Genomic DNA, 47,349 nt, shown 5'->3' on the forward strand with positions numbered 1-47,349 from the left:
GCCACGGATGGTCGGCATCAGGAAGCGCCGGAAGTGCGTCTCGAACTGGAGTTCCAGCGCGCTGTCCAGGCCGAAGGTCTGGCGCAGGTGGTCGCGCCACCAGTCGTTGACGTAAGCCACGAGTTCACGCCCGATGCGTGCCGCGTCGTCCTCGGCATGGGCACCGCGCAGCCAGACGAAGGTGGAATCGGTGTCGCCATAGATCACGTCAAAGCCGCGCGCCTCGATCAGCAGCCGGGTCTGGCGCATGATCTCGTGGCCGCGCATGGTGATCGACGACGCCAGGCGCGGGTCGAAGAAGCGGCAGCCGCTCGATCCCAGCACGCCGTAGAACGCGTTCATGATGATCTTCAGCGCCTGCGAGAGCGGCTTGTTCTGCTCGCGCTTGGCCGCCTCGCGGCCCTGCCAGATCCGCGCGACGATGGCGGGCAGGCAGTGCTTGCCGCGCGAGAACCGCGCGCCCCGGAAGCCGGGCACCGAATCGGCATCATCGGGGTGGGCCAGCCCCTCCACCAGGCCAATCGGATCGATCAGGAACGTGCGGATGATCGACGGATACAGGCTCTTGTAGTCCAGCACCAGCACCGACTCGTACAGCCCGGGGCGGGAATCCATGACGAAGCCGCCGGGGCTGGCCTCGGGCGCCAGTTCGCCCAGATTCGGCGCCACGTAGCCCTGCCGGTGCATCAGCGGCATATATAAATGCGTGAACGCTGCCACCGAGCCGCCGCTGCGGTCGGCCGGCAGGCCGGTCACGGTGGCGCGCTCCAGCAGGAAGGTCAGCAGTTCCGTGGCGGCGAAGATGCGCGTGACCAGCTCGCAGTCGCGCAGGTTGTAGCGCGCCAGCGCGGGCTTGTCCTCGGCGAACATGCGGTCGATGGCGTCCATGCGGTCATACAGGTTGTCGATCGCCTTGCCTTCGCCCAGCAGGGTCTGCGCCACCGACTCCAGGCTGAACGACGGGAAACTCCACGTGGCGGCGCGCAGCGCCTCGATGCCGTCGATGATCAGCCGCCCGGCCGCCGCCGCGAAATAGTGCTGCTGCCTGGCGTGCTCGCGCCACTCCATCTCGGCGCCGCCCCGGCCCAGCCGCAGCGGCACCTGGAACTGCACCGCGTGGGCCTGCAGCACGCGCAGGTCGAACTGGACGAGGTTCCAGCCGATGATGGCGTCGGGGTCGTGCTCGGCCAGCCACTGATTGAGCTTCTCCAGCAGGGCGGGGCGGGTGTCGCAGTATTCGAGCGCGAAGTCCACCGGGGTTGGATCGCCGGCCGGCGCCGGGCCGAGCATATAGACCTGCCGCTGGCCGCAGCCTTCCAGCGCAATCGAATACAACTCGCCATGGGCGGTGGTCTCGATATCGAGCGAGACCAGGCGCAGGGTGGGGCGGTAGTCGGTGGCCGGCTTCATCTGCGCGTGGCGCAGCACGCCGCGCGCGTCCCCATGCGCGTCCGGCTGGCCGTCGAACCAGACCGGCGCGGTGATGAAGCGTTCCATCAGGTAGCGCTCGGGCGGGCGGATATCGGCCTCGTAGACATCCACGCCAGCCTGCCGCAGCGCCTTGTCGATCCGGATCAGCTGGCGGTGCTGCTGGCAGTACAGCCCGAGCACGGGCCGGCGGTGGAAGTCCTGCAACTGGAGCAGGCGCAGTTCCACGTCCCGCTCGCCGCGCAGCAGCGGCTCGGCCTGATCGCGCTGGGCTTCGGGCAGGAAAGCGACCGACGGCTGGGGCGGCAGGCGCAGCAGGCGCGGCCCGTGGTCCGTGGCCAGCCAGAAATCGACCTCGGTACCGGCGGGGGTATCGCGCCAGTGCCGGGTCAGGATGAAGCCCTGCTCAAGTGCCACGCTGGAAGCCTATCGAAAACCTGTGGGGAGATGCTGGCCGGATTCTAGCGGAGAGGGCCGTCAGCGCACCGTTTGCAGGAAGGCCAGCAGGTCGGTGATTTCGCCTTCGTCGCCGATGCCCCAGAAGCGCATCTTGTTGCCCGGCACCACCTTGTTCGGGGCGTGGATAAAGGCGCGCAGCGTCTCGGGGGTCCAGACCACCTTCGACGTCTTCATGGCTTCCGAATAGCGGTAGTCGGTTGTCGCGCCTGCCTGCCGGCCGACGATGGCGTTGAGATGGGGGCCGAAGGTGCCGCGCGCGGCCGGGCCAATCTTGTGGCAGGAGGCGCACTTTTTGTCGAACACGGCGCGGCCGGTCTCGATATTGCCGGCGGCGTGGGCATTCGCCGCCAACAAGCCGACGACCACGGGAAGAAGTCTGAAAAACATGTCGATACCGATCACTGCCATCACTGGGAAAAGCCCGCGCGCGACCACCACGCCCAGCCGCCGATGGCCACGGCCAGCCAGACGCCCACCACCAGTGCCACGCCCCAGCGGCTGCGCGGCTTCTTGCCCTCGGTCGTCAGCCATTGCGTGGCCTGGTCGCGGCTGGCGGCCATGATCGGCGCTGGCATCAGCCGGACCGTCAGCCAGATCAGGGCCGGCAGCAGCAGGACATCGTCGAGATAGCCCAGCACCGGGATGAAATCCGGAATCAGGTCGATGGGACTTAGCGCGTAGGCCACCACGACGCCGCACAGCACCTTGACCCACCACGGCGTGGCGGGGTGGCGGCAGGCGAACCAGAGGGCCACGCCATCGCGCTTGACGCGGCGTGCCCACTCGCGGAGCCGTGCGGCCTTGCCGCGGACAGGGGAAACCATGGCGTGGATCGTCGATACGAGCGGAGCGGCATTTTACCGCCGCGCCGGGGGCCGGCGACCGATTTTCCCTGCGTATCCAGTGAAAGCGGAAACCGACATGGCCTGATAACTATGATTATCTCGACCCTGTGTTTAACGTGCCAACTGTGGAGGCCGGCGCGGCCGGTTGGGCCACCGTCGCCTGCGTCCATCCGCCGCCGAGCGCCTTGTACAGGCCCACCCGGCTGGTCAGCCGCGCGAGGCGGATCGTCACCAGCGTCTGCTGGGCGTTGTAAAGCTGCCGCTGCGCGTCGAAGACCCCGAAGTAGTCATCCACCCCGTTCTTGAAGCGGATTTCCGACAGGCGCCGCGTCTCGGTGATCTCCTTCGCCAGTGCCTCCTGGGCAGCGGCCTGGCGGTCGTAGGTGCCACGCGCGGCCAGCCCGTCGGCCACCTCGCGGAAGGCGCCCTGGATGGTCTTCTCGTAGGCGGCCACGTTGATATCCTTCTGCACCTCGGAAACGGTCAGCCGGGCCTGATTGGCGCCCGCGTTGAAGATCGGCAGGGTGATCTGCGGCGCGAAGACCCAGGCCATGCCGCCCGAGAACAGCCCCGCCAGCGTGCTGCTGGCCGCGCCGACGCTGGCAGTGAGCGAGATGGTCGGGAAGAAGGCCGCCCGGGCCGCGCCGATATTGGCGTTGGCCGCCTTGAGCCGGTGCTCGGCGGCCATGATGTCCGGCCGCTGCTCGAGCACGGTGGAGGACAGCCCGGCCGGCAATTCGGCCACGAAAGCGTTGTTCTCGAAGGGCTGCGGCGCCGGCAGGTCGGTCGGCAGCGGCCCGCCGATCAGCAGCGCCAGCGCATTTTCGTCCTGCGCCACCTGGCGCGTGTACTGTTCCACGCCTACGCGCGCCGTCTCCAGCTGGGTCTGGGCGCGATGCATGTCGAGCTGGGCCATGCCGCCGGCGCGCTTGCTGCGGTCGATCATCTGCGCGGCGTCTTCCTGCACCTTGAGCGTGTCCTGCGAGATCTTCAGCAGTTCCTGATCGGCCCGGAGCGTCAGGTAGGCACTGGCGACTTCGGCCACCAGACTGATTTGTGCGCTACGACGCACCTCTTCGATGGCGAGGTACTGTTCCAGCGCTTCGTGCTTGAGGCTGCGCACCCGGCCAAACAGGTCCAGTTCGAAGGCGTTGAAGCCCACGCCGGCCGTCCATGCATTGATGACCGGGTCTTGCCCGGGCGGACGCAGGTCGCCGCTGATGCGCGAACTGGCAAAGCCGGCGCTGCCGTTGATGGCCGGGAACTGCGCCGCCCGCTGGATGCGGTACTGCGCGCGCGCCTGATCGATCGACAGCGTGGCAATGCGCAGGTCGCGGTTGTTGGCCAGCGCGAGTTCGATCAGCCGGCGCAGGCGCGCATCGGTGAAGAAATCCTCCCAGCCCAGGCTGGCGGCGGGCGCCTGTGCCTGTGGTGCTTGCGCGGCCTGTCCGGCGGATGCACCGGCGGCCCCGGTCTGATAGGCGGCGCCGGTCGGCCATTGCTGGGGCACCGGCGAATCGGGCCGCTGGTAGGTGGGTTCGAGCGTGCAGGCGGCCAGCGCCAGCGGGAGCAGGGGAAGCAGGTGGCGCATCGTCGTGATTTTCTTGGTCATGGTGGTCATCCCGAAAAAGCGCGTCGCAGCAGCCGGGCGATGGCCACGCCGGGCCGGCCGCGGTCTGCGATGTTGTGGGCAGGCTCGCTGAACAGCAGGCGGATCAGGCGGTGGCGGGCGGCCGTGTCGGGGCGCAGCGCCACGCCGGCGAGGTTGCCGCGCGCACGCGCCACGCGGCAGGGCACCCAGCCCAGCGGTTCCAGCCAGATCGCCCCTTCGGCGCCGGCCATGCCGCGCGTGACCTCCGCATTGCCGTCGAGCAGCAGGCCCGCGCCGTTGCAGGAGAGGTCGCGCGTGGTGCCGTGGAATTCGTAGGCCAGGCCATCCTTGCCGTAGAGCCGCAGCACGGCGCGCTCCCGGTGCGGAAAGCGTTCTTCCTTGCGGGGGCGCGGCAGTTCGAAGCACACCAGCAGCGAGGCGAAGTACAGCACCATCGACACCAGCGTCCAGCCGATGTTGAAGGCCAGGCCGGGCGCCGAGCCATCGGCGGCCACGGCGCGCGCCAGCCCCATGCCGGTGAGCAGGAACATCCCGCCGTAGAGCGCGGCGAACTTGCCGTGGATCACCAGCTTCGAGCGGTCCAGCCCCTTGTTGGTGACCTTGAACGGCCGCCCGAACGGCTTGAACACGGCGCTGGCGAGCGTGGCGGTGACCGCCAGCGCCGCCACGATCTGGGTGACCTCGGTGAAGATCGGCATCGCCCGCGAGCCGGTGATCCAGATGCTGTAGGCCCAGTACAGCAGCAGCGCCGGCACGCCGTAGGCGAGGAACTGGACCGGATCGCCATACAGCGTTGGCACGTTGAAATACCAGTAGAGCAGGGGGCCGGCCAGCAGCATCAAGGTGAACGGGCGGCTCAGCCAGTGGAGCAGGCCGTGGACGTAGTGCAGCCGCTGCCGCAGCGAGTAGCCGCGCCCGCGCAGGGGGCCGTCGGCAGTGAGCGCCACCTGGATCGTGCCCAGCCCCCAGCGGCTGCGCTGGCTGATGTACTCCGGCAGGCCCTCGGCGGACAGGCCCACGCTGAGCCGCTCGTTGAGCCAGCGCGTGATGTAGCCGTGCGGCATCAGGCGGTAGGTCAGGTGGATGTCCTCGGTGACCGTGCCGGTTGGGAATCCGCCGATCCTGGCCAGCGCGTCGCGCCGCACCACGAACGAGGTGCCGATGCAGAACGCGGTGCCCCAGGCGTCCTTGGCCGGCTGCATCACATCGAAGAAGGCGCGCTGCTCATCCACCCAGCATTCGGTGGAGCGCAGGTTGTACTGGATCGGGTCGGCGTTGTAGTAGAACTGCGGCGTCTGCACCACGCCGACCACGGGGTCATCGAACAGGCCGATGGTGCGCAGCAGGATGTTCCGGTTCGGCGCGAAGTCCGCATCCAGCACCATGATGAACGGCGCACCGCCGGCCTCGGCGCTGTGCTGCAGCCCGTTGTTGAGGTTGCCGGCCTTGGCGTGGGCGTTGTCCGGCCGGGTCACGTAGCGCGCGCCAACCGTGCCGCAGAAGGTCTTGAGCCAGTCGCGCCGGGTATCGTCGAGCACCCAGACGCGGAAGTTGGGGTAGTCGATGGCCAGCGCTGCGACGATGGTCTTCTCGAGCACGTCCAGCCCCTCGTTGTAGGTGGCGATGAAGATGTCCACCTGCGGCACCTCGGGGCTGCGGCGCAGCGCCGCCTCGCCGGCATCGGCTGCCGCGCTATGGTCCGAGGTGCGCGTCAGCGTGACGATGGAGATCAGCGTGTAGGCAATCGTCAGGGTCTCGAAGCCGAAGAACGCGTACGACCACACGCTCGGGAAGTCCAGGCGCCAGTCCGGCAGGGTCTGCGTGCAGCGCCAGACGTAGTAGCACGACAGCAGCACCCCGGCGGCGATGCCGAACAGCCAGCGGTCCGCCGCCCGGTGGCGGCTGCCGCGCAGGCACAGCACCGCGATCAGGAAGGCGCCGGCGTTGATCTCCATCAACATCCGGTTTTCGAGAAAATCGGCGAACATCGTCACTCCTTGTTGGCGACATTGGCGGTGTCGGCCTGACGTCCGCCGGGCTGGAACGGATTCCAGCCCGCCGCGGCCAGGATGGCCCACGCGGTGGCCCCGAGGTGGGGCAGGTGGTAGTAGTAGAAATCGTCGGTGGTGCTGTCCGGGCCGATCTGAAGGCCGGTGCGGATGCGGCGCTCGGGCGTGGCGTAGAGGTAGCCCGAGGGCGCGCGCTGGGCCAGCAGCAGCGGCCAGAGCGGGCGGGCCTCGTCCTCGCGGCCCATGGCGCGCAGGACCAGCGCGGCCTGCCCGGTGCCTTCCGTCCAGACGCCATCGGGGCTGGCATTGAAGCCGTAGCCGCCGCCCACGGCGTGGCGGCTGCGCGTCCAGTCCAGCGCGCGGCGCCAGCCGTTGGCCAATTCGGGCACGGCGATCAGCGGCCATAGCGAGGCATCGAGCGCGGACGGCCCGCCGTTGAGCGTGCGGCCATCGTCGCGCGTGCCGATGACGAAGCGGCCTTCGCCGGGCTGCCACATTGCTTCCACGAAGCGCCTGGCGCGGTCCGCGCCGGTGCGCCAACGCGGGTCATTGCCGTAGCGACCCAGCCAGCGGAAGGCCGCATAGGCATCGACGTTGTGTTCAGTGGACTTCCAGCCCTGCCGCTGCGGCGCGGGCTCATGGCCGAAGAAGCCGCCGATGAAGGCCGCCGGGGGCTCGCTGGCAAAGGTCTGCTTGTCGATCCAGCCCATCAGCGTGCCGGCGGTGTCCAGGTAGCGGCGGTCCTGCGTCGATTCGTAGACCGCCAGCAGCAGCAGCGCGGCCCAGGCGACGTTGCCCGTGGCCGTGCCCACCTGATAGCGGTCTTCGAACCATTTCTTGCTCGGCTCGTCCCACCAGCCCGGCAGCGGCACCGGCCCATCGGGCACGGCGCCGGCGCGGTAGGCGTTGCGCACGCGGCCATCGTGGTAGTGGCGGTCACGCGTGACGCCGGCCACCACGCCATCGGCAATCCGGCGCGCGGCGGCGGGCTGCCCGCAGGCAATCAGCGCGATGCCGGCCAGCGCGTTGTCATAGACAAAGGCCGACTGGCGCAGCGCGGCGGGCAGGGGCTCGCCGCCCGGGGCGGGCTCGTAGCTGCCGAGCATGACCGGGCCCTTGCCGGGCAAGGCGCCGACGCGCGCGCTCAGCGCCTGGCAGGCACCCTCGCGCAATTGCTGGCGGGCCGCGTCGGGCGGCGCGGGCGGAACCGGGGGCGCGGCCATGGCGCGGGGCGGCGTGGCGAGCGCGGCGGCCATCAGGCAGGCCCCCGCGCACGTCAGCGCCGGAGAGGGTAGGGAATAACGCTGCACGGCGAGGTCTCCTTCCTGCGGGCGTGGGGAACGTGGCGGAGGGGCCGGATCCAGTCGAACGCAATCGAACGCAATCGAACGCGGTCGGACTCAGATCAGGCTCTTGAACCACGGGCGATCGAGGCTGACCTTGGCCCAGTGGCCGAGCGCGCAGCGGTTCGTGCCGCTGCCGCTGCTGCCGGGCAAGTCAGGCAAAGGCTTGTTCAGCTTGGCAATCAGATAGATCTCGTTCTTCTCGATGGGCGGGAAGGGCACGAAGTAACGCGCCTGATCGCCATCGGGGGCGCGCGGCAGGATCTCGGCCACGGCGCCAGACAGCGGCACGGCCACGCCATCGACCTGCACCTTGACCTTGGCCCCGGGCAGGAGGTCCTTGCTGAGGCTGCGCGGGAACACGGCCACCACGCTCGGCTGGGCGCAGTTGGTGGTGCGCATCAGCGTGGCGCCGGCCGCCACGCGCGTGCCCGGCGGGGCGGTCACGTCCTCGACGATGCCGCCGCCATAGGCTTTGATGTCAAGGTTGGAGACGCGCTCCACGCGCTCCTGCTCGGCGGCGACGAGTTTGTCGACCGACTGGCCGTATTCCTCCAGCTGCCTGATCTCGGCCTCCAGCTGCACGTTCTCGGCGCGCAATTCCTCCTGCCGTTGTGCGAGCGAGCCCAGCGCGCCGTCGGTGCTCGACATGTACACCTTGCCGCGTGCGGCCTCGCTGCTGCCGCGCGCGGTGTCCAGCTCGGCCTGGATCGCATCCCGGTTGCCAGCCAGCACGGTGAGCTGGTTGCGCGACGCATCGGTATAGGCCTGGCTCACCGCCCCGGCCCACTGCATGGCCTGGTTGCGATTGACCACATCGGTCTGCTGGTCGATCTGCTGCTTGGCCACGCTCAGGCGCGCCTCGATGCCGCGCAGCTTGGAGGCGTGCTCGCGCTGCGCCGCCGACTGGTAGCGCTTGATGTCGTCGCCCGTGGACGCCAGCCGCGCCTGGTTGCCCTCGAGCTTGGCCTTGGCGGCTTCATAGCGCTTCTGGTTGTCGAGCTGCTTGCCGAGCAGTTCCACCAGCAGCGAGCGGTCGATGTTGGGATTCTGGAGCGTCATCAGCGACTGCCCCTGCGCGAAGGTGCCGCCAACCGCCACGATCTGCTTCGTCACGATGCCTTCCACCGGCGTGGTGACGAGGTTCACGGGACTGTTCACCACGGCACGCTCGGAAGACCGTGTGAACACGGGCGGGAACATCACCGAGAGGACCACCCAGATGATGAAGGCCACCATCCCATAGCTGGCCAGCCGCGGCACGATCTGCCACAGCGGCCGCAGGCTCAGCGTGCCGCCCCGCCGCGCGACGAGGGGATCGTCTGGCTTGCCGCCGGGCGGGGGCGCGGGGGAGGTGGGCCGGCGCGTCGGCAACGTTGGTTTGTTGTCGGGCTTCTCGTTCTGCATGCCATCCTCCGAACAATAGTCAGCGCCCGCCAAGAACGGGCAAAAGCGTCCCCACCGCGATGGCTGGCGCAAATCGCGGAAATCGCGGACAAAAGTGCGCCTCGCACGCGGTGTTGGCGCGCGCGCATGCGCAACGTCGTCGTCCCCAGGTAGTTCTTATGCGCGTGGTCCCGGGCGGTTGCTACGCGCCGGAACTGGCTTGTTTCCAGACCGGGCAGGCAGGCCGGTCATTTGAGGGGTCCGCAAACGCGGACCGTCACAGCGAGGCGTTACACGCCCATTGATGCTCCGTCACACCACATCGCGGATGGGATCGGCATGGCGTTGCCGGAGCGATTCAAAGGTAGTCAGTTTGACCGGGGCGTGCTGTAAGGAAGTGTAAGGACTGTATATCGCGACACTTAGTACGGCCGTTCGCTTGGCCGCGTGCGACAAGGGTCATGCACGCGTCACGTCGCACTATTAATTAAGCGGTGACAGGAGAGCACTGCATCAGGGCATGATGCAGTGTCCCGGTGCAGGTGTGATGGAGGAAGCGTGGGAGAAGATGCTACGCGGTTGTGGCGCGGCGTAGTCACTGCGCGCCGCGCGGCGACAGCAGATCGCCCATGCCCACGCGATGGAGCATCTCGGCGCGCAGGCGGTCCAGCACGGCGAAGCCGACGTCGGCGCCGTCCTGCGTCGGATCGACATGCACGCGGAACGGCCGCTTGCCGAACGGCGCGTTGACGACATCGACGATGGCATCGGCTACCTGTCCCGCATCCGCATCGGGCGGCACGATGCCGGCGAACGCGCGCTGGATTTCATCGCCAAAGCCGGCATAGGGGCCCGACTCGTATTCATCGACGCGAGCGGTATCGGCAGGCAGCCCCGTATGCGCGAAGTGGTTGGTGCCGCTGGTGAACGCGCCCGGGACGATGATCGACGTCTCGATGCCCCAGCGCGACAACTCGCGCGCGTACTGGACCGCGATGGCATCCATCGCCGCCTTCGCCGCGAAGTACGGGGCGAGGTAGGGCGGGGTGCCGCCGGCGGAACTGCTGCTCGACACCCAGACCAGCAGCCCTTGCCCCTGGCGGCGCAGATGGGGCAGCACCGCGCGGTTCACCCGCTGGGTGCTGAGCACGTTGATGTCGTACAGCTGGGCGAATTGCTCCGGCGTGAACGCCTCGGCCGGACCGAAGGCCATGTGGCCGGCGTTGTGCATCAGCACGTCGATACGGCCCGTGGCGGCGACGATGCCGGCCACGGCGTCATCGATGGACGGCTGCGATTGCACGTCCAGTTCCACCGTGCGCAGATCGGCGTCATGCGTGCGGGCGAATGCGGCCATCTGCGCCACGACTTCGGCATTGCGGCTGGCCGTGTTGCGCATGGAGGCGTAGACCGTGTGGCCCGCCTTGGCGAGGGCCTCGGCGGTCAGGCGGCCGAAGCCGCTCGACGCGCCGGTGATCAGGATGACTTTCTTCATGGTGGACTCCACGCTTGAATCAGATGATGCCGCCGTTGACGCGGAGGGTCTGCCCGTTGACCCATGCGCCGTCGGGGCCGGCCAGGAAGGCCACGGCACTGGCGATGTCCTCCGGCGCGCCCAGGCGCTCCAGCGGGGCGAGCCGCGCGAGGTTGTCGATGACTTCCTGCGGCTTGCCGTCGAGGAACAGGGCGGTGGCGGTGGGGCCGGGCGCCACCACGTTCACCGTGATGTTCCGGCCGCGCATTTCCTTGGTCATCACGTGCGTCATGGCTTCCACACCGGCCTTGGTGGCGGCGTACACCGCGTAGGCGGGTTGGTACAGCCCGACCACGCTCGACGACAGGTTGATCACGCGGCCGCCGTTGCGCAGGCGGCGCGACGCTTCGCGCATCGTGTTGAACGTGCCCTTGAGGTTGATGGCGACCTGGCTGTCGAACAGGGCATCGTCGCTATCGGCCAGCTTCGCCAGTTTCATGATGCCGGCGTTGTTGACCAGGACGTCCACACCGCCGAACGCGGCTTCGGCGGCGCCGAACATGCGCGCCACGGCAGCCGGATCGGCCACATCGGCCTGTTCCGGAATCGCGCGGCCGCCGGCGGCTTCGATCTCGGCCACCAGCGCCTCGGCCTCACGGGCGCTGCCGGCGTAGTTGACGACCACCGTGAAGCCGTCCTGCGCCAGCCGCCGGGCGATGGCGGCGCCGATGCCGCGCGAGGCGCCGGTCACGATGGCGACCTGCTGGTTGGACTTGGCTTGGGTGCTGTTCTGGGTGTTGCTCATGGTTGTTCTCCGGTGTTGGATCACCGCAATCGCTGCGGGTTGAATGCACTATGCGCGATTGGAGCAGCTAGATAATCGGTCTAGAATTGCCCGCACTTGTTCTGGCAGGGAAACAATCGGCGGAGGATGGGGTGGACCGGTTTGACGCAATGCGACTGTTTACGCGGGTGGTGGAGCGGCGCAGCTTTACGCTGGCGGCGCACGACATGGAGGTGCCGAGATCGACGGTGACCAAGGTCATCCACGATCTGGAGGGGCGGCTGGGAGTCCGGCTGCTGCAGCGGACCACACGCGTAGTCCGGCCGACGCTGGACGGCGAGGCCTACTACCGGCGCTGCCTGACCATCCTGGACGACATCGAGGACGCCGAGGGCGCGTTCAACGGCACGGAGCCGAAAGGGCTGCTGCGACTGGAGGTGCAGGGCACGCTGGCGCGACATTTCCTGCTGCCGGGCTTTCCCGACTTCCTCGCCCGACATCCACACATCCAGATCTCCATGAGCGAGGGCGACCGATGGGTCGACATGGTGCAGGAGGGCGTCGATTGCGTGCTCCGCTACGGCAAATTGCCAGATAGCGAGCTGGTGGCGCGGCAAGTGGCGATGCTGGACCGGCTGACCTGCGCCACGCCGACCTACCTGGAGCGGTTCGGCACGCCAACGAGCCTGACATCGCTCGACGGGCACCAGATGGTGGGCATCCGGTCTGTGACGACGGGCAATGTCACGCCGCTGGAGTTCAACGTACGCGGGGAAATGCAGGCCGTATCGATTCCGGCCGCCCTGACCGTGACCGGGACGGAAAGCTACCTTGCCGGGATCAAGCTGGGGCTGGGGCTGGCCCAGGTGCCGCGCTTCCATATCGAACGGGAACTGGCCAACGGCGAACTGGTGGAGATCATGACGGACATGCCGCCACCCTCGGCGCCCGTCTCGCTGCTGTATCAGCGGTCCCGGCAGCTATCGCCGCGGGTGAGGGCGTTTCTAGACTGGGCAGCCCGGGAATTCGCGGATCGATGCAGAAAAGAGACGAAAAGTGATTGATTGGTTGTATCCAGCCGCTACCTTTTGGATCTCGTGATATACCACATACAGAATATTTACAGATGGTGCGACGCATCATATAATGGAAACTCCTAAACGCAGTTGGAGTGCTTCATGGAAGTCGCAACCCTCTTCGCCCTCGCCGTCGCTTTCCTGTTCTCGGGCGTCAGCGTAACAATGGCCATCGCCGATATCGTGGATCCCAAAGGGGAACGGGGCGCGGCAGGGGAACTGGTGGACGTGCGGATTGGCTGAAACCGCATGTGTTGCGGCAGCATTACATTCGTTACGATTGTGTCACTTATCTGATACAACTTCGCCACTAAGCTCCGGATACCCACAACAGAAGAGGTATCCAAAATGGCGCCACACAACATATATGGCGGCGTTGCCCTGAGCCTGGGCGGCGCCGTGCTGCTGGCCGCATGCGGCGGCGGTGGCGGCGATGATCCGCCTACACCCGGGCCGGCCAATGGCACGCTGCGCGTTCAAATGACCGATGCACCGGCGTGTGGCTACGACCATGTCTATGTGACCGTGAACCGCGTGCGTGTCAATGGCAGTCCGGATGCGGACGACAATGGCTCGGGTTGGGTCGATATCCCGGTCAGTCCGGCGCAGCGGATCGATCTGCTGTCGCTGACAAACGGCGTGCTGGCCACGCTCGGCCAGACCGCACTGCCAGCCGGCAACTATCAGCAGATTCGCCTGGTTCTGTCGCCAAATAGCGGCAACGCGCTGTCGAACTCGGTGGTGCCTACCGGCGGGACCGAAACCGCGCTCGACACCCCAAGCGCTGCGCAAAGCGGCTACAAGATCATCCGCCCGTTCACGGTGGCACCCGATACGCTCACCGACCTGATCCTCGACTTCGACGCCTGCAAGTCCGTGGTTCCGCGCGGCAATGGCGGCTACAACCTGAAGCCAGTGGTCACCGCGCTACCGGTGGTGGTCAGCGGCAAGGTGTCCGGCGCGCTGACGCCGGCCCAGGCCGGCGCTACCGTCTACGCGGAGCGGGGCGGGCTGGTGGTCAAGTCCACCGTCGCCGATGCCAATGGCAATTTCGTGCTGTCGCCGATCGAGCAAAGCACCTCATCGGGCAACGTGGACGTGGTGATCGTGCCAACGGGCCGCGCCACCGGCATCGTCCGCAGCGTACCCGTGGTCGCCGGCAGCAATACCGTGGTATCCACCCAGGGCGCGCCGATTGACCTGCCTGTCTCCACGATCCGCACGGCCTCCGGCACCGTCTCGCCAGCCAGCGCCCAGGCGAGCCTTCGCGCCATACAAAACACGTCCGGGCAGAACTTCACCATCAGCACCACCTTCGCCAACGTGACATCGGGGGCCTACAGCATGGCGCTACCGGCTGCCGCACCAATGGTCGGCACCTATTCGACGACGCTGCCCATCCCGCTAACCGCCGCCAGCACCGCGGCCGGCAAATATACGATTGAAGCCACCAGCATCAACGGCCCGATCCAGACCCAGCCAGCCGACGTGAGCGGCGGCAACGTGGGCGCTAATTTTGCGTTCTGAGGGTTGATGGTTTGATGAGTGGAATGAAAAACCCGCCGCTTTGTTGAAAGTGGCGGGTTTTTTGTTGCTCCGGGTTGCTGGGAGTGTCGCGCAAATCATTGTGGGAGAAGATGAAGCGCCTTGGCATTCGCGCTTCGGAGGCGGAGCCGTCAGTCGTTTGAATGGACGGCCGCCGCTTGCGCTTATGATCGGCTACTCTGCTGCGGCGACCTGCCGCGTCGGCTCGGCTGTTGCGGAACGAATGGCGAACAACGCGCCGGTGGCAGCGAGCCCCAATCCGCCCGATACCCACAAAGCCTGTGCGCCCCAAAGATCGATGCAGATGCCGAAGAGCCACGGCGCCAAAGCCTGGGCGATGCGCGCGGGCACCATCAGCAAGCCCTGGCGATGCCCATAGCCCTGGGGGCCGAAGATAACAAGCGGAAGCGTTCCCTTGGCGATGGTGAGGATGCCGTTACCCGCGCCGTGCAGCACACCAAACAGCGTGGCGGCCGGTGCGCCGAGAATGACGAAGGCAGCCGCGCCGACTGGATGGAGTGATGCGGCAAGCCGCGCTGATAGTAGCGGATGAACCTTGCGCAGTAGGCCGAATTCGAGCAGCCGCGCGCCGACCTGCGAAGGGCCGATCAGCGCGCCGACTACCACCGCCGTCGCCAAGGTCGCGCCGCCCGCCTGCAACAGCCGTGGTAGATGCGCCGCCATCGCCGTGCTGATGAACCACGTCGCGGCGAACACGAACGCGAGCGCATAGGTTGCCATCGGTCCGGGCGTTGGGCCGTCCACATCGGCACTACCGGACCGCGCGGCCTGTCGGAGGCTCGGGGATGCCGGTTCTTCTTCGGCACGCGGCAGGCTCGCATTGAGCGCCAGACCCAGCGTCAGGTGCAACGCCGCCCACACGAAGCAGGCGACGCGCCAGCCGTAGTGGCTTTCTAGATAGGAGGAAAGGGGCCATCCGACCGTGCTGGCGAAACCCGCAATCAACGTGATGCCGGTGATGGCATTGCGTGAGCGGGTGCCATACAGGCGCACTAATGTGGCGAACGCGGCTTCATAGAGGCCGCTGCCCATGCCGATGCCGAGGACAAGCCAGGCGGCAAACAGGCCAATGACCTCCCGGGCAAGCCCGAGACCAGCCAATCCCGTGGCAAACACGAGGCTCGTCACAATCAACACCGGCCGTCCACCCAGCCGGTCGATGAGCCGCCCGGCATAGGGTCCGAGCAGGGCGGAGATGACCAGTGCGGCACTGAATGCCGCGAAGACGGTAGGCACGGACACGCCAGTGTCGTGCGCCATGGGCACCGCCAGCATCGCCACCAGGTAGTAAGAGGACGCCCACGCGAGTGTTTGCGCGGCGCCTAGGCGGGCCACGAGACTGCCATTCGGCGATTGCGCCATGATCGTCCCTACTCGACTTCGCCGTCGTCGGTGTCTGCGGAGGCCGCAGGCCGTTCATGATCCATTGCGGCGGCGGCAAGTGCTGCCGCGCGCGCCGGGGCCGCCTCTTTGCGCTCGCTGTAGCGGTCGGTCAGGTAGTCAGAGCGGTCACGGATCAATAGCGTGAACTTGTACAGTTCCTCCATCACATCGACCACGCGATCGTAGTAGGACGAGGGCTTCATCCGGCCGGAGGCATCGAATTCCTGGTACGCCTTGGCTACCGACGACTGGTTCGGAATCGTCACCATGCGCATCCAGCGGCCCAGCACGCGCAACGCGTTGACCGCATTGAACGATTGCGAGCCGCCGCAGACCTGCATGACCGCCAGCGTGCGACCTTGTGTCGGCCGGATGCCTGCGCTCTCGAGCGGCAGCCAGTCTATCTGGTTCTTGAAGACGGCGGTCAACGTGCCATGGCGCTCGGGGCTGCACCAGACCTGGCCTTCGGACCATTCGGACAGCTTGCGCAGCTCGGCGACCTTCGGGTGGTCGGCCGGCACGCTGTCAGTCACGGGCAGGCCAGTGGGATCGAACACGCGGGTCTCGGCGCCGAAGTGCTGCAGAATGCGTTCGGCTTCCAGTGTCAGCAGTCGGCTGAAGGATGTCTCGCGCAGCGAACCATAGAGCAGCAGGATGCGCGGCGGGTGGGTGCTCACGCGTGCCGGTTCCAGCTTCATCAGGTCCGGGGTGTCGAGCACGGACGACACGATGTTAGGCAACGCAACGGTCATCGCACAACCCTCTGGCCCTGCGCATCGATGACGACTTCGCCGTCTTCCTTGGTAAACGCGCCTTGCTGCGGCGACAGCAGGATGTCGAGTACCAGTTCCGAGGGCCGGCACAGCCGCACGCCCCGTTCGGTGATGACAAAAGGCCGGTTGATCAGGATGGGATGGGCGAGCATGGCGTCGAGCAACTGATCGTCCGTGAGCGCCGGGTCGCCAAGCCTCAGTTCTGCGTAAGGCGTCCCTTTCTCACGGATGGCTTCGCGCACCGTCAAGCCCGCATCGGCGATCATCTTCTGCAGCTGCGCGCGCGTAGGCCGGGCATGCAGGTACTCGATGACTTCCGGCTCGATGCCGGCATTGCGAATCATGGCTAGCGTGTTGCGCGATGTGCCGCACGCGGGGTTATGGTAGATCGTGACAGACATCAGGATTCCTTCAGGCCTTGGCTTCGTACCAAGTCTGCGAGCGGTTGACGATGTTGACGACCAGCAGCATGACAGGCACCTCGATCAGCACCCCGACCACGGTTGCCAGTGCCGCCCCCGACTGGAATCCGAACAGGCTGATTGCGGTGGCCACCGCCAGTTCAAAGAAGTTGCTCGCGCCGATCAGGCTCGACGGGCCCGCCACGCAGTGGGCGACGCCAAGCTTGCGGTTCAGCAGGTATGCCAGACCCGAATTCAGAAAGACCTGGATCAGGATCGGCACCGCGAGCAGAGCGATTACGAGCGGCTGGTCGATGATCGCCTTGCCCTGGAAGGCGAACAGCAGGACCAGCGTGAGCAGCAGTGCGGAAATGGAATAGGGGCCGAGTGCATGGGTGACGCGCTGGAAATACGCCACCCCACGCCCGAGCAGCACCTTGCGCAGCAATTGCGAGAGGATGACCGGCACGACGATGTACAGCACGACCGAAGTCAGCAAGGTGTCCCAGGGCACCGTGATCGACGAAAGGCCGAGCAGCAGCGCCACGACCGGGGCGAACGCCACGACCATGATGGCATCGTTCAGCGCCACCTGCGACAGCGTGAAATACGGATCGCCCTTGCAGAGCTGGCTCCAGACGAAGACCATGGCCGTGCACGGTGCGGCGGCCAGCAGGATCAGCCCGGCGACGTAGCTGTCAAGCTGATCGGCGGGCAGCAGGGGCGCGAACAAATGCCGCACGAAGAGCCAGCCCAGCAGTGCCATCGAGAATGGCTTGACCGCCCAGTTGATGAACAACGTCACGCCAATGCCGCGCCAATGCGATTTCACCTGGCCCAATGCCGCAAAATCGATCTTCAGCAGCATGGGGATGATCATTACCCAGATCAGCAAGCCAACAGGCAGGTTGACTTGCGCGTATTCCATGCGGCCGATGGCCTGGAACACGTCCGGCATGATCTGCCCCAGCGCAATGCCGACGACGATGCACAACGCGACCCAGACGGTGAGGTAGCGCTCGAAGAACCCGATGGCCGGCTTGCTGGCTGTTTGATCCGCAGAGGCGATGTTCTGGCTGGTCATCGTTCAGCTCCCCGCCAGACGCTGGAGCGTCTCTTGCAGTTCCGCGTCGGTCATGTCTTCGATCGGCAGCAGCAGTAATTGCAGCATCCGGTAGGCGATGGCCTGCCGGGTCAGTTCGAAGGCGAGTCGCTTCTTGTCGTCTCCGCCTGCCGTGTTCGACGGGTCGGGATAGCCCCAGTGGATCTTCACGGGGCTACCAGGCCAGTAGGGGCATTCCTCTTCGGCGGCGCTATCGCAGACGGTAATGACAATGCGCATCTTTGGCGCACCGTCTGCGACGAACTCGTCCCAGTTCTTGCTGCGGAAGTCGTTCACGTCGACACCGGCCTCGCGCAAGACGTCGATGGCGAACGGGTTGATGCGGCCGCTCGGCGAGCTGCCGGCGCTGTAGGCGCGCACATCACGGCCAAATTGCTTGGCAAGATGGTTCAGCATGCCTTCGCTAAGCACGCTGCGCGCGGAATTATGGGTACAGAGAATCAGGACGTTGGTGGTCATGGGGCGGCGAGAAAGAAACAAGCGTGGAGAGGGAGATGGGCGTCAACTCTTCCCGATGTCCCGCACGGCCTTCTGGAGCGCGACGGTGTCCAGTTTCGGCAGCGGCAGCGAAAGGAATAGTTCGATGCGGCGCTTCAACGCGATGGTGGCGTCGTTAATGGCCTGCTGCTTTTGCGCGTCGGTGCCTTCGCATGCGGCCGGATCGGGCACCCCCCAGTGGGCGGTCATCGGCTGGCCCGGCCAGACGGGGCACATCTCTCCGGCTGCCTTGTCACATACGGTAAAGACGAAATCGAGCGACGGCGCGCCGTCTTGGGAGAACTCGTCCCAACTCTTGCTGCGAAAGCCGGCAGTGTCCATTCCGTGCCGCGCCAGCGCCGCCAGTGCGAGCGGATTGACCACGCCGGTCGGATGGCTACCGGCCGAGTAGGCGCGGAATCGGCCTTGGCCGAGATGGTTCATCAGCCCTTCAGAGAGGATCGATCGGGCCGAATTGCCGGTACAGATGAACAGCACGTTGTAGATCTTTTCGCTCATGATCGGCCTTCAGCAGCAAGACGACTTGGAAGTCACCGCAACGCCAATGGGTTTCCCCTTGGGCGCTCGTGGGGCGCAGCATGCGGATTCGGCGGGCGCGGCCTCCATCTGCCGGGATTCGCCATATACGGGCACCGTACCGAGCGTATGAAAGTGCTCCCAGGCGATACCTTGAGGGTCGGTCAGCCAATACTTGTCGCTGCGGGCGTAGCAGCAGGTTGTTTCGCCTTCATCGAGCCGTGCCATGTCGGCGGCCTCAGCCCGCGACTTCAACTCAGCGAGTTCGCCTGCGTCGTCGGTCTGGAATCCGAGGTGGTCCACACCCGGTTCCGCACCGCGCGCAGAAATTGCGAAGTTCACCCGCGGGTCTTCAAGCATCCATTTCGCGTAGTCGTCCTTGACGACACTCGGCTCGGCGGCGAAGAGCGCGGAGTAATAGCGGATACTGGCCGAGAGGTCGGCCACGCTTACATGTACGTGGAAGCGCTTCATGATTGAGACTCCGAGGTAACGGAACAGCCGGCGAGCGGCGAGCACAGGTTCCCGCCGCAGCAGTTCTCTGTGAGATAGCCAATCAGCGCGTTCATCGTTTCGAAGCGCGCCATGTAGATGATCGATCGCCCGTCCTGGCGGCTGGTGAGCAGGCCGGCACGGTGCAGTTCCTTCAAATGGAAGGAGAGGGAGGACGCCGGCATGTCCATGAGGTCGGCAATGCGGCCGGCCGGCAGGCCGGAGGGTCCGGCCTGCACCAGCAAGCGGAACACGGCCAGCCGAACGGCATGGGCGAGTGCGCCAAGCGCCTCAAGTGCGTTATCTGTTTCCATTGTTCGAATATAGTCGAATATTGGAAACGATGCAACGCGCCCATGCGGAGCAGGTCCAGTGAAGGGAGAGCGGGCAACAGAGCGTCGGTCGTCGCAGCATTGCACGCCCTGCCGCGAGACGCTGGAAATCCGCCACGGGCCATGGGAGGCTCGCCTAGGCAATTCCGAACCGCATCTCAGCATCCTACTGATGGTGGGGCGGGGCGGCATGGGCCACTATCGGCGCCGTGACGGGTATTTCAGGAATGCAGCCGCCGTGATCGACAGTGCGCTTGGCCACCTCGCTTTGCAGTTGAACCAGATGTTCCGGGGGCGGCTCGTGCTGAGCGAGGACCTCGTGGTGGTCTCGAACCTGCAGGAACTCGATGGCAGCGCCGTGTCGCAGGCGGCCGGCAAGCTGGTGCTGTTTCTTGCGGGCATCGAGCGCGATACGGCTGCGTACCGGGCCCGCGCCACGCCCACTGGCGAGCAGCGCAGCCAGATGGCCGTTGCCGAGCCGCTGTTCCTGAACCTGCTCGTCATGTGTGCCGCCACCTTCAGCGGCCAGCATTACCCGGAGGCGCTGCGCTTCCTCTCGGACGCGGTGGCGTTCTTCCAGGCCAACCCGGTGCTCGACCATCAGGGCACGCCGGGCCTCGACGCACGCATCGAGCGCCTCGTGGTCAATATCGAGAATCTGACGACGGCGGAGATGCACAGCCTCTGGAGCATTCACGGGGGCCGCTACCTGCCGTCGGTGCTGTATCGGGTGCGTCTGGTGTGCCTCGAGAACGGCGCGGTGCTGCGCCGGCAGCCGCTGGTCGGGCAGCCCGAGGTGGAGGCGCGGCCGTGAGTGGCGGCTATCGCGCCGTCAGCGGCCTGGCCGTGCTGCATCCGTACTTTGCTGCGGGATGGCCCCCGGCGCTGCGGCTGCAGGCGGACGCGGGCACCGCCGCGCTGATGACGCGCCTGGACCTGCGCCTGCGCGGCGACGCCCGGCGCTTCGTCATCATGGCCGATGGGACCGGCCTGGACGGGCTCTGGCGCCTGCGCGACGAATGGCCGGCGCAAGGGTTGTCGTTCGCCGCGCATTCGCCCGATCCGCTCTGGGCCTACTACACCGACGTGCGCCGGCTGGCGGGCACCGGTACGTTGCGCCTCGCGTTCGCGCTGGCCGACGCGGCGCACGACAGCCAGGCCGCGTGGCTGGCGGCCGCGCCTGTCAACCACGTCGTCACGCTGCCCGTCCGCGAGACGATCTGGAAGTATGTGATGGTCGGCGAATGGGGCGCGGACCTTGGCGTGGCCGACGTCGACGGGGCGGTGACGTTCAACGCCCCCGAGTCGGAACAATTGCCGGACGGCACGATGGTGACCGTGATCCGCTCGGCAGTGCCGCTGGCACTGGCGGAGCGTCCGCGCCAGCGCTTTGTGCTGCAGCGCGGCACGGCCGGCGACATGCGCGTGCTGGTGCCGCGCCTGCCGCTGGCGAGCCCCGCCGCGCTGCGCCGGGAAATGGTCGGCGGCCTGCTGTGCGACGTGTCCGAGATCTTTGTCAATCGCTAACTGCTTTCACCGGGAGAGTGTGAAATGGGTGCAATGAAGACGCCTGGCGTCTATATCGTAGAAAAAAACGCCTTTCCGAACTCCGTGGTGGAGGTGGCGACGGCGGTTCCGGCCTTTATCGGCCACACGCAGATCGCGGACAACCGCAACAAGCCGTTGAGCATGAAGCCATGGCGCATCAGCTCGATGGCCGAGTACCACCAGTACTTCGGCTACGCGCCATTCCCGCGCTTCAACGTGGCCGAGATGGCCGATGCGTCGGCCACGCCGGCGTTCCGAGTGGCGGGCAAGGATTACGTGCTCACCATGCCGGAGGGCAAGGACGGCGGCGGCTACATGCTCTACCGCGCGCTGCGCCATTTCTTCCAGAACGGCGGGGGGCCCTGCTATGTCGTCTCGGTGGGCGACTACAGCCAGGACCTCGACCCCGACCGGTTCAAGGCCGGCATCGACGAACTGCTCAAGGAGCAGGAGCCGACCATGGTCGTGATTCCGGAGGCGGTGCGTTTCAAGGCGGAGGTCTGCATCGACCTGCAGCAAGCCATGCTGGCTCACTGCGGCGGCCACATGCGCAATCGTGTGGCCATCCTCGACGTGTGGGGCGGCGACAAGCCTCGCACCGATCCCGCCGGCGACCCCGTGGCGGCATTCCGCAACGCGCTCGGCATCAATTACCTCGACTTCGCCGCGGCCTACTATCCGTGGCTCAACACCACGGTGATTGGCGACAAGGACATCAGCTACGAGAACATCGCCAATCCGGATGTACTGCAACAGCTGCTGCGCGCCGACCTCGGCCTGCCGGACACACTGCCCGCCGATGCGCAACTGAAGACGCGCGAGCTGGCCGCCGCCATCGACGACATCACCAAGGACTGGAGCGCGGTCACGCCAGCGCTCACCGAGGACGCGGTGCTGGCCAACAAGGCGCTGTTGCACAAGACGCTGACCTCGGTCAGCAGCCTGTTCAACACCATCCTGGACGAGGTCAAGTACCAGCTCAACCTGCTGCCGCCAAGTGCCGCCATGGCAGGCATCTACACCATGGTGGACAATACACGCGGGGTCTGGAAAGCGCCCGCCAACGTGAGCCTAGCCGGCGTCGTATCACCATCCGTGTCCATCTCTGCGGTGGACCAGGAAGAGCTCAACGTCACCACGCAGGGCAAGTCGATCAACGCGATCCGCAGCTTCATTGGCGAAGGCGTTCTGGTCTGGGGCGCGCGCACGCTCGACGGCAACAGCCTCGACTGGCGCTACATCAACGTGCGCCGCACCATGATCATGCTCGAGGAATCGTGCCGGCTCGCCGCCAAGGCACTGGTGTTCGAGCCCAACGTGGCCAACACCTGGGTCACCATCCGCAGCATGATCCAGAATTTCCTGACCAGCATCTGGAAGCGCGGCGGCCTGGCCGGCGCCACCCCCGAGGATGCGTTTAGCGTCCACGTGGGCCTGGGCGAGACCATGACGCCCGACGACATCCTGGAAGGCATCCTGCGCGTGACCGTGCTGGTGGCAATGGTTCGCCCGGCCGAGTTCATCGAGATCACCTTCCAGCAGCAGATGCAGAAGTCCTGACGCGCGCATCGCACCAGCAACGTCCACCGCACACACAAACGGCAATAACGGAGAACTGTCATGGCAGACGACGGCTCGGCACAGTCCAGCAATGTTTGGCCGCTTCCCAAGTTCCATTTCCAGGTGAAGTGGGATTCCAACGTGATGTCCTTTGAGGAGGTCTCGGGGCTCGACGTGGAGGCGCAGCAGATCGAATACCGGCAGGGCGACAGCCCGGTCTTCTCGACCGTCAAGATGCCGGGGCTCAAGAAGTACGGCAACGTGACCATGAAGAAAGGCGTGTTCAAGGCCGACAACAAGTTCTGGGATTGGTTCAACCAGATCAAGATGAACACGATCAAGCGGGTACCGGTGATCATCAGCCTGCTGGACGAGTCGGGCAAGCCGACCATGGTCTGGACGCTGACCAACGCGTGGCCGGCCAAGATCACCGGCACCGATCTCAAGGCGCAGGGCAACGAGGTGGCCGTGGAAACCATCGAGATCGCCCATGAGGGGCTGACCATCGCCAACGCCTGACACGGGCCATGCAGAAATCGGCGCGCTTTGGCACGGACTTCATGCCGGTCTCGTTCTCGTTCGCGGTGGGCTTCAACAACATCGCGGAAGGCGTGGACGGCTCGTTCCAGGAGGTCTCGGGCATGGACCTGGTCATGGACATCGAGGACCTGCAGGCCGGCGGCGAGAACCGCTTCGTCTACAAGCTGCCCAAGGGCGTCCGACAGGAGAAGTTGGTGCTCCGGCGCGGCGTGGCGGACATGCGTTCGCCGCTGATGCGCTGGTGCAAGTCCGTGCTGTCTGGCGGCTTCGCCCAGCCGGTGACCCCGATGGACGTCAGCGTCTATCTGTTGGACGAGGCCGGCAACAAGATTCGTGGATGGACCTTCCAGGCCGCGTATCCAGTGCGGTGGGGCGTGGACGAGTTCAATTCGACGAAGAACAGCGTGGTCATCGAGACAATCGAGTTGGCCTACCTGCAGTGCATCCGGGAGCTTTGAGGCCATGACGTTGGAAATCCGCCAGATGGTAATCCGCTCCGAGGTTGGTGCGCCACGCAACGGTGCGGCGGGCCAGCCGGCCAGCGCGCCTTCAGGCGAACAGCGCGGGGCCGCGTCCTGCTGCGACGAGGACGAGGCCGCCAGCGACCGCCACCGTGCCGAGCGCGCGCAGCTGCGGCAGTTGCGCCTGCAGCTCGCCCGGCTCAGGGAGCGCTAGATGCCGGTGCCGTCGGGCGCGCTCACGCCGCTGAGGATTACCGCCTGCACGGACAACGGCGGCGTGGTGTCGCCGCAGTCTGGCGCGGGCGCGTCGATCGCGCTGCTGATCAATCCTTCGCAGCTGCGGCACGAACGCAACACCTGCTTCAGCAAGGAAAAGCCGATGGGCGATACCGGCTCGGGCCGCCCGTTCAGCCACATGCAGCCGGGCAAGCTCTCGTTCGCCGTGGTGTTCGACGGTACCGGGGTGGTGCCACGCCCGGCCAACAGCGCCATGCCGGACGAAGTGGAAGACCAGCTCAAGGCTCTGAGCGCGGTGATCTATGCGTACAAGGGTGTCCAGCACCAGCCCAGCATCGTGCAGATCCTGTGGGGCCTGCTGATCTTTACCGGCCGGCTGACCAGCTTCAGCACCGACTACACGCTGTTCAGGCCCAGCGGCGCGCCGCTGCGCGCCACGGCCACCCTGGCGTTCGATTCGTACACCAGCAGCAAGCAGGCGCGGCTCGAGGCCGATGCCAGCTCGCCGGACCTCAGCCACCTCGTGCGGGTACGCGATGGCGACACGCTGCCGCTGCTGTGCGAACGGATCTACGGGGACAGCCGCTACTACATGGACGTGGCGCGCTTCAACGGTCTGCGCCAGTTCCGTGCGCTGGAGCCCGGCACGGCGCTGCATTTCCCGCCGCTGGAGTAAGGCATGCCGACTTATCCGTCGATCGACACCGATGGTGTCCTGCGGCTCACCGTGACCGCCAACGGCACCCCGCAGCCGGATCTCGCCGTGATGTCTGTCACGGTGCGGCGCGCGTTCAACCGCATTCCGTGGGCTGAGATCGTGATCCAGGATGGCGACATGCCGACCGGCGCCTTCGCCTGTGGCGACTCCGCCGATTTCGCGCCGGGCAGCCCCATCAAGATTGCGGCTGGCTTCGGTGACGACGAGGACCCCGTGTTCAGCGGCGTGGTGATTCGCCATGGCGTGCGCATTGACGGGCAGAACGACTCGCGGCTCGTGATCGAGTGCCGTGACCTGGCGGTCAAGATGACGGTGGGCCGTCGCAGCGCCAACTATGTCGACAGCACCGACAGCGATGCCATGACCACGCTGATCGGCGCGCACGGCCTGGATGCGGACGTGGCCGTCACCACCGGCACCTACGGCGAACTGGTGCAGTACCACAGCACCGACTGGGACTTCCTGCTGGCGCGGGCCGAGTTCAACGGCATGCTGGTCGACGTGGCGGACGGAAAAGTGAGTGTGCAGCCGCCGCAGGCTAACGGCGCGCCCGCGTTCGGGCTAGCCTGGGGGCTGGATCTCTATGCGTTCGACGCCGATATCGACGCACGCCTGCAGTATCAGTCCGTCATGGCGACCGCCTGGGACCCGGCGCAACAGCAGACCGTGCAGGGCGATCCGGCCGCGCCGGCAACCCTCAACCAGCAGGGCAACCTGGACAGCGCCACACTGGCAGGCGTCATCGGCTTGTCCGCGTGGCAATTGCAGACGTCCACCACGCAAGATCCGCAGACGCTGACGGCGTGGGCCAAGGGCGTGCAGACGCGCGCAGAGCTCGCACGCATACGCGGCCACCTGCGCTGCATGGGCACGGCGCTGGCTGTGCCGGGTGCGCTGGTCCAGGTCAGCGGTGTCGGCAAGCGCTTCGCGGGCGCAGTATTCGTGACGGCGGTGGAGCATGCAATGGTGGGCGGATTCTGGCACACCGATGTCGAGTTCGGCCTCGATCCGCACTGGCAGCCAACCACGGGCGACGTTCAGGGACCGCCGGCCGCAGGGCTGCTCCCGGCTGTGAGCGGTCTCCAGATCGGGGTGGTGATGAAGCTCGATGGCGATCCGCAGGGCGCGCAGCGCATCCAGGTGTCGCTGCCCGTAAACCAGGCCGCCACCGAGGGCGTCTGGGCGCGGCTGCTGCAAGGCTATGCATCGAGCGGCTTCGGGGCCTTCTTCCTGCCCGAGGTGGGCGACGAAGTCATCGTCGGGCATCTCAACGACGACCCGTGCCACCCGGTGGTGCTGGGCGCGGTCTACAGCGCCAGCCATGTGCCGCCCTATACGATGGAAGCGCCCAACGACACGAAGGCCATCGTCACGCGCGCGCGCCATGTGCTGGCCTTCGACGAGAAGAACAAGACCATCACGGTGACCACGCCGGCCAAGAATCAGATCGTGCTGGACGACACCGGCGAGTCGATCCTGGTGCAGGACCAGCATGGCAACAGCGTCAAGCTGTCGGCCACGGGCATTGCCTGCACCAGTCCCAAGGACATCACCCTTACCGCGCAGGGCAGCATCCGGCTCAGCGCCGATATGTCGATCGAACTCGCCGCGCAGGCGGACGTGAAGGCCACCGGCCTCAACGTCCAGTGCGAGGCGCAGGTCGGTTTCAGCGGCAAGGGCGCGGCCACCGCCGAACTGTCGGCATCCGGCCAGACCATCGTGCAGGGCGCGATGGTGATGATCAACTGATACGGACTGAAAGCGAGAGGAATACCTCATGCCACCTGCCGCGCGACTAACCGACATGCACAGCTGCCCCATGCAGACGCCGGGCCTGCCCCCGGTGCCGCATGTCGGCGGCCCGGTAATCGGCCCCGGCGTGCCGACGGTGCTGATCGGAAAGCTGCCCGCCGCCGTGGTTGGCGACAACGCAGTCTGCGTGGGGCCGCCCGACGTGATCGTGCAGGGGTCGGCCACGGTAATGATCGGCAAGCGGCCGGCCGCGCGCGTCGGCGACCTCACCGCGCACGGCGGCAGCATCGTGCTGGGCTTGCCCACGGTCATCATCGGAGGCTGAACCATGAGTCCATTTCTCGGCCGGGGCTGGCAGTTTCCGCTCCGCTTCGATCCGCGCAACCGGCAGGTCGGCATGGCCGCCGGGGTGGAGGATATCGAGGAAAGCCTGCGTATCCTGTTCGGCACGGCGCCCGGCGAGCGCGTGATGCTGCCCGCATATGGTTGCGACGTGCGCCGCGCCGTGTTCGAGACCATCGACGAGAGCACGCTCACCGACCTCAAGGAGTCGATCCGGCGCGCCATCCTGTTCTTCGAGCCGCGCATCGTGCTGGAGCGCATCGGTGCCGAAGTCGATCCGCTGCAAGGGCGCATCGACCTGCAGCTCGATTATCGCGTGCGCACCACCAACACGCGGCACAACCTCGTCTATCCGCTCTACCTCGACCAGGCGACCGAGCCGGTCAGGACGTTCTAGCGCATGGCCAACGGTACCCGCCAGGACCAGCGGCTTGCCGAGGCGCTCGGCGCCGGACACATGCTGCCCGATGAATTCGCGTTGGCCGAGCGCGTGCGCATCACGCTGGCGCAGGCGGGCGGGCTGCGCTTCGGCGCGCGCGACGACGGCGGACGCTGGGACATGGCCCTGCGCCAGGACCCCGCCATGCTGCTCGCCGAGTTGGCCACGTTTCCGCTGGCGCGGCGCGATGGTGAATTTCTCGGTGCGCTGGAGTGCGAAGCGGAAGCCGCGCTCTGGCAGCGCATCTGGCAACTGGTGCGGGCCTACGACGGTTGGTGCTGGGGGCTTGTCGGGCTGGATACGCCCGGCGACGGGCCCTCTGCCATCGATGTGGAGGGTGATGGCATTGGCGATGCACTTGGTGAGGCACTGCTGGCGCAGATTGGCCAGGGGCTCGGCGCGATGCTGTCCACCGGCATCGCGGCATTCGGCCACGGCGGCGGTGCGCTGCATCCGGCGTGGTCCTCGGGGGCGGCCTCACCCGCCGCGCCGCTGGCACAGCCCCTTCCCGAGCCCGCCGGCGCCGCCCGCCGCCAATGGCTGCGGCGCTGCTGGCTGGCGCTGCGGCTGGCCATCGCCCGGGTGCAGCCGCTCGCGCACGCACAGTTCGCGCGCAGCCTGGCCTCGGGCGCGCATGAGCCGTCGATGGGGCTGCTGCTAAGCGCGCTGCAGTTGTTCCAGTACAGCCGGGAGCCGTTGAATCGCTTTCCGGCGCGCCTGGTGGACTTCTACTATCGCGACGTGCTGCGCCTGGCGCCGCGCCCGGCGGTGCCGGAGTTCGTTCACCTGCTGCTGGCGCGCGCGCCGCGCCATGCCGGCGATGTCGAAATCGCGGCTGGCACGCGCTTTGTTGGCGGCAAGGACCACCAGGGCAGGGCGCTTGAATTCGCGGCCGAGACGGCTGTGGCGGTTACGGGCACGCATGTCTCGGCGTTGTGCAGCTTGCGCATGGAGCGCGACCCGACCATCTCGCCCGAGCGGGACTTCGATTATCCAACGCGCGTCCGGGTCGACACCGTGCCGCTCTTGCCGCCTGACGCCGCGTATGCCGAGCGGGCGCCATGGTGGCCGCTGCTTGGCGGCGCCATGCGTGCCTCGGCGGCGCAGGCGCACGCCGCGCGGCTGGGCTTTGCGCTGGCGTCGCCGCTGCTTCAACTGCAGGAGGGCCGGCGCGAGATCCGCGTGCGGCTGCTGTTCGCGCATCCGGCCACGGACGACCACGCGCTGCAGCGCGCGTTGCGCACGCCGGCCGCCGCGCGCGATGCGGCGTGGCTGTCCGAGGTCTACCGGCGCTACGCCGCGCATGAACAGCAACATTTCCCCGGCCGGCCGCGCGCCACGCCTGCGCCGGCCGTTGCCGACCCCGAAGTGCTCGCGCGCGACGCATGGGCGCGCGCTTCGTCGTTCGACGGTGACGTGCAACTCAGCTTCCTGCTGGCGCTGTGCCTGGCCTGCACCACGCCCGACCGCTTTGCCGAGCGGCTGGGGCGCCTGTTCGCAGCCTGGCTGGTGGCGGCCGATGAGGATCTGCGTGCCGAGGATCTCGCCGCACTGCGCGCCCATGCCGCCCGGCTCGATCCTGCCCGTGCCGCGCGCCGCGTGGAGATCGACGATCCGCTGATCCTGATCCATCCCCCCCGCGACGCCAGCACGGCGGCGGCCCGCCCGGACCGCACGCTGATCTTCGACCGCGTGTTCCATGGCGTTTTCCAGGCGCAACTCAGCGCGGCCACGGGCTGGCTCGCGGTCGAGAACGTGTACGCCTGCCGCCGCCCCGGGTCCGATGGCGTGGCCGACGGGGCCGTAGAGCTGGTGCTGCGCCTCGGCGCCGATGCGCCGGCCATCGTGCCATGCCAGCCGGCCGCGCACGGTGCGGGCTGGCCGGCGCAGGCCGTGCTGCAGTGCACACTGCGCACGCAGAGCCGGCTCTATGCGTATGGTCTGCTGGTGCAATACGCGGTGCGGGCCGTGCGGCTCAGCGTGAGCGCACACGATGTCCGCAACGTGGTGTTGTACAACCAACTCGGGCGGCTCGATCCGTCGAAGCCGTTCCTGCCATGGGGCCCGACGCCGGTACCCGGCAGCTACCTCGTCTTTGGCAGTGCCGAACTGGCCGGCAAGCCGCTGCAGAGCCTGCATCTCGACCTCCGCTGGTCCGGGCTGCCCGGCGGCGCGGGCGGGTTTCCCGCCCACTACAACGGCTATCCCGGCGACTGGCCCGCAGCGGGCTTCGCCAGCGGGGCGGAAGTCCTCGCCGATGGCCAGTGGCGCAGCGACGATGGCCCCGCGCTGCCGTTGTTCAGCACCGCCGGCGGCGAGCGGCTGGCATCCCGGCACCGGCTCACGCTGCCCTCGACGGCGTTGCGCAGCTTTCATCGCGCCGCCCCGCCGCGCGCTGGCGCGCCATTCGTCTATGGGCTCGAAGCGCGTAGCGGCTTCTTCCGCCTGCCGCTGGCCGCGCCGCCGGCGGCGTTCGGCCATGCTTTGTATCCTTCGCTGCTGGCCAATGCGCTCACGCGCAACGCGCGCCTGAAGCGCCCCGGCCCGCTGCCGAACGAACCCTACACGCCGGTGCTGGAAGGGCTGTCGATCGGCTATACCGCCAGCGACGAGATCGCGCTCCATGGCGCTGGCACCGAGGACAACCCCCACGCCACGCTGCAGATGCTGCACGTGCATCCGTTCGGCACGGCGCCGCTCACGCGCGCCGGCGCACCGTCGCCTCGCTTGCTGCCCTCCATCGCTGGGGACGGCAATCTCTACATCGGCCTCGATGGCGACGAGCGTGCCGATCTGGCCGGCGACGGTGGCGACCCACAGGGCGCGCTGAGCCTGTTCTTCCACCTGCGCCGGGACGTGGCCGCCGGCCGCTGGGCCGACGACGCGCCGCAACTGTCTTGGTCTACCTGGCACGCCGATGGCTGGCGGCCGCTGCCCGCGCACGCGGTCATCGCCGATGGCACGCAGGGCATGCTGCGCTCCGGCATCGTGCAACTGAATCTGCCGGCCGGCATGGTGCGCGAGCGCGCGGCGCAGCCGAGCGAAGCATACTGGCTGCGCCTCAGCGCCGACTGGGGTTTCGTGCGGCTGGCCGGGCTCTACGGCGTGCATTGCCACGCGGTGCGCGCTACGCGCGTGTTGGCGGCTGAGATGCCCGGGCAGGGGCAGGGCGGCGATGGCGCGCCGGGCACCGCGTTGCCACCGGGATCGGTGAACCGGGCCGCGCGCGCGTTGCCGGGGCTCGGCATGGTTTGCCAGGTCGGCCCGTCCGAGGGCTGGCGCCCCGCCGACCCGCCCGAGGCGGTGCGCCTGCGCGGTGCCGAACGGCTGCGGCACAAGGGCCGCGCCGTGACCCGCTGGGACTACGAGCGGCTGCTGCTGGACGCCTTCCCGCAGGTCTGGAAGGTACGCTGCTTCCCCCACCACGAAGTCACGCTCGACGACGCGCTTACCGCGGGCGGCGCGCGCCGCCACCACCTGGCCAACCGGCCCGGCCAGGTATTGGTCGTGGTGGTGCCGTATCCGCAGCCGGGCGATCTGTTCAGCAGCACCGAGGCGCCTCGGCTGGACGCCGCCATGCTCGACGCGATGCAGCGCTACCTGCAATCCTGTGCCGCGCCCGGTGCCAGCGTGCGCGTGCGCAACGCGGCCTACGAGCGCGCGCAGGTGCGCTGCATCGTGCAGCTCGCGCGCGGCCACCATCCCGGCACGGCGCTGCGGGCGCTGAACCAGGCCATCGTCGAGCATCTGTCACCGTGGCACCCGGACGGGCTAGGCGCCGAGTTCGGCTGGAGCGTGCGCGCCGATGCGCTCGAGGCGTTCCTGCGCGCGCAGGACGGTGTGGCGGCCGTGGGACGGGTGTCGATGCTCCATATCGTGCGCAATGACCGGCAGTTCAACACGCTGCGCGATACCGCGGCGCAAGTGCTGAACGGCGAGGCCCGCACGCTGCGTCCGGCCCAGCCGTGGAGCCTGCTGCTGCCCACGCGCCGCCACCTGATCGAGCTGCGCGACGAGGTGGGGCCGCTGGTGCCGCGGCGCACCGGCATCCGGCGCCTCGAGGTGGGCAGTACCTTTATCGTGGGCCGGCCCGCACCGACGTCTTCCGGGCAGGAGCGACATGACCAGTAGGAACCGGGAATCCCTGAAACGCTATTTCCGCGAGGGCGCACTGCCCGACGAGGACCATTTCGCCGACCTGATCGACTCGATGCTCAATATGAGCGACGAGGGGTTCCGCAAGACCGTGGAGCGCGGCTTCGAAGTCTACTCGGCGGCCGGCCACGATGCGCTGATCAGCTTCTTCCGCGACCACGACCCCGAGCGCGCCGCGTGGCGCTTCGAGCTTGGCGGCGCACGCGACGCGCTGCTGGTACGTGGACGCGCCGCGCCGGCGGACGGCGACATGGCCGCGCAGGCCGCCGAGCCCGATCCGGCGCTGCTGTGCCTGGACCCGGCACAGCGCGTCGGCATCGGCACCGCGCAGCCGCGTACCCGCCTGGACGTGGCGGGCACGGTGCGCAGCGAGGGGCGGCAGGGCGCGTTCACGCGCGCACATCCGGTGCCGCTGCGCGCCGACGGCCATTGGCAGGACCTGACCGACGATCTCGAAGGCTGCCAGGCGTTCGAGGTGGTGGCCGGCGCGGGGCTTCGCGGAAAGGGCCGTTTCGGGCTCGTCCATGCCATCGCGATGAACACCTACAACCCAACGCTGGGACTGTTTGATTTCCTGAACCGCAAGCGCGGCATCCGCAGCACGCATGGCTACTACAGCCGGCGCTGCGACCGCCTGGAGCTGCGCTGGGCCGGCACGAGCGGGCGCAACGCGAGCTACCGGCTGCAGATCCGCACCGGTTGCGACTTCGGCCCGGACGTGCTGATCCAGGCGCAGATCACGCAGCTCTGGACCGATCCGCATATGGACGGAGGCCAGCCATGAGGCGCGGCACGCCGGTGCCCGCCACGGGCACGCCGGCTGGACCCGGCATTTCCCAGGCGCCGCCGCCACGGCCGGTCACGCCGCCCGGCGCGTTCCAGGAGGCGGTGCCATCGAGCGGGCCGCAGACCACGTCGATCGCCCGGCTCGGCGACGATGCGCCGTTCAGCTACGGCGACCTGCGCGCGCGCGGCATCGCGCTGGCCCAGGCCGCCAGCGGCCAGCTCTGGACCGACTACAACCTGCACGATCCCGGTGTCACGCTGCTGGAGTCGCTGTGCTATGCGCTGACCGAAGGTGTGTTCGGCGCCGAAGCCGACGTGGCGGACCTGCTCACCGCGCCCGACGGCCGCATTCACTACCGTCGCCATGCGCTCCATGGCGCCGAGGAGGCGCTGCCCTGCCGGCCCACCACCGAGCTGGACTGGCTGCGCTGGTTGCTCGACCGCGTGCCGGCGGTGCGCCAGCTGCGGCTGCGCATGCCCGACGCGGACGGCCTGTGGCGCATGGCGCTACGCGTGGGCGATGGCGACGGCGCGGCCGCCGCGCGTGACGTGGCGCGCGCGTTTCGCGCCCAGCGCAACCTGGCCGAAGACATGGACGGCGCCCCGCATGTCCTGCGCCCGCGCTGGTGCGCGCTGGATATCCACCTCAGCGTGGATGGCCCGCGCGATCCCGGGGACGTCCTTGTGGAAGTGGTGCGGCGCTGCGCCGACATCGTCAGCGCGGCCCCGCGCCGGCAGCCGCTGCAGGCGCGGCTGGCCCAGCGCGACGCCGCCGGCAATGTGGCGGGCACCGCCGAACTGTTCGACGGCCCCGCCGTGCAGTGCGGCTGGATCGAGGCTGAGGACCTGCGCCGCGATCCGGCCAACCGGCTCCATTTCAGCGATCTGGCCCATGCGCTACGCGAAATCGACGGCGTGGCCGACATCAGCGCGCTGCGGCTGGTACCGCTCGATGCCACGGCTGACGCCGAGGCCGAAGCCGAAGCCGATGACGCACCGGACAGCCTGCCGTGGCACGGCACCGACTGGGCGCTGCAATTGCGCTGGCCGGAGGACAGCATGGCGGTGGCCGCGTGGCAGGTCACGCGGCGCGGCAGCCAGCTGCATCTGGATACGCGCGCGCTGCTGGCCAGGCTGGCGGACGCGCGCCAGGCGGCGCGGCTGTCCAGCACCGCGCCACGCGCCACGCGCTTCGCCGGGCAATTGCTCAAGCGGCCGGCCGGACGCTACCTGCCCGATACGCCGTATCTGTCGATCTGGCACCACCTGCCGCCGCTCTATCGCCAATATCACGCCGCGCCGCGCGCCGACGCGGAGAGCCAGGCCCAGTTCGGCGCCTACCTGGCGCTGCTGGAGCAGTGGCTGGCGCACGGCAGCGCGCAGATGCAACACCTGCGCCAGCTCTTCAGTATCGAGCGCGAGCCTGCGCGCAGCTATTGGTGGGCGCCGCTGGGCCAGTCCGATGTGCCGGGGCTTGCCGGCGTGCACACCTTGCCGCAGGAGGCCGAAGCCGCGCAACTGGCGCGCGATGACGACGCGCTGGACCGCCGCAGCCGTGTGCTGGACCTGATGCTCGCGCTGCATGGCGAAAGCTGCGACCAGCACAGCATCCAGCGCTTCGGCGTCTACTACGACGCGGCGGGCTGGCAACGGCATCTCTATGACTGCAAGCGCCGCTTCGCCCAGCGCATCGTGCGGCATACGCGCGACCGGGGCGGCGCGTTCGATGACAGCCGCCCATCGCTGGGGCGCAAGGGCAATACCGCGCCGCTGCAGGAGCGCGTAGGGCTGCTGCTCGGCCTGGAGCAGACGCACAGCCGGCTGCTGGCCGGCGTGCCGGGCGCGCACGGGATTGCGCTCGATAACGGCGGGGCGCCGGATGCGCGCGCGCCGCTGGCCATGCATGGCGTGCGCGCCGACGCCCCGGAAGGCGTCGAGCCGCTGGTCATGTGGCCGCCGCTGCGCGCGCGCATCGCCGCCCACCTGGACGACGACATGGCGCTAGGCGAGGTCGGCGATCGGCTGGCCTACCATTTCCCGGCACTCGCCCCGCGTGCGCTGCCGGCACCGCTGCTGCGCTGCGCCGCGCACGCAGGCCGCTATCACCGCGTGGCTACCCAGGCGGGCGATGCGCTGTGGCTTGGCCCTGACGAGACCGGACATTGGTGGCCGCTACCGGTGCGGCATGGCCCCGGCGGCGTGATAGCGCCGGCGCTGTACCTGCACGAGCTGGCCTGCCGCGTGCAGCGGGAGGCAGAGGGGCTGCACCTCGTGGAGCATATCCTGTTGCGACCGCTTGGTGGCAGCGGCATGACGGACGCCGATGCCGATGTGCCCGCGGACTTCTACCGGCACCGCATCAGCTTGATCCTGCCGGGCTGGACCGCGCGGGGCGCCGACCACAGCTTCCGGGACCTCGCCCGGGAGACCATCGCGCTGGGCTGCCCGGCGCACATCCTACCCACGGTGCATTGGCTGGAACTGCACGCGCTGGCGGCGTTCGAGCAGGACTTCAGCGCCTGGCTGGCCGCGCGGGTGGCCTATGCCGAGGCGGGAGGCGGGCCCGATGCCACGAGCCGTCTCGACGCCTGCGCGCAGCGTCTGCGTGGCCGTCTCGCCGCCATGGATGGCCCGCGCACAGGAGCCGCCCGATGAGCGGACATGCCATTGAAACCCTGACCTGGGAGACCATCGGCAATGCCGACCGCGAGGCGGCGCTCGCGCACCAGGCGCGGCTCGGCACCTTCCTGAACGGGGCGGGCAGGCTGATCATCGCGCGCGTGTTCTCGCGGATGTCGGCCCCGGGGGAGGCCTGGCGGCTGGACCGGCTCGAACTCGACACGGGGCCCCTGGCGCCGGACGGCAACGATTCGCAATGGGGCGACATCCTCGAGCGCCAGCTGACCGAGGCGCTGCTGGCCGCCCGGCAGGCGCGGCCCGTGCCGCTGCCGGGCGGCATCGTGGCGGTACCTGGCAATGCGAGGCGCGGCCATGCTGCACGGGACGCGCTGACCGGGAGTGCGCGACGGCCATCGGATACCGAACGGCTGGAGCACTTCCTGTTCTATCTTCAGCACGGCCACCTGCCGTGGTCGCGTAGCGCGATCGCCGGGCGCGGCCTGTCGGCATGGCTCGCACGTCTTGCGCAACGTACGGGGCCGCGCCTGTGGTCCCTGCTGCGGGCGCTGCGGCCCGCGCACTTCGTCATCGAACGGCTCAGCCAGATCACGCCCTATGAAGGCTTGCAGGCGCTGATCGGCGTGCGGCATCGCACGCTGGCCGAAAGTCTCGACGCGCTGGACGCCGAGGTGCTGATGCCGTTGCAGGCGCGCGGGCGGCTCAGCGCGTGGCAGGTGCGCCAGCTGCAGCAGGCATGGCGCGTGGCCGCCGTGCGCACGCTGTGGGCACAGCAGGCCACCGATCTTGGCGCGGACGACGTGCAGCGGCTGCGGCGCGAACTCGGCGCCGCGCTGGCACAGCAGTTGGGGCAGGGCGGCTTCGGCGCGTGGCGCCCGGCCTTGCGGCACGCGCCGGGCCGGACTCAGGACGCGACGCTGGAGGCCGTACTGCTGGCCGGGCTGGTGGAAGCGGTGTCGCCGCGAGCGCCTGACGGCGCGATGCCGGCTGCCGGCACGGTGGCCGCGTCCGGGCCGCAGACTGGCTGGCCCGATGCGCCTGCGGGCCGGCGTCCGCTCGATGCAGCGCTGGGGCGGCTTGGCGCGGCACTCGACGGCAGCGCACCGCTGCAGCAGGCCGCGCTGGCCGTGCTGCTGGACGACCTGCATCGCCGCGCGCCGGACGCGCTGCGCGTGCGGCTGCGCGCGCTGTTGCTCGGCGCGCCGCAGGGCCAGGACCAGGTCGCTCGGCACGGCGCCCGCGTGACGCTTGCCGTGGCAAGGGCGCTGGGCCCGCGCCGGCATCCGCTGGCCGCTGCGGGCAGCGACGTGCATTGGGCGGAATCGCAGCGGCAGTTCGCGCTGGCGGCGCTGGCACGCGGCGCGCGGGCCGGCGCCTCGGCGCCGGGCGGCCTGTCTGCGCTGCAACGCTGGCTGGCGGCCTATACGCTGCGGCAACTGGCGCTCGGCGAACCGGCACCCACCAGCCGGCGCGGCTGGGAGCAACTCTGGCAGCGAGCGCTCGCGGATTGGCAGGGCCATGCGGTGGCTCGGCCCGCGCGGCGGACCGTATCGCAGGCGGGCTCCGCCTCGTCATCGGCCGGCGGTACGGCCGGTGCCCCGCCATGGCGCTGGCATGTGATCCACCGAGTGGCCACGCGCGCGGAGCGGCTGCGCCATCTGCTGGCCCTGCCGCGGCACCGCGCTGCCGCACGCGACTGGATGGTCCGGCGCCAGATCGGCGAATGGCTCGCGGACCCGGTGTTGTGCGAGGACTGGCTCCATGCCACGCGTCCGGCGCAGCGCTGGGCGCTGGTGGCCACCCTGCATCCCCGGCAATCGGCCGCACTGCGCCGGGCCAGCCAGGCGCTGGAAGCGGCGCACGCGGCGCTGGTGGCCGGCCAGTCCGAATCGGCGCGTCAGCGCAGCCACTGGCGTTTCCTGGCCGGACATGTGCTTGCCATGCGCCTGGCGCCCACGCCGGAGGCGCTGGCGCGGCGCCACGCACTCCACCTTTATCGGGAGGCGGGCGCACCGACGCCGGGGCGTTCCGCGCTGGCCCAATGGTTTGCGCGCGTACGGCAATGGATGGCCGCGCCAAGCCTGGCGGGCGACGCCACTGCGCGGCTGCCACGCGGGCTCGGGGCGTGGTTCCGGGTGGCACGCCGGGCGCTGCGCGGCGCGCCTGACGCCGTGGAGCGCGTGCAGGCCGAGGCGCCCCGCCACGGCGCACCCGCGCCCCAGCCCGCGCCGTGGAAGGGCACCGCGTCGGCAGCCGCCGACCTGCCTGAGCTTGCCGTGCTGCCCACGCTTGGCGATAGCGATACCCACTACATCGGCGACGCCGGGCTGGTGCTGTTGGCTACCTACAGCCAGCGCCTGTTCGGCATGCTGGACCTGCTCGACGGCAAGACGCTGCGCGACGCGCAAGCGGCGGCGCGCGCGGTGCGCTGCCTGGCGTGGCTTGCGCACGGGCATGACCAGGCCAGCGAGCCCGAATGCGTGCTGCCTAAGCTGCTGTGCGGCATGCCGCTGGACGCGCCGCTGGTTGGCGAAGGCGCGCTGGACGCAGCCACGCGGCGCTTGCTCGACGATCTGATCGGCGCCGTAATCGGCCACTGGAGCGCGCTCGGCAAGACCTCGCCCGAGGGCCTGCGCCAGACCTTCTTGCTGCGCGAGGGCCGGCTTACGCGCGAGTCCAATGACAGCGGCCATCACTGGCGGCTGGCGGTCAAGCCGGGCCCGTTCGACATGCTGCTCGACCGCCTGCCGTGGTCGTTCAGCACGATCAAGCTGCCCTGGATGCAGGAGGTCATGTATGTCGACTGGCGCTAGATCCGACGTGGCGCTGCATGCCGAGGCGCTGGGGCGCGAGCTGGACTGGCTCGAGCGGGCGCTGGACCTGCGCTTCGCCGCGCATTTCGGCGCAGCCGGCGCCGACGGCGGCAGTGGCGCCGCCACGCCGCCGGGCAGCGCGGTGACGTGGCCACCGCCGCCCGAGCTGCCGGCGGGCAGCGCGCTGGCTGCGCTGGTGGCAGAACACGTGCTCGGCGTGCCCGAGCGCCTGGTGCTCGCGCTCGCGCTGGCGCCCCATCTGCGCCCCTCCGCGCTGGACCTGTTCTTCGTCAAGAACCGCGATTTCGACCGCGCGTTCACCGAATTCGGCGGCGCGCGCGCCAAGTACCACGGCGGCTTCCTCCCGACCGGCGAGACCGCCGCGTTCCTGCTGGCCGGCGACGATCTCGCCATGCGCATTCAGGCGCTGAGGCTGTTCGACAGCGAGCATCCGCTGGCCTGCGCCGGCCTGGTGCACCTGGACGGCGGCGTGGGCAGCGAGCCGCAACTGGCCGGTGCGCTGCATCCGGGCGCGGAGACGCTGCAGCGGTTGCAAACCGGCGTGTGGCACAAGCCCGACTACAACGCGCGGTTTCCGGCGCGCCGTATCGTCACGGCACTGGGATGGGACGACCTCGTGCTCGCGCCCGATGTGATGGACGAAATCGACATCGTCCGCGCCTGGCTGCGTGAGGGGCCTGCGCTGATGGATGCCTGGGGGCTGGGCAAGGCGGTCAAGCCCGGCTATCGCTGCCTGTTCTATGGGCCGCCCGGCACCGGCAAGACGCTCACCGCCACGCTGCTGGGACAGGACGCCGCGGTGGACGTGTACCGCATCGACCTGTCGATGGTGGTGTCCAAGTACATCGGCGAGACCGAGAAGAACCTTGCCACGGTGTTCGACCAGGCACAGAGCCGCCGCTGGATCCTGTTTTTCGACGAGGCCGACGCGCTGTTCGGCAAGCGCTCGGCCACGCAGAGCAGCAACGACCGCCATGCCAACCAGGAAGTGGCCTATCTGCTCCAGCGCGTGGAGGACTTTCCCGGCACCGTGATCCTGGCGACCAACCTGCGCGCCAATATCGACGAGGCATTCGCCCGTCGCTTTCAATCGATGATCTATTTCCCGATGCCCGACGCCACGCAGCGGCTGCGCCTGTGGCACAGCCTGATCCGCGACCCAGACAGGCTCGCGCCCGATGTGGATCTGCCGGCACTGGCCGAGCAGCACGCGCTGTCCGGCGGCGCCATGGTCAACGTGCTGCGCTTTGCCGCGTTGCAGGCCAGCCGCGAGGGCAGCGGCCGCTTCGGCGCCGCGCACTTGCGGCGCGGCATCGCCCGGGAATTGCGCAAGGAAGGGAGGACGGCATGAGAGGCGGCAGCTTGGGCGCCCGGGCCGGCCGGCCCGGCGTGCGGCGCGGGCTCGCAACGGCGGCGCTTCTGCTGCTCGGCAACGGCCTGCTGTGGCCCGCGCCCGCCGCCACCCCCGGCGCGCCTGCGGCGTCGCAGCCGTCGGCATCGGCATCGGCACCGACATCGACATCGACATCGACATCGACATCGACATCGACATTGGCACCGGCATCGGCGTCCGCACCGGCCGCCATCCCGCCAGCGCCAAATCCGCCGGCATTGGCGTGCCCGGTGCAGCCGGGCAGGGCGGCGCCGGAGGCGTGCCTGGGCGACCCCGATCCGCTCGGCTTCGAGAAAACCGCCGTCACCGCGCTGCCGGCCGCCACCGTGGATGTGCCGTACCGCTACCGCTTCCAGGCTGTTGGCGGCGAGCCGCCCTATGCCTTCAGCGAGGTCGGCTCGGGGTTGCCCGCGGGCCTGGCGCTGGACGCTAACGGCAACGTGCAGGGCACGGCCACGGTGCGTGGACGGCGCACCTTCACTGTGGAACTGCGCGACCGCTGGGGGCAGGGCGTGCGCCAGCAGTTCGCGCTCAACGTGGCCGGGCCGCGCAGCGCGGCGCCGAAACCCGCATCCGCGCCGGCCGCCGCGCCGGCGATCCAGACCGTGCCGATCGACGCGACGCAGGCGCCGCTGCGCAGCCCAACATCGGTCGACGCCTGGCGGCTCACCGACGCCGTGCTCGAAAAGATTGCCCCACCCGCGCCGCCCGATGTTGCCGAGGGCGACGCCGAGGCCGTCGCACCCCCACCGGTGCCGGACGCCGACGGCCTTGACGAACTGAGCGAGGCCGGGGCGGCGCAACTCGCGCTGCTACTCCAGCCGCTGCGCAATGTCGAGTATCCGACCCGGGGCCTGTTCGCCGCCGCGCTAGACGCGCGGGTCTGCGCCCACGCGGCGGCCCTGACCGACCGTGTGGCGCTGGAAACCCGCCAGACCGCGCCAAGCGCCGACCAGTGGCGCCAGCGCTGCGCCACGGCGTGGCAAGGGCCGCCCCCCAAGGTGCCGCCGCAGTTGGTGGAAGCGCCCGTGAAGTGGCAGGACCTGCCGGCTACGCTGATGCCGCCGCGCGTACGCGCCTGGCTGATCGAGCAGGCCATGCAGCGCCATGACGCCGCAGTGTCCACGGCACCGGGCTGGTCGGGCACCGGATGCAACTGCCTGATCGCGGCCACGAGCGGAAAGGTCTATGGCGTGGTGCCGCACTGGAGCGACCCCGCGCACGGCCCGAAACTCGACTTCAGCCTTTACGAGCGGTTGCTCGCCTATGCGCAGCCGTTCGACGACGACGGCAACGTCACGCCGCTGCGGCCTGACGCCGGGCAACTGGCGTTCCTGCGCGCCGTGCACCGCTACGGCAGCAAGCTGGACGTCACCGTCTACCGCAAGGACTGGCAGTTCCTCGCGCGGCTGCCGGAGGACCAGCGCCGGCGCGTGGCCGAGCAGGTGGCCCGGCAGGCCATGCGCATGATCGACGTGCCGCTGAGCCATTACGCACGACGCTGGGAAGACCGCATCCCGGGGCTGGCCGCCGATCCCTATCTGGGCGACGGCATCACGCTGTTCCTCGACGCCGTGCCGCTGCCCGGCGACAGCCGCTATGCCGCGTTCGACGACTTCCGCCAGCGGCTGATCCAGACGCTGATCGCCGAGATGCGCAAGGGCCGCCGCCCGTACACGCTGAACCTGATGCTGCAGGCCGGCGACCTTGTGCCCGCCTTGCGCACGGCCGACGACGTGGCCGCCTCGGCGCCGGCTGCGGCAGCGCAGGCCGCACCGGTCCGTGCCAAGGCGGCGGCGGTGCCGCCAGCCACGCCACCGGCGGGTGCCACGTGGACCTTCGACCAACTGCTCGACACCCTGGTGCAGGCCGAGGACCCGCGCTTCGAAGATGGCCGCATCGTAACTGGGAACGAGGGCTACGTCAGCCGCACCAATGTGACCGTGCGCTACGTGGTGGCGCTGCCCGAGCCGACCGTGCAGAGCAAGAAGACGCTGCGCGAGGCGGTGGAGACCACGCCGGAGCTGGTTGGCACCAATCGCGCCATCGTGGTGCGGCGCATCGTGCCGATGGTTTCCGCCGGCGGTGCCGAACCCCGGCAGATGAACGATGACCTGGCCTACTTCAACGACAACTTCGGCGGCATCGCGCTGTGGCCCCAGCCGGTGGCAGATGCCGCCACCGGCGCGCTGCTCGCCAATGGCATCCGCGAGACCATCCTCGCTGGCGAGACGCGCGAGGGTGCGCTGTGCAACGTGGTATGCGACTGGCGCTGGGCCATGCGGGCCGCATTCTGGGTGGGGCTGACGGTGGCCCTGGTCTCGCTCGCGCTGTTCGTGGCGTCGTGCCGCGTGCGGGCGCTGGGGCGGCCATACCAGTTGTACCTCGTGGTGGCCGGCATCGTGCCGGCGGTGATTGGCGGGCTGCTGCTGCGCTGCGACCCGGACCTGGCCGCCTCGCAGATCAGTGGCCGCCTGTTGGCGGCGGTGCTGGTGGCGGTGTTCGCGGCGATGCTGTTGCCGCTGCTGAAGCCGCGCGTGCCCAAACCGTGACCGGAGAAACCCAAGCGTGAAAGTCCGACAACCGAGCCGTGACGGCCCCGACGCGCCGGCCCGCGACACGCGCCAGCCCGGCGGCGCCCTGCAGCGGCGCGTGGACGCCAGCGCCCGCATGGCTGCGCAGTCTTCGCGCGTGAGCCAGCTCCACGCCGCGCCAGGCACGCAGACGTTGAAGCCGCTGCCGTCGCCGGGCGCCGCCATGCCGCTGCAGGCCAAATGGGAATACGTCGACGTGGGCGGCAGGGAGCGGCGGTACAACCTGCGCGACAACGGCGACGGCACGCATACCCACGGCGCAACGGGAGAGGTCTACCACCATGTGGGCAACCGCATGCACTCCCAGCAGCCCGGGGTGCGGGTGCTGACGCCCGTGAACGCGCCCGTGCCGGCATCGGGCCCGGTGACGGCGGTGGCCCCGACCACAGCTCACGATCCCAAGAACGTACTGTTCGAGATCCTCGAGTCCGGCAAGGTTAATTACCTTGCCAACACGGCGGCGCATCGGCAGCAGTACGCGGGCAAGTACATCGAGATGAAGCCGGAGATGTTCTCGACCTTCAAGAACGCCGGCAAGCGCTACGGCAGCAGCAAGGTCATGGACCCGGTGACGCTGGCGCGCTACAGCTACGACGATGTGAAGAAGCTGTTCCATGAGTGGGACCCGGCCAAGGGCGACCGGCGTGGCCAGGCGGTCAGCACCGTGGCGCCAACACCGGGGGGCGTGAGCGCCAACCAGGCCCTGCTAGACCGGCTGGCCAAGGGCGAGCTGGTGGACCGTCGCCGCGCCGACCGCACCGGCGAGAACCTCTCGCCGTTCGACGTGGGCTCGTATGCGACCAACGTGGCGCTGAAGTCGGATTCCGGGCATTCGCGCAACTACCAGAACCTCAAGAACACGCCCGCCTGGCTTGCCGGGTCGGCGGTCAACCGAGACCACGCGCCGTCCGGCGAATCGCAAAACGTGCGCGGCGACCCCAGCGCGTACAACCAGGCCTTTGCCATCACCATCCCCAACCCCGAAATGCACCAGGTGCACAGCCCCACGTTTGGCACCGACAACTCGCACAAGAACGGGCTCGAGGACGACATGGAGGGCACCACGGACAAGCGCGTCGAGCTCGACGCGAAATACCCGGCGCTGGCCTTCTACCGCGATGCCCACTTCATGCTGACGCAGACCGAGGGGCAGGATTACTCGGCTTCGGCCAGCCATGCGTGGCTCGATCTTTCCAAGCCCAGAAATCGCGTGCGGCAAGTGGGCGGATACCGCAACCTGCATCGCCGCAACACCCAGATCCACAAGCGGCTCGGGGCCAAGCGCGGCTTCGACCCCGCCAGTCCGGCCTATGAATTCGCGGTGCAACCGCGCATCCACAAGAAGAAGTCCAAGAAGCAGACCCAGCGCCTGGGCATCTACAAGTACAGCAAGGTGCCGAAGAAGACGCAGGGTGCGCTGGCCGTGGAGCGCTACATCGAGCACCTGATCAAGACCGGCGAGGCCAATATGATCTAGGAACTGAGCCCTTCGCGCATGGCATAGCGCGTGAGTTCGGCAATGCTGCGGATGCCGAGCTTGCGGAATGTGTTCTCCCGGTGGCTGGCGATGGTCTTGTCGCTCAGGTAAAGCATCCGCGCGATCGACTTGGTGCTGTGCCCTTCGGCGAACAACTGCGCGACCTGGCGTTCGCGCGGCGTGAGCTGCGGCAGCCGCAGCGCAAGGGACGCGGCCCCATCCGTGTGCCGTGGCGTGCCCGGCGAACGGTAGGCGTGCAGCAGGCCGCCGATCAGCTCGCCGCTGAGGTAGACCTGGTTCGCCATGACGCGCCGTATGGCACGCGAAAGTTCCTCGAACGAGTTCTCCTTGAGCACATATCCCGAAGCACCGGCATCGAGCGCCGCCATGACTTCCTGGTGGCGATTGTTGATCGACAGGCACAGCATCTTGCAGGGCACCGCCTCCGCGGTGACGCGCCGGATGGCCTCCACGCCGTTCAGGATCGGCATACCGATGTCCAGCACCGCCACGTCCGGGCGCAGCGAACGCACGAGCTGCAGCAGCTCGACACCGTTGCGCGCCTGCGCCAGGACCTCGATATCATCCTCGCGCTGGAGCAGGGCGGCCAGCCCTTCGCGGATCATTGCATGGTCGTCCGCCACCACCACGCGGATCGTCATTGCCGCACCGCCTTGCCCGCCCAGCGCACTTCGGCGCGTACGCCGGCCCCGGGGCGCGTGTGCAGGTGCAGCGTGGCGCCTACGCCGCGCAAGGCGTCGGGCAGGGTGTGCAGGCCGTAGTGGCCTGGAGCCGGCGCTTGCAGGCACGCAGCGTCGAAGCCGGGGCCGTCGTCACGCACCGTCAGGAGCAGGCCGTCGCCTTCGCTGCCGTCCTGGCGTAAGGTGAGTTGCACGCGAGCGCCGGGTGCATGCTTGCAGGCGTTGCCGAGCAGCTCGCGCGCGGCGCGCAGCAGTTCGGCACAAACGCGCTGCGGCGGCGCGGGCGTGACCGGCGCGCAATCGGCCTCGATCGGCTGGCGCGCCAGCGCGCCGATCTCGGCGGCCAGCAGCAGGCATTGCGCATCGAGTGTGGGTTCCACCGGCGGGGCCGCGTCCACCAGGCCGCCAATCACGTCGCGTGTGGTACGCAGGGCGTCCTTGATCAGGTCACGGCCATGGCGCAGGGACAATTCGCGGAAGGCCGCGGCGTCGGGCGCCGATGCCTGCGCCATGTCGATCTGGATCAGCGCGTAGGAAAGCAGTTGGGCGAGGTCGTCGTGCAGTGCGCGGGCCAGCGCATGGCAATCGCCGCAGGCATGGCGCCTATGGCGCGCGGCTGGCGCGTTCCGTGCTGGCTGCGCGCGCGCGCTGTGACCTTGCGATGCTTTCGCCTGCGATGTCCTGCTCATGATGTCCCTGCCCCGAAAGTCCACGGCCAAGCGCCGGCGTAGCTCTGACATCGGCCATTTCGGTGGCCTGCAGCCGGTCGCTCTCATATGTCTGCCTCGCCGGCGTGGCGCCGCGGGGCGGTACGGTCCGTACTATAACCGTGGCAGCGGCGATGCCAATGGGAACAATTAGCGGTTTTACGAGCTATGTTATTTCTTTTAATTTAAGCGAGATGTTAGTGGAATTTAAGCTCGCCGACATGACAAGGCCCGCGCGGGGCGGGCCAATTCAAAGGTGGGACGGCTTGCGCCGGGGTGACAACACCCCGGCCCCGGCTCAGAACGGCGCGCCGGTCGAGCCGGTAGCGCGGCAGCAGCCGACCACCGCCGCGGGCAAGGAGGCCGACATCGATTTTCTGTTGAATTTTTCTCCGACATGCCGAACACTCACGCCATTCCCGTGTGGCGGCGGGCCCCAGTCGGAACAAGGTCAGAAACATAGACCAAATCGATGTCAAACGCACGCGTTCAGCGGAACAATGCCGGGCAGTCCCCCCCAATGGGTGGGGCGCGTTTGATTTAGACAACAACAAAAACGCCGACAAGCATAAAAATGTGACAGCGGCCGGCGTTCTTGCTTTCAGGGGAATTCTCAGTGGATCCATATCTGGGGGAGGTCAGGCTCTGCGCCTTTGCCTTTGCCATTGCCTTTGCGCCGAAGGACTGGGCTTTTTTCAATGGCGCCATCATGCCGAACCATCCGCCCCGGCCGTAGGCGGGCCGCACAAGGACGTTACCCATGCGCGAATCCCGGAAACTGGAACAAGCCGGTGCGGCCCCTCTCCGTGATGACAGGGACGCCGTCACGCCAGTTGGCGGCCTCAAGGACGCCGCCGTTCACGGCAGCCCACGTGCGGTACAACTGCGCGCCCGGCTTGGGGCCATTGGCGCCACCGGCCCTGACGGTGCGGATGGCGCATCGGCCGCCGCGCGGCGCAGCCGCACGGGGCTGCCCGACGCGCTGAAGGCCGGCATCGAACAGCTTTCCGGCATGTCGATGGACGCGGTGCGCGTGCACTACAATTCCGCGCAGCCGGCACAGCTCAACGCCCATGCCTATGCCCAGGGCCATGACATCCACCTCGGCCCGGGCCAGGAGCGCCACCTGCCGCACGAGGCGTGGCACATCGTGCAGCAGGCCCAGGGCCGCGTGCGCGCGACCATGCAGACGCACGGCGGCGTGCCGGTGAACAACGACGGTGTGCTCGAACGCGAGGCTGATGCGATGGGCCAGCGCGCCTTGTCCCACATGTACGCGCAGCGGCACGGACCAATGGTGCAGCTGGCCGCCCGGCCGGAGGCGGGGTTGCCGGTGCAGTGCGTGGGAGGACCGAAGTTCGGCCTGCAGCCACTTGGCAATGCAGATGACGCCATCGTCAAGGCTGGGATTGCGACGCTCAAGCACGTGCTCGACGCGTACAAGGCCGAAGTGCGCGGCGCCAAGCACCTGGCCGCCACCGAATTCAATGCCGGCGACAAGGCAGACGAAGGGCGCCAGACCGCCTACACCCAAGCGCTGCGCAACGCCGAAATCACGCCGCAAGGCTTGCGGGGGCGGCTACCCGGCGACTTCACGATGCAGGGCAACCTGATCGTCTTCCAGGGCCGGCAGGTTGCGCAGCTGCTGCACGGACAGGCGGCGTACGCGCAGACCGCGCCCGCGCTCAGCGCGCAGCATTCGGCGATCTACAAGCGCCATACGCTCGACGGCCCGGCTGGCAAGGACTACGTCATGCTCGGCGGCAGTGCGGTCCGGCGTTTCGCGTATCGCGGCATCACGCCGCCGGAGCGCGAACAGTACAAGGCCGGCCAGGCACTGACGCCGCTGAACCGGGGTGCGGAGACCGAGGGCAAGACGGGGTTCAAGTTCAAGAGCCACGGCGAGGCAAAGCCCCGCAAGCACGATCCGGCCAACAACAAGCAAACCGATCTGGAATGGCTGAACGCCCATGCGCGAACCGCGCAGGGCACGGTGAGGAACGACCCGCACCTGCTCGCATTCCTGCAGACGCGCAAGGGCGTCAACAAGGCTTTCTCGGCCACATCGACGCCGAAGCACATCACCTCCAACCATGGCGCGGGATTCACCGAATACGGCAATATCCGCATCGACCTGGCCCAGGTGCCTGCGGCCAACGTGATGCACCACTACAACGCGCAGGGCTTTACGCCGGCGAGCGTCGCCCATGCCATGGGCGTGCCGGCGGGGCACAATCACTCGCTAGCCTGGGAGACGGCGCGCGCCAACGACTCGATCGCGCGCAACCGTGAACTGGTGTTGTCCTCAATTCCCAATGCGGCCGTGGCCGAGTTGCAGGATGTGCCCGAGCGCACCGCGTACGAAGCGCGATTCCGTGCCCTGTTCGGGCCGGCCTTCCATGCATCCTTCCTCGAACAGCTCGGTGACGAGGAACTGCCGGCGGTGGCTGCGCCGGCCGTACCCCAGGCACTGCCGTTCAAGGAGCGGCACTACACCAGTGACCAGGCCGACCGGGACAAGTGGTGGATCGACGCACGGGCCAGGGAACATGCGACAGCCGCGGTGGCAGAGGTGAGGGCGTATTGCGACGGCTATATCGCGCAGTACCAGGCGGCCTGGTCCGAGGCGTACCTGAATACCGCCTACGACCTCGTTACGAGTGACGACTGGCAGGCCGAGAATGGCGCACCGGGTTTTGGTCATACGGTGCCGGAGCCGGTGCCGCCGGTGCTAACGTATCGTGACATCATGGCGCCCGGCAGCGGCCGTGCGGCCGGAGAGGCCGCAGGCAGACAGGCCGGCGAGGCGGCCGGCACGCAGGCCGGCGGCGGCTACGCCGTGCCGAAGCAGACGGCAGCGGCATCCGGGAAGAAGAAAAAAGGGCGGTAGTTGAACTGCACCCCAAAAGTTGGACACCCGTTCAACCTTTGGGGTGTTTTTCATGGCGAAGTACAACGAGGCGTTCAA

Annotated in this window: 41 protein-coding genes (1 of these 41 cut by a window edge); 21 read left to right on the plus strand and 20 right to left on the minus strand. The window is 68.3% G+C overall.

Going from position 1 to position 47,349, the window contains the following annotated elements; all coding sequences use genetic code 11:
* The 9 genes from SB751_RS25550 to SB751_RS25590 form a co-directional block, all read right to left on the minus strand.
* A protein-coding gene (locus SB751_RS25550) for a DNA polymerase II (protein WP_410748688.1) crosses the window boundary here: on the minus strand, nucleotides 1-1,845 show its 5' portion. 546 nt of this gene lie to the left of the window's left edge; only the first 1,845 of its 2,391 coding nucleotides appear in the window; its start codon is at nucleotides 1,843-1,845; its stop codon lies beyond the left edge, outside the window.
* A gap of 60 nt (nucleotides 1,846-1,905) precedes the next feature.
* On the minus strand, nucleotides 1,906-2,274 hold the full coding sequence (locus SB751_RS25555; RefSeq protein WP_144195223.1) for a c-type cytochrome: 369 nt from the start codon (nucleotides 2,272-2,274) through the stop codon (nucleotides 1,906-1,908).
* Between the two features lie 20 nt (nucleotides 2,275-2,294).
* A complete protein-coding gene (locus SB751_RS25560) occupies nucleotides 2,295-2,711 on the minus strand; it encodes a YkvA family protein (RefSeq protein WP_144195225.1) in 417 nt (138 codons plus the stop codon).
* Between the two features lie 115 nt (nucleotides 2,712-2,826).
* Nucleotides 2,827-4,344, minus strand: coding sequence for an efflux transporter outer membrane subunit (locus SB751_RS25565; RefSeq protein WP_313818990.1), 1,518 nt, complete (start codon nucleotides 4,342-4,344; stop codon nucleotides 2,827-2,829).
* 5 nt (nucleotides 4,345-4,349) lie between these two features.
* On the minus strand, nucleotides 4,350-6,332 hold the full coding sequence (locus tag SB751_RS25570; protein WP_313818989.1) for a glycosyltransferase family 2 protein: 1,983 nt from the start codon (nucleotides 6,330-6,332) through the stop codon (nucleotides 4,350-4,352).
* A 2-nt stretch (nucleotides 6,333-6,334) separates the two neighbouring features.
* Nucleotides 6,335-7,609 (minus strand): hypothetical protein, encoded by a 1,275-nt coding sequence (locus tag SB751_RS25575; protein WP_409558926.1) that lies wholly within the window; start codon nucleotides 7,607-7,609, stop codon nucleotides 6,335-6,337.
* Between the two features lie 144 nt (nucleotides 7,610-7,753).
* Entirely contained in the window at nucleotides 7,754-9,103 is a 1,350-nt protein-coding gene (locus SB751_RS25580) for an HlyD family secretion protein (protein WP_410748689.1), read from the minus strand.
* 574 nt (nucleotides 9,104-9,677) lie between these two features.
* Nucleotides 9,678-10,577 carry an SDR family oxidoreductase gene (locus tag SB751_RS25585; RefSeq protein ID WP_144195231.1) on the minus strand — a complete coding sequence of 300 codons (900 nt, stop codon included), beginning with the start codon at nucleotides 10,575-10,577 and terminating at the stop codon, nucleotides 9,678-9,680.
* A gap of 19 nt (nucleotides 10,578-10,596) precedes the next feature.
* On the minus strand, nucleotides 10,597-11,361 hold the full coding sequence (locus SB751_RS25590) for an SDR family oxidoreductase (protein WP_144195233.1): 765 nt from the start codon (nucleotides 11,359-11,361) through the stop codon (nucleotides 10,597-10,599).
* 131 nt (nucleotides 11,362-11,492) lie between these two features.
* Between SB751_RS25590 and SB751_RS25595 the strand changes: the two genes are divergently transcribed.
* From SB751_RS25595 to SB751_RS25605, 3 genes are all read left to right on the plus strand, one after another.
* Complete coding sequence (locus SB751_RS25595) at nucleotides 11,493-12,404, plus strand: LysR family transcriptional regulator (protein ID WP_211944124.1); 912 nt, start codon at nucleotides 11,493-11,495, stop codon at nucleotides 12,402-12,404.
* 114 nt (nucleotides 12,405-12,518) lie between these two features.
* On the plus strand, nucleotides 12,519-12,659 hold the full coding sequence (locus tag SB751_RS25600; protein ID WP_186296730.1) for a hypothetical protein: 141 nt from the start codon (nucleotides 12,519-12,521) through the stop codon (nucleotides 12,657-12,659).
* A gap of 105 nt (nucleotides 12,660-12,764) precedes the next feature.
* Complete coding sequence (locus tag SB751_RS25605; RefSeq protein WP_144195237.1) at nucleotides 12,765-13,943, plus strand: DUF4382 domain-containing protein; 1,179 nt, start codon at nucleotides 12,765-12,767, stop codon at nucleotides 13,941-13,943.
* Between the two features lie 192 nt (nucleotides 13,944-14,135).
* Here SB751_RS25605 and SB751_RS25610 read toward each other — a convergent pair whose 3' ends face one another.
* The 8 genes from SB751_RS25610 to SB751_RS25645 are packed head-to-tail and all read right to left on the minus strand — an operon-like array spanning nucleotide 14,136 to nucleotide 19,482.
* Nucleotides 14,136-15,344: an MFS transporter gene (locus SB751_RS25610; RefSeq protein ID WP_410748690.1), complete on the minus strand. Its 1,209-nt coding sequence runs from the start codon at nucleotides 15,342-15,344 to the stop codon at nucleotides 14,136-14,138.
* A gap of 8 nt (nucleotides 15,345-15,352) precedes the next feature.
* Complete coding sequence (gene arsH / locus SB751_RS25615; RefSeq protein ID WP_211944122.1) at nucleotides 15,353-16,117, minus strand: arsenical resistance protein ArsH; 765 nt, start codon at nucleotides 16,115-16,117, stop codon at nucleotides 15,353-15,355.
* On the minus strand, nucleotides 16,114-16,539 hold the full coding sequence (gene arsC / locus SB751_RS25620) for an arsenate reductase (glutaredoxin) (protein WP_410748691.1): 426 nt from the start codon (nucleotides 16,537-16,539) through the stop codon (nucleotides 16,114-16,116). Before arsC ends, arsH begins: the two co-directional genes overlap by 4 nt.
* 10 nt (nucleotides 16,540-16,549) lie before the next feature.
* Nucleotides 16,550-17,623: an ACR3 family arsenite efflux transporter gene (gene arsB, locus SB751_RS25625; RefSeq protein WP_144195245.1), complete on the minus strand. Its 1,074-nt coding sequence runs from the start codon at nucleotides 17,621-17,623 to the stop codon at nucleotides 16,550-16,552.
* 3 nt (nucleotides 17,624-17,626) lie between these two features.
* On the minus strand, nucleotides 17,627-18,121 hold the full coding sequence (locus SB751_RS25630; protein WP_144195247.1) for an arsenate reductase ArsC: 495 nt from the start codon (nucleotides 18,119-18,121) through the stop codon (nucleotides 17,627-17,629).
* A 42-nt stretch (nucleotides 18,122-18,163) separates the two neighbouring features.
* A complete protein-coding gene (locus SB751_RS25635) occupies nucleotides 18,164-18,658 on the minus strand; it encodes an arsenate reductase ArsC (RefSeq protein ID WP_186296731.1) in 495 nt (164 codons plus the stop codon).
* A gap of 9 nt (nucleotides 18,659-18,667) precedes the next feature.
* Nucleotides 18,668-19,150: an ArsI/CadI family heavy metal resistance metalloenzyme gene (locus tag SB751_RS25640; RefSeq protein WP_144195251.1), complete on the minus strand. Its 483-nt coding sequence runs from the start codon at nucleotides 19,148-19,150 to the stop codon at nucleotides 18,668-18,670.
* Nucleotides 19,147-19,482, minus strand: coding sequence for an ArsR/SmtB family transcription factor (locus SB751_RS25645; protein WP_144195253.1), 336 nt, complete (start codon nucleotides 19,480-19,482; stop codon nucleotides 19,147-19,149). Before SB751_RS25645 ends, SB751_RS25640 begins: the two co-directional genes overlap by 4 nt.
* Nucleotides 19,483-19,738: 256 nt before the next feature.
* On the opposite strand from SB751_RS25645, the gene SB751_RS25650 reads away from it, so the two are divergent.
* The 17 genes from SB751_RS25650 to SB751_RS25730 are packed head-to-tail and all read left to right on the plus strand — an operon-like array spanning nucleotide 19,739 to nucleotide 42,973.
* Nucleotides 19,739-20,314, plus strand: a complete 576-nt coding sequence (locus tag SB751_RS25650; protein WP_211944120.1) for a DUF4255 domain-containing protein — start codon at nucleotides 19,739-19,741, stop codon at nucleotides 20,312-20,314.
* Nucleotides 20,311-21,027, plus strand: a complete 717-nt coding sequence (locus SB751_RS25655) for a hypothetical protein (protein WP_144195257.1) — start codon at nucleotides 20,311-20,313, stop codon at nucleotides 21,025-21,027. Before SB751_RS25650 ends, SB751_RS25655 begins: the two co-directional genes overlap by 4 nt.
* A gap of 24 nt (nucleotides 21,028-21,051) precedes the next feature.
* The gene (locus SB751_RS25660) at nucleotides 21,052-22,608 is read left to right on the plus strand and encodes a phage tail sheath family protein (RefSeq protein ID WP_144195259.1); all 1,557 of its coding nucleotides are present in this window, start codon (nucleotides 21,052-21,054) and stop codon (nucleotides 22,606-22,608) included.
* 60 nt (nucleotides 22,609-22,668) lie between these two features.
* A complete protein-coding gene (locus SB751_RS25665) occupies nucleotides 22,669-23,127 on the plus strand; it encodes a phage tail protein (protein ID WP_144195261.1) in 459 nt (152 codons plus the stop codon).
* An 8-nt stretch (nucleotides 23,128-23,135) separates the two neighbouring features.
* The gene (locus tag SB751_RS25670; RefSeq protein WP_144195263.1) at nucleotides 23,136-23,606 is read left to right on the plus strand and encodes a phage tail protein; all 471 of its coding nucleotides are present in this window, start codon (nucleotides 23,136-23,138) and stop codon (nucleotides 23,604-23,606) included.
* Between the two features lie 4 nt (nucleotides 23,607-23,610).
* Nucleotides 23,611-23,823, plus strand: coding sequence for a DUF5908 family protein (locus SB751_RS25675; RefSeq protein ID WP_144195264.1), 213 nt, complete (start codon nucleotides 23,611-23,613; stop codon nucleotides 23,821-23,823).
* Nucleotides 23,824-24,522 carry a CIS tube protein gene (locus SB751_RS25680; RefSeq protein WP_144195266.1) on the plus strand — a complete coding sequence of 233 codons (699 nt, stop codon included), beginning with the start codon at nucleotides 23,824-23,826 and terminating at the stop codon, nucleotides 24,520-24,522.
* Nucleotides 24,523-24,525: 3 nt separating this feature from the next.
* Nucleotides 24,526-26,313, plus strand: a complete 1,788-nt coding sequence (vgrG, locus tag SB751_RS25685) for a type VI secretion system tip protein VgrG (RefSeq protein ID WP_144195268.1) — start codon at nucleotides 24,526-24,528, stop codon at nucleotides 26,311-26,313.
* A 55-nt stretch (nucleotides 26,314-26,368) separates the two neighbouring features.
* Entirely contained in the window at nucleotides 26,369-26,641 is a 273-nt protein-coding gene (locus tag SB751_RS25690; RefSeq protein ID WP_244845094.1) for a PAAR domain-containing protein, read from the plus strand.
* A 3-nt stretch (nucleotides 26,642-26,644) separates the two neighbouring features.
* Nucleotides 26,645-27,055 carry a GPW/gp25 family protein gene (locus SB751_RS25695; RefSeq protein ID WP_144195272.1) on the plus strand — a complete coding sequence of 137 codons (411 nt, stop codon included), beginning with the start codon at nucleotides 26,645-26,647 and terminating at the stop codon, nucleotides 27,053-27,055.
* 3 nt (nucleotides 27,056-27,058) lie between these two features.
* Nucleotides 27,059-31,228 (plus strand): hypothetical protein, encoded by a 4,170-nt coding sequence (locus tag SB751_RS25700; protein WP_410748692.1) that lies wholly within the window; start codon nucleotides 27,059-27,061, stop codon nucleotides 31,226-31,228.
* The gene (locus SB751_RS25705) at nucleotides 31,218-32,036 is read left to right on the plus strand and encodes a hypothetical protein (protein WP_144195276.1); all 819 of its coding nucleotides are present in this window, start codon (nucleotides 31,218-31,220) and stop codon (nucleotides 32,034-32,036) included. Before SB751_RS25700 ends, SB751_RS25705 begins: the two co-directional genes overlap by 11 nt.
* Nucleotides 32,033-34,693: a hypothetical protein gene (locus SB751_RS25710; protein WP_410748693.1), complete on the plus strand. Its 2,661-nt coding sequence runs from the start codon at nucleotides 32,033-32,035 to the stop codon at nucleotides 34,691-34,693. The genes SB751_RS25705 and SB751_RS25710 overlap by 4 nt, the downstream gene beginning before the upstream one ends.
* Nucleotides 34,690-37,488 carry a contractile injection system tape measure protein gene (locus SB751_RS25715; protein WP_144195279.1) on the plus strand — a complete coding sequence of 933 codons (2,799 nt, stop codon included), beginning with the start codon at nucleotides 34,690-34,692 and terminating at the stop codon, nucleotides 37,486-37,488. Before SB751_RS25710 ends, SB751_RS25715 begins: the two co-directional genes overlap by 4 nt.
* Nucleotides 37,472-38,860 (plus strand): ATP-binding protein, encoded by a 1,389-nt coding sequence (locus SB751_RS25720; protein WP_144195281.1) that lies wholly within the window; start codon nucleotides 37,472-37,474, stop codon nucleotides 38,858-38,860. The genes SB751_RS25715 and SB751_RS25720 overlap by 17 nt, the downstream gene beginning before the upstream one ends.
* Complete coding sequence (locus SB751_RS25725) at nucleotides 38,857-41,454, plus strand: putative Ig domain-containing protein (RefSeq protein ID WP_410748694.1); 2,598 nt, start codon at nucleotides 38,857-38,859, stop codon at nucleotides 41,452-41,454. The genes SB751_RS25720 and SB751_RS25725 overlap by 4 nt, the downstream gene beginning before the upstream one ends.
* 16 nt (nucleotides 41,455-41,470) lie before the next feature.
* Complete coding sequence (locus SB751_RS25730; protein WP_211943327.1) at nucleotides 41,471-42,973, plus strand: hypothetical protein; 1,503 nt, start codon at nucleotides 41,471-41,473, stop codon at nucleotides 42,971-42,973.
* Here the strand turns inward: SB751_RS25730 and SB751_RS25735 are convergent.
* The 3 genes from SB751_RS25735 to SB751_RS25745 all read right to left on the minus strand — a co-directional run bounded on the left by SB751_RS25735 (nucleotide 42,970) and on the right by SB751_RS25745 (nucleotide 45,143).
* On the minus strand, nucleotides 42,970-43,635 hold the full coding sequence (locus tag SB751_RS25735; RefSeq protein ID WP_144195287.1) for a response regulator transcription factor: 666 nt from the start codon (nucleotides 43,633-43,635) through the stop codon (nucleotides 42,970-42,972). The genes SB751_RS25730 and SB751_RS25735 overlap by 4 nt on opposite strands.
* Nucleotides 43,632-44,363: a sensor histidine kinase gene (locus tag SB751_RS25740; RefSeq protein ID WP_186296733.1), complete on the minus strand. Its 732-nt coding sequence runs from the start codon at nucleotides 44,361-44,363 to the stop codon at nucleotides 43,632-43,634. The genes SB751_RS25735 and SB751_RS25740 overlap by 4 nt, the downstream gene beginning before the upstream one ends.
* A 558-nt stretch (nucleotides 44,364-44,921) precedes the next feature.
* Entirely contained in the window at nucleotides 44,922-45,143 is a 222-nt protein-coding gene (locus tag SB751_RS25745) for a hypothetical protein (protein WP_186296734.1), read from the minus strand.
* Between SB751_RS25745 and SB751_RS25750 the strand changes: the two genes are divergently transcribed.
* The gene (locus tag SB751_RS25750) at nucleotides 45,142-47,271 is read left to right on the plus strand and encodes a DUF4157 domain-containing protein (RefSeq protein ID WP_250025286.1); all 2,130 of its coding nucleotides are present in this window, start codon (nucleotides 45,142-45,144) and stop codon (nucleotides 47,269-47,271) included. The two genes, SB751_RS25745 and SB751_RS25750, sit on opposite strands and share 2 nt — an antisense overlap.
* Nucleotides 47,272-47,349 lie beyond the last annotated feature (78 nt).

The sequence above is a fragment of the Cupriavidus sp. SIMBA_020 genome, from assembly GCF_046535395.1.
Classification (GTDB): Bacteria; Pseudomonadota; Gammaproteobacteria; order Burkholderiales; family Burkholderiaceae; genus Cupriavidus; species Cupriavidus campinensis.

What these genes read in the sequence shown, in the direction of transcription:
- SB751_RS25670 (WP_144195263.1), top strand. Translation starts at nt 23,136, where the DNA reads ATGCAGAAATCGGCGCGCTTTGGCACGGACTTCATGCCGGTCTCGTTC.
- SB751_RS25660 (WP_144195259.1), top strand. Translation starts at nt 21,052, where the DNA reads ATGGGTGCAATGAAGACGCCTGGCGTCTATATCGTAGAAAAAAACGCC.
- SB751_RS25675 (WP_144195264.1), top strand. Translation starts at nt 23,611, where the DNA reads ATGACGTTGGAAATCCGCCAGATGGTAATCCGCTCCGAGGTTGGTGCG.
- vgrG (WP_144195268.1), top strand. Translation starts at nt 24,526, where the DNA reads ATGCCGACTTATCCGTCGATCGACACCGATGGTGTCCTGCGGCTCACC.
- SB751_RS25605 (WP_144195237.1), top strand. Translation starts at nt 12,765, where the DNA reads ATGGCGCCACACAACATATATGGCGGCGTTGCCCTGAGCCTGGGCGGC.
- SB751_RS25750 (WP_250025286.1), top strand. Translation starts at nt 45,142, where the DNA reads ATGCGCGAATCCCGGAAACTGGAACAAGCCGGTGCGGCCCCTCTCCGT.
- SB751_RS25600 (WP_186296730.1), top strand. Translation starts at nt 12,519, where the DNA reads ATGGAAGTCGCAACCCTCTTCGCCCTCGCCGTCGCTTTCCTGTTCTCG.
- SB751_RS25700 (WP_410748692.1), top strand. Translation starts at nt 27,059, where the DNA reads ATGGCCAACGGTACCCGCCAGGACCAGCGGCTTGCCGAGGCGCTCGGC.
- SB751_RS25580 (WP_410748689.1), bottom strand. Translation starts at nt 9,103, where the DNA reads ATGCAGAACGAGAAGCCCGACAACAAACCAACGTTGCCGACGCGCCGG.
- SB751_RS25715 (WP_144195279.1), top strand. Translation starts at nt 34,690, where the DNA reads ATGAGCGGACATGCCATTGAAACCCTGACCTGGGAGACCATCGGCAAT.
- SB751_RS25630 (WP_144195247.1), bottom strand. Translation starts at nt 18,121, where the DNA reads ATGACCACCAACGTCCTGATTCTCTGTACCCATAATTCCGCGCGCAGC.
- SB751_RS25720 (WP_144195281.1), top strand. Translation starts at nt 37,472, where the DNA reads ATGTCGACTGGCGCTAGATCCGACGTGGCGCTGCATGCCGAGGCGCTG.
- SB751_RS25560 (WP_144195225.1), bottom strand. Translation starts at nt 2,711, where the DNA reads ATGGTTTCCCCTGTCCGCGGCAAGGCCGCACGGCTCCGCGAGTGGGCA.
- SB751_RS25680 (WP_144195266.1), top strand. Translation starts at nt 23,824, where the DNA reads ATGCCGGTGCCGTCGGGCGCGCTCACGCCGCTGAGGATTACCGCCTGC.
- SB751_RS25575 (WP_409558926.1), bottom strand. Translation starts at nt 7,609, where the DNA reads ATGGCCGCCGCGCTCGCCACGCCGCCCCGCGCCATGGCCGCGCCCCCG.
- SB751_RS25695 (WP_144195272.1), top strand. Translation starts at nt 26,645, where the DNA reads ATGAGTCCATTTCTCGGCCGGGGCTGGCAGTTTCCGCTCCGCTTCGAT.
- SB751_RS25740 (WP_186296733.1), bottom strand. Translation starts at nt 44,363, where the DNA reads ATGAGCAGGACATCGCAGGCGAAAGCATCGCAAGGTCACAGCGCGCGC.
- SB751_RS25705 (WP_144195276.1), top strand. Translation starts at nt 31,218, where the DNA reads ATGACCAGTAGGAACCGGGAATCCCTGAAACGCTATTTCCGCGAGGGC.
- SB751_RS25640 (WP_144195251.1), bottom strand. Translation starts at nt 19,150, where the DNA reads ATGAAGCGCTTCCACGTACATGTAAGCGTGGCCGACCTCTCGGCCAGT.
- arsB (WP_144195245.1), bottom strand. Translation starts at nt 17,623, where the DNA reads ATGACCAGCCAGAACATCGCCTCTGCGGATCAAACAGCCAGCAAGCCG.
- SB751_RS25555 (WP_144195223.1), bottom strand. Translation starts at nt 2,274, where the DNA reads ATGTTTTTCAGACTTCTTCCCGTGGTCGTCGGCTTGTTGGCGGCGAAT.
- SB751_RS25665 (WP_144195261.1), top strand. Translation starts at nt 22,669, where the DNA reads ATGGCAGACGACGGCTCGGCACAGTCCAGCAATGTTTGGCCGCTTCCC.
- SB751_RS25645 (WP_144195253.1), bottom strand. Translation starts at nt 19,482, where the DNA reads ATGGAAACAGATAACGCACTTGAGGCGCTTGGCGCACTCGCCCATGCC.
- SB751_RS25565 (WP_313818990.1), bottom strand. Translation starts at nt 4,344, where the DNA reads ATGACCAAGAAAATCACGACGATGCGCCACCTGCTTCCCCTGCTCCCG.
- SB751_RS25610 (WP_410748690.1), bottom strand. Translation starts at nt 15,344, where the DNA reads ATGGCGCAATCGCCGAATGGCAGTCTCGTGGCCCGCCTAGGCGCCGCG.
- SB751_RS25590 (WP_144195233.1), bottom strand. Translation starts at nt 11,361, where the DNA reads ATGAGCAACACCCAGAACAGCACCCAAGCCAAGTCCAACCAGCAGGTC.
- SB751_RS25585 (WP_144195231.1), bottom strand. Translation starts at nt 10,577, where the DNA reads ATGAAGAAAGTCATCCTGATCACCGGCGCGTCGAGCGGCTTCGGCCGC.
- SB751_RS25635 (WP_186296731.1), bottom strand. Translation starts at nt 18,658, where the DNA reads ATGAGCGAAAAGATCTACAACGTGCTGTTCATCTGTACCGGCAATTCG.
- SB751_RS25710 (WP_410748693.1), top strand. Translation starts at nt 32,033, where the DNA reads ATGAGGCGCGGCACGCCGGTGCCCGCCACGGGCACGCCGGCTGGACCC.
- SB751_RS25690 (WP_244845094.1), top strand. Translation starts at nt 26,369, where the DNA reads ATGCACAGCTGCCCCATGCAGACGCCGGGCCTGCCCCCGGTGCCGCAT.
- SB751_RS25745 (WP_186296734.1), bottom strand. Translation starts at nt 45,143, where the DNA reads ATGGGTAACGTCCTTGTGCGGCCCGCCTACGGCCGGGGCGGATGGTTC.
- SB751_RS25570 (WP_313818989.1), bottom strand. Translation starts at nt 6,332, where the DNA reads ATGTTCGCCGATTTTCTCGAAAACCGGATGTTGATGGAGATCAACGCC.
- SB751_RS25735 (WP_144195287.1), bottom strand. Translation starts at nt 43,635, where the DNA reads ATGACGATCCGCGTGGTGGTGGCGGACGACCATGCAATGATCCGCGAA.
- arsH (WP_211944122.1), bottom strand. Translation starts at nt 16,117, where the DNA reads ATGACCGTTGCGTTGCCTAACATCGTGTCGTCCGTGCTCGACACCCCG.
- arsC (WP_410748691.1), bottom strand. Translation starts at nt 16,539, where the DNA reads ATGTCTGTCACGATCTACCATAACCCCGCGTGCGGCACATCGCGCAAC.
- SB751_RS25725 (WP_410748694.1), top strand. Translation starts at nt 38,857, where the DNA reads ATGAGAGGCGGCAGCTTGGGCGCCCGGGCCGGCCGGCCCGGCGTGCGG.